The sequence below is a fragment of the Photobacterium aquae genome (assembly GCF_001029445.1).
Taxonomy (GTDB): domain Bacteria; phylum Pseudomonadota; class Gammaproteobacteria; order Enterobacterales; family Vibrionaceae; genus Photobacterium; species Photobacterium aquae.
Genome location: NZ_LDOT01000027.1, coordinates 57,672 through 115,342 on the forward strand (window position 1 = coordinate 57,672; position 57,671 = coordinate 115,342).

Below are 57,671 nucleotides of genomic sequence, written 5' to 3' on the forward strand. Positions count from 1 at the left end.
TTTTCTCTCAGAAAGGCGGTGCTTAAATATTGAGCTATGCATTTGTGTTATGAATAATGGTTGTATTGATCTTGGTTCAAAATATAGCAAGTTCAATGATGATATTTTTTTATCGAACTAATAAGCGCGTGATTGATTTATAGTCGATTTATTGGCACGGTCGAGATTAATTATTATGGTTTTGTTTTTATGATTTTGATTTTAAAGATATATTTTTGGTTGCGATGACGTATCTTTGACAGTGCTTTGTATGATTATTACCAATGAGTGAGGGGCGGTAATAGAAAGGTTGTACATAGCTAACCGCTATGCGGCAGAGCTTATATTGCAAAACAGCATAAAAGGTTATACTTGGAAAGTTTAAAATGTTCTTTAAAGACAAGTATCCATTTAGCGTATGACACTATCATCCTGATATGTTGATTCGTTAGTTTATATTTCTTCATTATTCTTCATAACTGTTTTGAAATGAATTAGCGTTGCTGTGAAATGGTTATATAAACATTCACTGCGATAGTGCTGTGCTACGTGTTACTTGTCTTCGAATAATTACAATTTTCCTTGAATAAGAATAAAGCTCAACGTATGCATAAGAAGTTAATACTATCGACGCTGGTCACATTAGCCCTGGCCGGCTGTCAAGATGATAGCAACCATACATCAGGGCCTGATATTCCCGTTATCCCTGAATCAAATAACCATGCGCCAAGTATTTCATCCATTTCTGAGGTGAAATTGCTTGTGGGTGAAACAAAAGAGATACAGATCCAAGCTGCAGATAAAGACGGTGATGTATTGCAATATGCCTTGGATGGTAATCCGACCTGGGCGAAAATAAATCAAAGCGGCATGCTAACACTATCTCCGTCAGCGGAAGATAGCGGTACATATACATTTGCCATTACGGTATCTGACGGCAAAGTAGTTTCCAAAGCGAATGTTGTCGTTAAAGTTTCCATATCGATGACGCCAGTTGATCCGGATGCGGTAAATCACGCACCGGTGATCTCGCCGTTATCTAATGTGCATCTTGTTACGGGGCAAAGCCATAAGGTGCAAGTTAGCGCATCGGATAAAGATGGTGACGAGCTGACTTACGTATTGGAAGGAGACCAGAACTGGGCCTCTATTGACCAGAACGGAACACTTAAGTTATTCCCTCAGGCGAACAATACCGGTACTCACAGATTTACCGTTTCCGTATCGGACGGTTCAATGTCTGCCAATACTAGCATGTTGGTAACAGTATCCGACTCCACGATGCCAGACAATAACCATGCACCGGTGATCACGCCAATGCCTGACGTGGTGCTTAAAGCTGGAGAGACTGTTGAGCAACAAGTTACCGCAACAGATGCGGACGATGATCCACTAACCTTTACATTGAGTGGTAACCCAAGTTGGGTGGTAATCGACAACAAGGGTATGTTGACGCTGAAGCCGACTGAAGAGCATGTCGGTACGGTACATTTTTTTGTTATCGTATCAGATGGTTATCTGTCGCAAGAAGCTACGGTGCGAGTAACCGTACAGCAGCCTATGCTGCCTGTATTCCCAATTCAAACCTACGAAGGTTCTTTGCTTTCTTCTGGCAAGGTGATCAGTGGTGACGTGTCCTGTAATGGCGAGTCACTGCAAAATGGCAAGTTCATGATCAAGCAAGGCACGCCATTTACCTGTGATTTTGGCGGCACGACGCTCGGTGAGTTTACCGCGCCGTTTCCTAACTATGATGAAGAATTTAAAGACGAGATTGTTCCTACCTCTTTTGATATCAAAGAGCAAAAAGGTGGGAAGATCGGTGAAAACGCGACCAAGGTATTGAGTAGCATTAGCACTTGTGATGATACTCAAGTGATCTGCTTGGATGAGTTCTATGAGCTGGATATTGCTGCAGTCTATAGCCAACTTGAGAAGCAGAAGGAAGTTGATGACTTCTTGAAAGCTCAAGAGGCAAAAGCGACTGATGAAATCGGCAAAGCGCCGAGTTCACATGTCGACAACAATATCGTGCCAGCAGTATCGGGCGGTAGTAATGACCTCAACAGTGGGTTTGTCTCTTCTGCGGCTGAAGCAAGCCTTGCCTATAAACCAAGTGCTGAAGCCAAAGTACTGACCACCAGTGTATTGACTGATGCAAACGGTATGCCATTAAGCGGCATTAGCTTTTTCTCGGCGAACTCGGTCGGTGTAACCAACGAAAGTGGTGAATTTGAATACCTGTGGGGCGATAAGATTTCCTTCGGTATCGACACCTTTGAATTTGGCAGTGTTACGGGCAACAAGATCGATTTCAAACTAACGGATGTGACCGATAACCCTGTTGCTAAGGCTAACATCCAAGCGCTCTTGAACCGTTATGGAACGGACAACGGCAATACGTTGGTGATCAGTGACAAGGTGAAGAATACATTTGCCCTGTATCCTAACGTGATCAATGAGCTGATTAACCTCAATTTGCCAAATGGCGGTAAGCTGGAAGGAACGGAGTTCCTGCTGCCGGATGAATTTGAAGCGCAGTTTAGTCATGGTTTGACCGCCATTATTGATGCGGAGCTACGCAAACCGATGCGTTTACTTCGTTCGGCATCAAACGTCTTCAACCTTAATGATGGCGCGTATGTGACCAATTCGCTGAATGCGATTTTTAAAGGGGTGACCAGTTTCCACGTCTTTAATGATAACAGCAGCTTCTATGGTGCGACGGGGTATACCCGCGGTATGCGTGCGTTGAACCTGTCAAACGAAGCGTTCCCTGTGATGATGCCGCGTACCGACATCAACCGTGAACTGCCTTTCGGTGAAAAGCAGGCATGGACTCGTGAAGGCAAACCGTATTTGGCTGCATTCCCTGGCTTTGAAATGACGGAAATTCCGACCGTTTCAAAAGACAATGCGACCTATGGCTTCCCGTTTGTAACGGCGGGTCTGCTGGGTAAAGGTAAAGTTGTCTTTATGGGCAACAGTATGTACCCAAGTATTTTGTCTTGTCCTGAGAATTACTGGGCCGACAATCAGCTGCGTATTGATAGTGCCAACAAGTCGTGTACAACGGCGATTGATATGGTCAATGACCCGCAAGATGATCACGGCAGCATGAAGCGCTTCTTTGATAACTTGTTTGCATGGTTTGCCCCTGGGGCAGATGGCCTGCCAGTCAATGTGGCGACCAATATCGAGACCGCAACGGCAGCTCGTCGCCATTTGGGGAGCGGCCAGCCGTATGATTTCTTTATCAGTCCGGATTACGGCTTAGGCACAGTCACCCCGTTGGCGAAAGACGGTTTTGCTGGCTTGTCAGCGAAAGATACGCCAATTTTGATCCTACAAGCCTACCAGACCCGCACCTTGGGTGATGGTATGACGGTGCGCTTTATTGCGGACACCGAAAACCCGAACTTGAGCCAGGACGATATCACCGCATTGATCCGCTACATCAATGAAGGCGGTAATGTGCTGTTTATGGATGCCATTGACGGCAATGCCAACCCAGAGCCAATTGGCCGCTTGGCCGATGCCGTAGGTGTTTCATTGGGCGGCAGCAATGTCACGCCGACCAATCAGGCATTCTGTGGGTCTTCATACTATTGCCAGACTATGTATCCGAATCTGCATGTATCAAGTCAGTATGATTTGGTGGTACTTGAGCGTTTCCCTGATGTAAACGGCAAACCGCCATTTACTGTCGTTGAGGGGGAAAATGGCAAAGGTGTGGTTCAGTGGGCTCCGCCGGTCGATATGCCGGATTTGGAAGTGCCAAAATATGACTGGCCGCGTCTAGATGCAAACGGTAACCCTGTTCTGGATAAGAATGGCGTGCCAATTGTTGATAACAAGTACGCTCACCATTTCGTGAAGAGCGAAGCGGAGAAGCTTGAGAAAATCAAAGAGCTTCAAGAAGCGTTCCCGGGTACGCCTGTTTGTACCCACAGTTACGAGTATGAGTTTAACTGTATTGAAACGCGTAAAGGTGACGGTGTTCCGGTATTTGGTAACTACCACCGTGCGAATTTCGACCGCTATGAAATGAGCCCGGATGTGGTGACCAGCATGGTCAAGGCGGCCAACTTGGGCAGTAACGTGACGGCGTTGATGGAGCATGAGTTGTACTACCGTACTAAGGGTAAGCAAGGTACACGACTATCAACAGTAGAGTTGAACCAGACTTACGACAACTTGTCTGTATGGCTGTGGAACGATAACCAGTACGCTTACAACCCTCTGGTTCAAGATGAGCTTGGGTTTAAAACCTTGGTGGATATGCTGAACTGCTATACCAACAATGCGCATGGTGGCGGACTAACTTGTTCTGATGAGTTAGCGAGCAAGTTGATTGAGCATGGAATGATCCATAGTGAGGGTGAATTGGCAGGCCAAATGAACCCGAGTTACCCACTGAATTATATGGAAAAGCCGCTGACACGTATCATGCTTGGCCGTTCGTTCTGGGATCATGACATTGTGGTTGATACCACGAAGTATCCGGGGCGTACGAGTGGTTCGGGCACTGCAGGTTCAGCTCTGATCGAAACATCTGGTAGGGCAGTAACCTTCTCGGCCGGCAATAATCAGTCGACGGGTTTCTGGGCTCCTCAGTTGCAAGAAGTGACCGTGGATGGTGGCGTGAAGGCGACCATTACGGTGATGATGGCGGATGATCTGACCGGTAAGCCGCAGCATGAGACCCGCTTGAACCGTCCGCCGCGTATGCAGATGAGTTTTGCCCACGATGGTAGTTCAACGTCGTTCAAAGTACCGTACGGCGGTCTGATCACCATTAAACCGCATGAAGTAGCGGCTGGGGGGAACACTCAGGTTACCTTTACACTTAGTGGTGTAGAGCGTGCGGCATGGTGGAAAGATGGTGCATGGATCCATTCACCAGCGGAGGCAACGGCCCCGATTGCAGAAGTGGATACCGGAACATTTATCTATACTACGGCAATCAATAACGTTCGAACGGCAGATTTGGCTAAGTTTAGCCAGGAGATGAACCGTTTTGCGAATGCTGCTAGTGATTTCTATGGGCGTGATGAGGTAACCGAGAATGGTATGCACCGTCGCTTTACTTACGATGGCCTAAAAGACTTCCGCCATCGTTTTGTGAACGATGTGCAGATCTCGATTGGTGCCGCTCACTCGGGTTATCCTGTGATGAACAGCTCCTTTAATGCTCAATCAACGACGATTCCGACCAATGCGGTGGATGATTGGTTGCTATGGCATGAGGTTGGACATAACTTGGCAGCAGCGCCGTTTAGCGTGGCGGGTTCGACTGAAGTGACCAATAATATTCTTGCGCTATACATGCAAGAATTGGAAGGCCGAAATGACAATCCAGAAATGGATCGCATTAAATTTGATATTCAGAAGGCCCCACAATGGCTGAGTAGCAACAGTGGCCATGCATGGGCACATGGTGATGCGGGCATGCGTTTGGTGATGTTTGGTCAGTTGAAGGTATGGGCTGAAACCCACTTCAAGATCGATGATTGGTATACCGAAGCGGCTAGCAAACCAACCATCTATAACCAAGATGAAGGTTGGAACATGTTTAAGCTGATGCACCGTAAAGCACGTGGCGATGTACAGGGTGATAACGGTATTAACTACTGTAGCGCAAGTGATACGAAGCTTTCCGGCGAAGATTTGCTGATGGTATGTGCATCGCACGTATCTGGCTACGATTTGAGTGACTTCTTCACGCAGTGGAACGCCGGTGAGTCCAGTTCAACCAGCGCCGATGGCACGAAGACGTATTCAGGTGGTGTTGTTGAGAGCAGACTTGGTCTAAATATGCTTAATACTATGAAGCTACCAAAACCTGATTCAGGTCCGGAGTCGGTTAGCCAATTACGGTAATGCTGTTTAACGTTCAATAATATGAACAGAGCAAAACGGGGTTCTTTGGAGCCCCGTTTTTTTGTATCTCAGGAATGGCATTTTTCGATCACGTCAGCATTACGCCATACGCTGAGCTTGCCGCTTCTGCCAGCGCGGGATGACGGTGTTGCTGAGGTTGGCAAGAACAATCAGACTCAGCCCCAGTATTTTATCCAGACCGAAATCGGTATCGAAAAAAGCCAATTGCCAGATTAGTGCAAAGATAAGATTGGTGAAAATCAAGGGGGCAAGTTGTGAGCCTGTTTCCGCCAGCCGATAGGCCATGGATCTGAACATCTGGGTGCTGACAATGCTCAGGGTCAAGATAATCAGAAAGGCGATTGTCGCGGCTAGGTTATAAGGGCTATCAGGCAAGATGGTTGAGCCGCTACTGACGGTGTGGAATGTCGCGAAGGGCAGCAGGATGATGGCTGCCAGCATAAAACACCATCCGTTTAGGGCTGCGGGCGGGATGCCGGATTTTGCTCCCTGAAATAGGGTGACCTGCGACAAGGCATTGAATAAGCCAGCGGCAATACCGATAAACAATTCCGGCCGCAGTGAAAAACCTACAGGGCTTCCGGCTTGGAGAATGACACCAGTAAAAGTCAGGCAGAGGTTCAATAGCGTGAGGCAATGAAAGGGAGTTTTGTATAAGAGTTTTTCTAACAACGGGATAAAAAGTGGCCCGGTGCTAAATAGCAACAACGCTTTCTACGAGTGTGAGATGACGAAGGGCGATGAGAAAACAGATTTGACTCCCCACAACGCATAGGGCTCGGATGACAATTGGGCGGGATGATGTTTTGTCAGGAAGGGCCCAGCCGCTGATCCTCAGCAGGCCTAGCATTATGGCTGCAGGAAGAAAAAAACGCAGGAAACCGAGCGTTTCTGTGGCAAAGCTCTCACTGAGTAGTTTTCCCATCAATCCATTGAGTGAGAGGCTGAATGTCGATACCAGCATAAATAGAGTCGGTCGAAGATTGCTGGGCTGGGGCATGGTGCATTATTCCTCATAGAGTGTTCGATATGGGCTGTCGCGTTAGCTGATTTTTTTCCGCTGTTTTACAGGTGCTAGTTGAGGTGCTGTGACATTATCAATGTCATCAGTGTAGGAAGCTTGAGCCTTTGAAAAAAGCGAGTAATACTGACTAAATATGTTAGAAAAACTTACAGGTTATCAAGGGTGAGAAAGCTTGTTCCATTGAAGTCTATATATGCGTTCGTCGCGGTAGCCGAGATGGGCAGTATGACCGAGGCGGCTGCGGTGCTCAGTGTGAGTCATTCAGCGATAAGTCAATCTATAAAGATGCTGGAAACCCAGCTTGGTGTTGTTCTGTTCCGGCGGGTTGGTCGCCGTGTCGAGTTGAATAATGATGGTCGCCGGTATTACCGGAAGGTGGCGCCAGCTTTGACACAGATAGTCGAGGCCAGCGAGTCTTTGGCTCGGCGTCGCCATGGCAACCGTCTTACGCTAAATATGGTGAATACACTGGCGCTCCATTGGTGGATCCCCAGGGTTTCGGATTTTCAGCAGTATGCCCCGGATATAGATGTCCGTATATCTAACATTATCCATACCTTCGATCTTGAACTAGAGGGGGTGGACGTCGCTCTTTTGCATGGTGATGTGAATGATTGGCAAGATTATTATTGTGAGAAACTGGGCGACGATCAGTTGATTATGGTGTGTAGTCCCTATTTGCTTGAGGAGGCTGCACAACGTAATCCTCTATCCAATGGAAGCCCCCCTTCTCCAGATACCCTGCTGGCTCGTTATCCTGCTATTTTTGCAACCAATCCCCGCCGTCAAAATGATTGGCAGATATGGTGTGAGGCTTATCTGCTTCCGGTGCCAAGTCAGCAGAAAAATTTATCATTTACCTCTTCGCTGCATGCGTTACAGGCGACAGTTCGCCGTTTGGGGGTGTTGATCACCCACAAGCAGTTTGTGCGGGATGATATTCAGCATGGGATGTTAGTACAGATCGGTGAAGCGGTTTTGAATCCTTATCAGGCATTTTATTTTGTTTGCCGGCCGGAAAAGCTTCGTGAAGAGAGCATCATCGCTTTGCGAAATTGGTTCCACCGTCAATTTTCTGGTCAAGGATAGGTGCGGTGTGAGGGACTGAAACACACGATCAAAAAAGCCCTTACAACTGAGTAAGGGCTTGGTATTTATGTCTGATGCAAGCAAACCTTATTTACAAGGTACTTCATTCCAGAACCAGTTGCTGGCTGTTGGTGATTCCCATACGCCAGGGTTGTTCTTGGCAACGAAGCATTTGCCGCCATTGGTAACCATATCGCCATTGCTGACTTTGGTCTGGCCTGCAACCCATTCAGTGACGCCTGCTGGTGGCTCTGGATTCACTGGCGGTTCAACCGGTGGTTCTACAGGCGGTTCCGGATTTACAGGTGGCTCAACGGGTGGTTCAGGGTTTACCGGTGGCTCAACTGGAGGGGTTGTCCCTGAAATTTGTTTCCATGGGCCACCTTGGGTTGGCTCGTTGCCTTGAGTCCACCACTTGGCTTCGTAGTTGCCGCCCTTATAGCTGACTTTGTCCCCACCGGTGTAAACTTTGGTCGCTTCCCAAGCTGGGAATTCACCTGGTTCAGGGTCTGGATCTGGGTTTGGACCAGGGCCAGGACCTGGGCCCGGTGGGACATCATCAACGACACGTACATCAGGCCAGCTGATTTGGGCATCGTAAACGTCAGTGACACACTTCTCGTAGTCGCCTTTTACCAATGCCGAGTAGGCTGTCTGGTAACCAACGAGCTTACACTCGAAAGATACGCCGCCAGGACGGTCGGAGTGGTATTTGTAATCGGCTTCCCAGTTGGTGTAAAGCACATCGGTTGCGCCGTTCAGGTTGAGGCTGCCGTAAGGCGTTTGCTGCCAACAGGTGTTGACTTCATCAGGCTCAACAGGGATCTGGTAGTGGCTCTGCAAACCTTCCCAGTAGCGAATACGGTTAACGGGTTGGCCTTTGTCTTTGTTTTGCTCGCCACACTCGATACCACCGTTGATCACGTTGATTGTGGTACCGAAGCCGAACCCAATACCTGCATCTTTTTCACGCTGTGATGGTGTCCAAGTACGGTCGATAACGTGCAGCATTGCTGGCTTTGGAGCCTGCGGAGTCAGGAAGAACCAGATTGCCGAAGCGAGGTTCAGCCAAGAGTCGGCCACTAAGCCCGGGTTATTCAGCAGTACGGTCGCATCGCCATCGTACATGGCTTCGGAGAATGCGCCGTAGTTGAAGTGGTAAGACAGCTGCTTGGCACCGCGGCCGAAGTAGCCTTGGCCGTCAGCACATGGCCACTTGCGGTTTTGCCAGTCGTTGCCGCCACAGCCGGTGGTATAGCCCGGTTGGCCTTCAGACCAGCCCATTTCACGAACGTGAACCAAGGCTTGCTGCCATTCTTCAAGACCCTTAGGGTTGTCCCAATGGTTGTCTACGGCAATGTGGCCGCCTGTTTCTTGGGCAAAGTGGGCAAAGGCTGTGATGATAGACTTTTTACAGATGGCATCGGCATCTCGACCATCGGTGTAATCGCCACAAAAAGCAGGGAACTTACCAATAGCGCGAAGGAAGCGGGTATAGGTGTATTCCGGTGCAGCCATGTCGGTCAGGAATTTCCACTCGGTTTCAGGGAATACCTTTTCGGCGCGGATAACGTTAGACGGGTTCGAGGCTAAGCCTGGCAAAATGGCTTCGACTTTATTGTTTGGCAGTGTTTCCAATGCTTTTGCCCAGACCGCGTACATTGGATCGGCTGTTTTGGCTTTTTCAGCCGCTTCGATGTCGGCGCGAGGGATGATGTAGCCACCTGGATTCTCAGGGTCTGGCTGAATGTTCATCGCAAAGCTGTTGGCGGCAAGGGTGCAACCAACAACGGCGACTAGGCGTTTTAGTTTCATAAGAGTATTCCCTTAACGAGCATTTAAGACCTTTTTGATGTGCTACCACCTTCGTGGCTGACTAATGTTGACAACTAGAACTCTTTTCTTTTTCGGTTCTTAAAAAAAGTGTGTGTAAACGAAGCCAGTAGGCAGCGCACATCGTACGTTACCGCCTAAATATATAGCAATTTGCATTGGGTGATTGCTGGGACTAAGGTCACTTAAAATTCTGCCAAGTGGCCATTCTTCGTGGTAATTCGCTAAATAACCTTTGTTTGGTTTGTTCTGTTAGTTAAATATCTTGATATTTCGTACGTTGGCACTTGCGAGTGGAAAAGCGGGCTTTTTTAAGGAAATTGAATAAGTGCGAGGAAGCTCTTTGTGTTGTGGAAATCTTGACAGAAGGCGACATTGATTTTTTAACGGTGATTCCAATGTTTATCTTTACGGGTCGCTCGGAATAGGTGATTGAGCGTTATTGATACCTTTTGTAAAAAGAAAAATCGGAGTTGCTCTGTTATATCGGTGTAAATGTCGGTACCTGCCATAAACGATCATGCTGTCTCACCGAATGTGACCGCTTTTGTTTTTTTACCATATAAATATCGGAAAAAGAGGTATCTATTGACGTTGTCATGAATAATGTTTCACCGCAAATAGTGACAATTTTGCCAATAGGCAGAGGCTGGCTTGCTAGGTCAGGGAAGAAAACAAGGTATTGAGGTGTATGACAGTGCAGACTGAAAAACAAAAAATGATCACAGGCCAGAAGTATCAAGCTTGGGATGAGGAGTTGATGCAAGATCGGATGCGGGCAAAAAAATTGTGTTTTTCCCTCAACCAGACTTGCCCTACAGAGAGGCCTGCGCGTCAGGCGCTGATTAATGAACTGCTAACACAGCCTTGTGATGCTTGGGTCGAATCGCCATTTAACTGCGATTATGGTTACAACATCAAAGTGGGCAGCGGTTTTTATGCCAATCATGGCTGCACTATTTTGGATTGCGCGCCTATTACTATAGGCAATAATTGCTTGTTGGCCCCCGGGGTGGTGATTGCAACGGCAGGACATCCGTTGGATCCTGTTGAGCGGGCTTCTGGCGAGGAGTTCGCCAAGGCCATTACGATAGGTAATAATGTGTGGTTGGGGGCCAATGTCACTGTTTGTCCAGGTGTGACGATTGGTGACAATGTCGTGGTAGGGGCTGGTAGTGTCGTGACTAAGGACTTGCCGCCAAATACGGTGTGTGTTGGTGTTCCTGCTAAGGCTGTACGGGTATTGACGCCGGACTCAGATAAGTTATCACTTCTGTCTTCAGCCAGTGTAGCTATCTGAAAAATAAAAGAACTATGCAAGGAAGGGTGAAATTTAACCTAGTTTTTGATGTTGTTGAGGCGAATTATGCGACACATCACAAAATCGCTAGTGATTATAGTTTTATCCTTTAATTAACGGACTTTATCGAGATAATAAATCTACCTTGTTAGTTAATTCACGGTAGATATAACTATGCTAGAGCTTCTTTTCCCATTTATTTTTCTAACCACAGTGGTGGGGTTTAGCTTGTGGGGTTGGTGGCAGGCACTGCGGACTGTGTTTCATTTCTGAGTGATTGTTCGCTTGCCGTATAGTGTTACCACTTGAAGATGTCAGCCAGCCTTTAGGGCTGGCTTTTTGCTATTAGGCGCTTGGGTATACATCATTTGTTGGCGAATTTCTGTCTATATTGATCTGGCGTGCAGTGGGCGTGCTTTTTAAAAAGGGTAATGAAAGGGCTGGCTTGGTGGTATCCCAAGGTGAGGGCAATCTCTTTTACCGATACCCCGTGGCGAAGGAGGTGGAGCGAGTAGAGAAACTTGCGGCGTTGGCGCCATTCTGTATGGCTCATGCCTAATTTATCCTGACAATGACGGGCGAGGGTCCGTTCCGTCGTGTGCAATTCGTCGGCCCACTCTTTGAGTGTTTTGGTGGACGTTGGGTTACGTTCCAAATCGGCCAGAATAGGCCTTAGCATTTTGTCGTCACTGCTTGGCAAAAACTGTTCATGCTCTTTGGCTTGATATACCTGATCCAGCAGTACGCTGACGAGTCGTTGATCTTGCTCGGTTTCGGCGATGGTCAGTTGCCGTTGTTTGAGATTATTGATGATAGCTTCCATGATCGGGCTGACTTCAAGCAAGCAGGTATAGTGCGGTAGGCGATCAGCCAGAGGATGTACGATATTCATCGAGCAATAATTGAGGCTGCGGCGCATGTAGCTTTCGTGCTCGACACCAGCGGGAACCCATACCGCATACTGGGAGGGCGACAGAAAGCGTTTGTCTTGGGTTCTGAGTTCTAAAATACCGCCATTGATAATTTGTAATTGCCCCCAAGGATGGCTGTGGCTGGATGTTGTTGTTCCGGGAAGGAAAACCTCATGGCCGAAGAAAATATCGCCGGGAGGGTTGTTGTTGTCAAACAGCGGGGTATAGGATGATTTCATCGCGTAGTTATCAGTAGGTGTCATCTTGATCGGATAGCTGATGAGTATATACCTAAGTAACTTTAGTGTTATGTGAATAATGATGAGTAATCATAGTTTTACTCTCGTGAGGTGGATCTCGGTTGCTATGTATGGGAAGTTAGGTCGGTCAAAATTAGCAGTAGATAAGGATGCAGTAAGTGGAACAGCTGACCCCCGTGATTGAATATTTGATGAACCATAAGCTTTTATTGAGTGCTTTGGTGATTTTTACCATTGTGCTGATCCGGCAATTTGCGCTAAAGCAGATCCGTGGCGACGTTGCTTTTGTTTCAGAGAAGCAGCGCAAATGGATGTCGCTGACCAAAAATGGCACCTTCACCCTGATTGTATTGACGTTGTTTATCCTGTGGCAATCGGAGATCAGCGAATTCGCTCTGTCGCTTACGGCGATTGCCGTTGCCATTGTGGTGGCTTCAAAAGAGATTATTTTGTGTTTTACGGGGTCCATCCAGCGTGCCAGTGCCCGGTCATTTAGGATTGGGGATTGGATTGAAGTGGGGGCGTTGTGTGGCGAGGTGATCGAGCACAATATGATGGCAACGGTCATTCAGGAGATAGACCTGCACCACGGTAACTATCACTTCACCGGTAAGACGGCGACATTGCCCAACAGCATGTTTTTTACCTATCCGGTGAAGAACCTCAATTTTATGAAGCGATATGTTTACCATAACTTTTCAATCACAGTACGAGATTTCGTTAACCTGTATTTGATATTCCCGGAGTTGATCGAGCAGATTGAGGGTCACTGTGAGGAGTTCATCGAGGTCGCCCGGCGTTATAACAGCATGATCGAGAAGCATGCAGGGGTCGATCTGCCAGGCTCTGACCCGCATATTCATATCACCACGACGTCAACCGGTGAGCAAGTCGTGCACATTATGCTGTTCTGCCCGACCGAGCAGGCAGTGCATTTAGAACAGCTGATCCGTGAAGATTTCATGCAGATCTATCATGAAACTTTCAGCCAGTCAGCGGCTGCGGGGGCGATGAGCCCATCATTGCCGTTTATGTAATATCAGCCTTTTTGTTGCGAGATGTAGGCTTGAGTGGCCAAGTGGTGATGGTGCACATTTTGGTGTTCAGTCAGTGAAATGCTATTCTTCGTGCCAGTTTAACTGAGATTTCCGGAAGTAAGATGAATTTTAACCGTATTGTCTGTTTTGACCTCGAGATGTGTTGCTGGAATGATGGGCGTGAGCCCAGAACGGGTGAGATCATTGAAGTGGGTGTTGCCGAACTGGATCTGACAAACGGTGAAATTGTGCGCCGTGCGCAATATTTCGTGAAGCCTGAGAATGATGAAGTATCGTTTTTTTGTACCGAGCTGACAGGGATCAAACCTGAAGTTATCGAGAAGAACGGTAAGCCGTTGGCGACTATTATGAAGTCGATGGAGCAGAAATTTGGCGGACGTCATAAGATTTACGCTGCTTGGGGACGTGATGATCTGATTTTGCGCAAGGAATGCGATGAAAAAGAAATCAAGGTGCCATTTGAGGAGTTTTTGAATCTGGCGACAGTATTCAAATTGCAAAAGCATGTTAAGAGCAAGCGTTGTGGCCAGCGTGCCGCGATGAAAATTGCAGGGCTGGAGTGGGAAGGGCGGCAGCACTCTGGCTATGATGATGCGTACAATCTAGCCCGCTTGGCAAAAACCTTGTTCGTTCCAGATGTAGAAGCGTAATCGCGTCAGCTCGCGCATCATTGTGATGCCTATTCCTGTGATAAATGCCTACGGTTGTCATATCTCGTATGATATTGGAACCGTAGGCATTTCATTTTTTCCTGTAAAAACTTGTCGTCGTACCAAGATTCATGTTTAGAGTGGTGAAATAAATGTGAAAAATTGACATGTTCAATTTGTATCATATTATTTCTGTTTTAATGAATAATCATAAAATATTGGCTATGGACAAGACAAAGTGTGGCATTCCTATCAGGAATGCGCGGTATCAGGAGAGATTCCCCGTTGGTGATACGTTAAATGAAAAGCGGTCGGCGAACGAATTGCGTCGATGGTGGAATGTACTTTTCATCGATGAACTTCACTATTTTGAAAGCGGCAAAATCAGTGTCTGCGTGCTTGATAGTGAAACCTGGGACGAGCCAAGACAGATCTCGGAACATGAGTGCTTTGACGAAGCTGTGCGGGCTGCTAATTTTTATCTGAATCACTCTGATGTCTGGCGTCGTTACGATGCACCCTATCAGCCTATTGTGAAGTTGGGCCATTTAACCGAGGTGGAAGAATATTTGGATGGTTCCTTCAAAAAGCCCACGGAGCAGGAACTGTTTGAGCATCTTTACTACTGGTTACCCAAAGCAGAAAATGTGGCCGAGCAGAGATGCATCTGTGATGCTTGAGGCACGTATTTGGCGTAACGTTGGAATACACTCTTTCCTGATGAGAATGAATGGGAGTTTATTTCGGTGGTAAGTCTTTTTAATCTATAAAAATCAATGTAGTAGGCTTCTTTGGTGATATGTGACGAGTATCATTTTAAATCATGATGTCTGACTATCGACCCATGGTGTCTTTTTAGAGATATGTATCCGTAATCTGACGTGTCAGAATATGAGCAGGATGATGTTTTCATCACATATTTCGAACCAATAAGGCAAACCATGTTCTATTTATTTCCTTTATTGACAGTTGCTATCTGGTCAGGAAACGCCATTGTCAACAAAATGTCTTACAGTGTGATTGATCCTGGGGCGATTTCCTTTTATCGCTGGTTTGTCGCCATGCTCGTGTTGACTCCGTTTGTTTTGCCGTCAGTATGGCGCAAACGCCATGTGATTAAGCCATATTTGGGGAAGCTGGCTTTTTTGGCGTTATTGGGGATGGTGTTGAACCAGTCTTTGGGTTATTTCGCGGCGGCGACGACCACGGCGACCAATATGGCCCTGATTATATCCCTTGTTCCCCTTATGAGTATGTTCCTCAGTGTTCCGTTGCTTGGGCAGCGTCTATTGCCCATTGCTCTGGTCGGCGCTGTTTTGTCGCTTTCTGGGTTGGTGTTTATGCTCAGTCATGGGGATATCAGTCGGTTGGCTCAGCAGGGGATCACCCAAGGTGATGGTTTGTTGTTGATTGCCGCGTTTGTTTACGCGCTTTACTGCGTATTGCTCAAGCGTTGGCAGATGCCATTGAGCAACTGGCAATCTGTGTATGTGCAAGGCGTGTGTGCAATAATCATGCTGTTGCCAATGTTGCTCAGTAGCGAGCGCGTTGCGATTACCGCAGAGTCCTGGCCATTGATTGCTTATGCCGCATTAGCCGCATCGGTTATTGCGCCTTGGTGTTGGCTGAAAGGGATAGAGGCTTTGGGGGCAGATCGCTCGGCAATTTTCATGAATTTAATGCCAGTGATTACTGCGCTGATCGCCAGTGTCGTCCTTCATGAGAAGCTAATGGCCTATCACTATATCGGTGGGTTGATGGTTTTGTCAGGGGTTATTCTGGCGCAGCACAAACCGAAAATCCTGCCGAAGCAGGAAGAGCTGGCATCAGCTGCCTAACTGAAGCTGATGGTATTGATAACGGCAGCACAACGAAAGTTGTGCTGCCGTTTTTTTATAGCTCGATAATTAATTGCCGCCATTTCAGGGCGCTGTACTAGATTTTATGTATCTAGCCATGAGCAAGGAGTGCGTAATGAGCCCTGGACAGCGTTTCAGAACGATGGTGGCGGAACAGTCACCGTTGCAGATTGTCGGCGCAGTAAATGCTTACTGTGCGATGATGGCAGAACGGGTCGGCCATCAGGCTCTATATCTTTCAGGTGCAGGGGTAGCTAATGCCTCGTTTGGTTTGCCCGATTTAGCCATAACGACCCTCAATGATGTTGTGGAAGATGCAAGACGGATCACGTCAGCCAGTCAGTTACCCCTATTAGTAGATATTGATACCGGATTCGGTGGCGAGTTGAATATTGCCAGAACTATACGCGAGCTGGAGCGTGCCGGTGTCGCAGCTGTGCATATTGAAGATCAAGTTAGCCAGAAGCGGTGTGGTCATCGACCAAATAAAGCACTGGTCAGCCAAGAAGAAATGGTTGAGCGAATAAAAGCCGCTGTTGATGCAAGGCAGGATGATAGCTTCGTTATTATGGCGCGTACCGACGCTTTGGCCGTTGAGGGCATGGAGGCTGCGATTGAGCGGGCGCAGGCCTACGTTGAAGCCGGGGCGGATATGCTGTTTCCCGAAGCGTTAGCCTCTCTAGATCAATACCGCCAGTTAACCCATTCCGTTGATATTCCTATCTTGGCCAATATTACAGAGTTTGGCCGTACCCCTTTGTTTTCTGCCGATGAATTGGCCCAAGTTGGTGTGGCTATGGTGCTCTACCCGTTGTCGGCCTTTCGGGCAATGAACAAAGCTGCTCTCAATGTGTATCAGCATATTCACCAAGACGGCCACCAGCGGGTTGTGGTTGAACAGATGCAGACTCGTGAAGAGTTATATCGCTTTTTGGATTACCACCAGTTCGAGGCCAAGCTCGATCAGAAGGGGTGAGTGCTGTGTTTTACAGTGTCACCACGTCATCGGGGATGCGCCATGTTATTGGTGTCGTCTGCCAACTGGATTACAGAAGGAATATTAAATGGAAAGGAATGTCGATATTAACGAACGTCCACAACCGGATATGCTGCTAAAGCAAATTGCTGAGTATGTAATGACTACGGAGATCCGCTCTGAGCTTGCATACCAGACGGCCCGTTACTGTCTGATGGATACGTTGGGTTGCGGAATGCTGGCTTTGCGTTTTCCTGAGTGTACGAAGCATTTGGGTCCTATTGTCCCCGGCACAACAGTGATTAATGGGGCAAGGGTGCCGGGAACATCACATGAATTGGATCCGGTAACTGCCGCGTTTAATATCGGCTGCATGATCCGCTGGTTGGATTTCAATGATACCTGGCTGGCGGCAGAGTGGGGGCACCCGTCGGATAACCTTGGCGGGATCCTCGCTGTCGCTGATTACCTTAGTCGGGTGGCCGTGTCGCAGGGTAAACCGCCACTGACAATGCGTGATGTGCTGACGGCGATGATAAAGGCCCATGAGATCCAAGGTGTTCTGGCTCTTGAGAACAGTTTTAACCGTGTCGGGTTGGATCATGTCTTGCTGGTGCGGGTTGCCTCAACGGCAGTACTAACCAAGATGCTGGGAGGCAAGCGGGATCAAGTCATTGATGCGCTCTCTCAGGCATGGGTTGATGGTTGTGCCTTGCGAACCTATCGCCATGCGCCCAATGCCGGTTCTCGTAAATCGTGGGCGGCGGGAGATGCCACATCACGGGCTGTGCGGCTGGCGATGATCACCATGAAGGGAGAGATGGGGCTGCCATCGGTGCTGAGTGCAGACAAATGGGGATTTAGTGATGTGCTGTTTAATGGTGAACCGTTGAAATTAAGCCAAACCTTCAATAGTTATGTGATGGAAAATGTGTTGTTTAAGTTATCTTACCCGGCAGAGTTTCATGCTCAAACCGCAGTGGAATGTGCGGTAACACTTTCGGCCCATGTTCAAGAGCGGTGGGATCGTATATCACGGATCGTAATTACCACCCATGAATCGGCCATTCGGATCATTTCTAAGTCGGGCCCTTTAGTGAACCCCGCCGACAGAGACCATTGTTTGCAATATATGGTGGCTGTGCCTTTGTTGTACGGTACGCTGGCAGCTGAGCATTATGAAGATTCGTTTCATTACGCGGATCCCCGAATTGACGCCCTGAGAGCGAAGATGGAGGTTGTTGAGGACGAAGGCTATAGTATTGACTATCTTGATCCAGATAAGCGATCGATTGCCAATGCTGTCCAAGTCTATTTTGATGATGGTACCGCAACAGATAAAATTGCGGTTGAATATCCTATCGGCCACCGTCGTCGCAGAGAGGAGGGAATGCCGGTTCTTGAAGGCAAGTTCAGGGATAGTTTGTTGACGCGTTTTCCACAATCTCAATGTGAGCGTATTTTACGATCATGTACTAATCAGTCAGCACTTGAAGCCATGTCCGTCCATGAATTTATGGATTTGTGGATGATAAATTAGATATAGAGCTAGTGCGGAGTACGAGTGACTTTTCTGTGACGTTGATCATATTTATGAACTGAGCTAAAGATACATGAGATTGCCATGCAAAAAGGGAGGTCGCATGCAACTCAATCTCGTGGTGTGTTTTGTCGCTCTATTGGCTCTGGTTGTTGATAAATGGTCGTTGTTTGATGACTCAACGGCTCGTTATGCCAACACGCCGGTTTATGATCCGCCTGCAAGGAAAAGCACGGCTAATTCATCAGGGAGTGTTTATCCGGATGAAACGCCGAGTACGCGAAGGGTGGCAGAGAAGCAGCCTCAAGAACTGAACAGTCGTGATGAATACGAACAGAAGATGTTCCCGACTCAGAATCGGGTTGTATTGGGGCATATGACGATTCCAGCCGAGCCGTAGGCTAATCTAGCAGAAGCCGTATGAAAAAAGCCGCGTTATGCGGCTTTTGTGTATTCCTTCAAAAAGGAGAGTTTAGCTTTGCTAATGGCGGACTGACTCCGCTCTTTTAACTTTTTCCTAACCAATTTGGCGTCCTTACTCATCGTAATGACCTCATGCATTCCTTGCACGTTTTTTACCAACGTTGCATTGTGGTTGAAAATAGCCAACTTGCACTGATATGTGAAGTTGGGCACCAACAGGTTGGAATATAACGTAATGGATATGAAGAATGTATGCATAGAGTGGAAAACTCAGGTGTAAAGATTACATTATGCGACATGCTTCATATTTAATGGGTGAGAACGAAGCTAATTATTTAATACGAGGTTGAAATGCGACCAAATCTTCGAAAAAGACAGTAATGTTATCCTTTACATGGCGTTATTTCCTATGAATTTGATACAAATAGGATTATTGCCTGTGGTATTTAGATGAGCGGTCAAACAATTATCACCATTGAGATACGGATACCTTTTCGCTTCAGCGGGGATCTGGGTATACAATTATCGCCGTTTTAAGGACAAATAATATTCAAACACCTCAATGTGAATGGAAATGTCTTTCCTTCACCCATTTGTTGAATCAACGTGCTGAAAGCAGACTGAGTTTGGCATCTTGAGGTAATTTTGGATATGTGTATTTGGCAGGGAATGCTGAGTCGATATCTCAGATTTAGTGTATGAAGGCAGCTTCCATGACAGTTTCTCAGTATATGGCCGATCTTTGGCCAGGCCAGCCCGTGCAGAATACCTTGGCTGCCCAGTTTGACTGGCTCCATCAGTGCCTGCCCTTCCTTCGTTTACAAACTGCCGGCGGGGGGGCGTCGTTGTCCCAGTGGATCCCTAGTAAGCTTGATCCGGCCATAGAATCATTTTGTAATGCGAAGGATGTTCGGCATTCCGTAGGGGCCTCGCTATGGCTAAAAAGTTTTAACGCTCACTTATTTACCGGGCTGGCAGCATTGAGGCTTAAATTTAACCGTGTGCCTGCGTTGACGGAAGATGCGATTATTGTCGATATTAATGCTGAGGGTAAGGTCAAGCAGCTATCGATACTCGATAGCCAGCCATTTTACTGTTTGGCAGATGATAGTATGGCAGAGGAGCCACAAGCATTGGTGGTTGCCAATGAGGCTGAACTTGATCGTTGTCTGGCCGAGATCCTTACGGGTCTGTTGTCTTACCTCGAGCCTGAGTTCAAGCGTAACAATATTGGTCGGCAGCTTTTTGTTGGCAGTGTTGGCTATGCGCTCGGTACGGTGTTTGCGAAATTGACCGAGAAAGGGTATGACCGTGATCAGTTAGCCCGCTTACTGCCCGTTGCCGATAATTGGTTGAAAACCGTATTGCCTGCCGCAGCAACGCTGAATACGGTTACTCAGGCTACTCAGTGTAATCGAGCGATATACTATGTTCGTCGCGAAACCTGCTGTTTGAAATATAAATTAGCAGGCAAAAAGAATTGCGGCACTTGCCAGCTTACGGATGCCGCTGAGCAGCTTGCGTCTTACCAAACGAAGGTGCCTACTGAGCTGGCCCAGGGTTAAGCAAGGTAGATTGGTCTGGATAGAGCACTTTGTCCAGGCCATCTCTTAGATCAATGAGCGGTTGCTGGCTGATTTCGATAATGCTGCGTGTTGGGCGATCCAGCTCGACAATCAATGTTAATACCAAAGAAAACGCAAGCGCAAAAGGGAGTGCAGCAACCAGAGCCCTGCCTTTGTTTTCGGCCCCGACTTGAATACCGTTTAAGGCGATGGTTAAGAAGGTGAGCAGCCCCAGAGTGAACCAGATACTGGCGGGGATCCTGCCGCGGATGCCTTTGTTGGCTCTTTCGGCATGGATATCGATAAGTTCATTGAGTGAGTTGATGTAGAGCAGCAATAATTCAGGCGAGGTTGTTTCATGTGAGGCGATAGCCTGACGCCACAATTCTAATTGTAAGTGTTCGCTGCGTTTTATGACTTGGTTAACGACCTTCTTGCGTGTTTCTTTATCCTCCACCACTCGGATGGTGACATATTCCCTGAGCAGTGTTCGGCTGCGTTCCCTAAAGGGCTCTGCCAATAGTGAAGACCGTAAAATGGTGGTGCCAATGATATTCGCTTCTTCGAGTACCAGTGCTTTGCGATCGGCTGATTTTGTCGCCGCCATACTAAAGGTGATAGCAAGGATAAAGGCCAGTAGGCTGGCAAGTCCGGTAGCCATTGGGCCGATAGAGTGGCTGATTTGTTTGGAAGGGAAGCGAATCGCCAATTGGTAGCCTATCTCGAACATTATGGCAATCGCACAGAATATCAGTACGAGAATGAGATAGATGGAGAGAGAATCCAAGAAGGTTTCTTGATACATATTTACGGCCCGGCTTGTTGGCTATAGGTGAATGTCGCCTTCAATTTCAGTATAGAGTGATTGGAGTGTTGCGTTTCTAAGACTCATGGAGGGAAAACTAATGGCGTTTCAATGGTGCCAAAACAGTTACCCCGAAGAGAGGGTCCTTCACTTGAAGATAACTTAGGTATATTCGTCTAGGCTTTGCATAGTAGCTGTGGGTGGAGAATACCGTCATGGGATACAAGCACGTTCTGTTGGCCGTAAATTTTGATGATGATGCTGAATACTTGGTGAAGAAAGCCGCAGAGCAGTCCCGAGTTAATCATGCACTGTTCAGTGTTATTCATATCGATCCTGATTTTACGGATTTGTATGAGGGGGTGAGGGAATTTGATTTGGAGGCTGAGGGGGATGAGATCCTGAGCGCATCCGTGCAGGCCATGTGTGGCTTGCTCAAAGAGGCGGATTACCCCATTTATAAGCACATTTTCTATGCCGGTTACGTCGAGGATCAGATCATCAAGGCCATCGAGGAATTTGATGTTGATCTGTTAGTTCTGGGGCACCATAAATCCAATTTGTTCCGGCAGTTGGTGCTCTCACCGAGCGAGCCGCTGTTACGGAAAATGCCGTGTGACATATTGTTCTTGCGGTTGAGAGAATCATAGCCAGAGGACCACCGATCTCTAAGTGGCCTCCTGATATTTGTTTGCGCGAAGCTATAATGGTTCGAATCATCATATCTTCTGGTTTGGGCCAATAGGTATACGGGCGTGCCGAAAGGGTAGGTATTTTTGCCAAGGCCCAAGGTACCAGTTATTGAGGTTATTTCGTGATTAACTGTTGAAGCTGCTTGTACGTATCGCTCTTTTGGTCGTTGGCGATACAAATATTCAGCAAATCATCAATGAAATAATGAAGGGCCCGACGCTCGATAGCCATGATTTTTTGTTGTTGCTCTTCAGTGAGCATGTGATACATGGTGGCCGCACCAAAGTCGCCGAAGATGATATTCGCCTCATCGTCAAATAAGGTGTTATGGGCATAGAGATCGCCGTGGCAGACTTTATTCTCATGTAAATGCGCAAAAACATCCTGCATCTGAACAACGATTTTCTCTATGTGTTCAATCGACAAGGTAAAGTTCTCAGGAAACGTGTCACGGGTACAGGTGCTGAAGGTTGGTGGCAGGCCTAAATTACGGTAATGATTCGGGATCAAGTTCATGATTAAGGCTAAGTAACCCTCTTCATTCACTTGAGCTAAAGATTGCACCAAGTTGGGATGGTGACCGACTTTCAAGCAGGCTTGCAGCTCGTCTTCAGGGTAGCCGTCACTCGTCACTTCTCCTTTAAATACTTTTACTGCAATTTCAGTTGGCAGGTTGGCTTGCGGTTGATTCCAGATCGCTTTTGAAATAACGCCCGAAGCTCCTTGGCCAAGTACATGCTGCAGTGTGAAGCTGGTGGATGGGACACAAGGGACGGTTTGAACCTTGGTGCTTGATTGGCAAAACGGGTTACCGGAAAACGCGAACCACGCAAGTTTCGGCAGCCCCAGTAATTGGTCTGGACATTGGATGAGGTTGTTTGCGGAGATCCGCACTAACTCGAGGTTATTCAGTTGATCCAATGTTTGCGGTAGGTGTGTCAGGCGATTGCCTGCTAGTGCCAGTTTTTGTAGGCGAGGGCGCTCACCCAGCGAGTCCGGCAGGGTTTCAATCTGGTTATCGGTTAAGATCAGCCAACGAAGCCGGGTTGGTAATGACTGAGCCGGAACATGTTTGATCTTGTTTGATTTCAACCCGACCATCTCTAAGTCAGGGCAGCGCCCGAGGACTTCCGGTAAGGCTTCGAACACATTGTTGGATGCAAAGAAAATTTTTAGTTTTTTCAGTTGAGAGAATTCATCAGGTAATTCTGATAATCGGTTGTCTGACAAATCAAGAATTTCTAGGCTATCAGCCAGAGACAGGATCTCTAGGGGGAATGACGTTAAGTCTTCAGATAATTTTAAGCGCGTAATGCCGGCGAGTTCGCCAGATTTTAGTTGCGAAAGTGTCTGCAAAATGAGCAACCCGAGGTGAGTGTGGTACAAAACGGCGGGTAGTGTACTGAAAATCTCGGCTGACACCCAAATTCAATTTTATCGTTGGGCGACTTCTTTTGAGTATTGTTCCGTGTCTTTGCTTGATGGCATGCCATCCTTGGCAAGGCTAACTATTCGATACCGAATATGTTATTTGAATTTATATTGAACGCCGACACCCCCAGCAACCTCTGAGCTTGAATATGTACCGGCATTTTCATAATGGAAGGTACCGGACACACTCCACTGGTTATTGAAACCATATGCTCCGCCAACGGCAAGCGCTTCTTTGCTGCCAGCAAACCCGACGCCTGCGCCGATTGCAAATTCACCATCGGTGACAAATGGTCGGGCGTTGGTAACGGCATGAAAGCTCGCGCGGATACCATCCATTTGTTCATTGTGTTCTTTGACTTGTTTTTCAAATGCTGTTTCTAAGGCGTTTATGCGGTCAGAGTCAGATTTTGGCGTGACGCCAAAGCTAGGATCTACAGGCTCGGGGCGATCCGGTATGGAATTATCTGGTTGTGGACGATCCAATGGTGGTTGGAGACCAAAATTAGGATCGGTTGGTTCAGGTCGATCTGCGGGTAAATCGGGTTGCGGGCGATCAAGCGGTGGCAGTACGCCTGAATCTGGCGTGCTGGATGCATTGGCATGTAATGCCGTGGCAGATAGGCTTAGAATAATTGTTGCGGACAATATCGACTTTTTCATAAAGGGCCTCTTGGCGAGATTGCGAATAAACTTCTACGGGTAGCGGTGGTTTTGAGCTATCCCTTGAATGAGCCCAGTGTAAAAAATGCCTTTTAATTAAACTAATTAGTGCTGTTGATAATTGTTATAAGCGCAGTTTATGGCTCTTGGTTATGTGGCGAAGCACTTATCTAAGTCGGTAATAGTGGTGGAATTATAATTAGTACCAAAGTCATTAAAAGTCCGCACTGACTATGATGATGTTAGCAACTCAAATCTTGCGGACTCACTGATGAGATGTGGGGAAAGTAAAGTTTCTTCCTTTACCATCCGTTCATCGTCAGCTTTAAGAATGGTGGGAACCGAAGAGATGCATGTGAGCGTTGAGCCTGAATTCACGAATAGCTTAGAAACAGGCTGTCCTCTCTTAATTAACAGTATTTGTTATGGTACTGGTTATAGGAACATTAGCATTGGTCACATCAAAGGTGGGGATATAAAGTTATGCACACTATAGACAAGAAATTCACCATGAGCGATACGTTCGCTGAGCTCGTTAACCATATCTTCCCGTGTTCTATGATTTTGCAAAGGTGTTGGATGAAGTTGATGATAGAGTTTGAGTAGGTCGAAGCGATAACCCCATCGGTTGGAATGTGATATCAGCAGATGTCTTGCCCAATATTTATTTCTGAATTGCGTTTTGGCAAGGTTAGGGTCGCCCTCAAGAGGGCGACTTGCCGGAGTGATAACAAAACATAAACCTACAGGACTAACCAGCAATGTCTGGTTAGATTTTGCATTAGCAAACGCATGTTCAATATTCACACTCAGCGTCCTTACCATTTGTGCTTTATATGACTGATCTTTATCTATGTTTTTATTTAATAAAGTGGTCAGTTTATTTTTTTTGCATTTTCAACTTGAGCAAATAGCTCGTTAGCTTCTTTCATAGCTTCATTAGCTGAGCGTCTTTTTCCTAAACGTAAGAAGCTGTCAGAAAACTTAAGGTACCGGCTTGCCATTGAAAGACGAATTTGAACCAGAGGTGAAAAATCTTCCGGTAATGATTTTGCTAGCGTATTAACTTCTTTGTTTAGTTTCGCCAGTCTTCTTGTAGTCGTGATTTTTTTGAGGATATTGTCAAACTGTTTAAATTGGTTGTTATAGAAAACTGTGGCCGCTTCGTATGGATATGGTGTTGTTTCATCTTTTTCAACAGTGGTATGGTAGTCATCCATTTTCTGTATTGATTTTTTTAAGGCACTCGCGGATGCAAGCAATTCTTTTTGCTGTTCGCTATCAGAGAAGAATGTCCTACCTACCCCAAGAAGGTAATCTATTTTTGCTGAATTAAGAGAGTCAGTGGCACGGTTAAGAGTGGTGGTATAAATTTTTTGAGCTTCTTGACTAGGATCTACAATGTAGTCTTTGTTTAGCGAACGTAAATCACTTAATAGTAATTCAATATCATCGCCATTTTCTTGAGGGAAATAGAGACCTTTTTCTAGGAGTTTATTAAGTCTATCCTCAAGCATATCAATGGTTGATTGCCAACTTTGCGTAATGCTTTCAGAAAGAGTACTCAGTTGCTGTGAATCAGGATAGAGAGATTGAGCAGAGATGAGTTCCTGCTCAACAGCATAATAATTAGGAAACCGGCTATCACGCTGATTAAGTATGGCATTAATACGTTTTTCATATAATGCGAGAATCTGAGGTTGTTGATAGCGTAATAGGCCTTCTTTAAGTATTGTTTTTTCTTCAGGCAGCAAAGCTATAGTATTTATTAGCTCTGAGGCAGGAAGCTGAGATAGTTGATTATCTGCTAGTAACTCTTGTTCAATATGAGTAAGTTTTGTTTGTAATTGAGTAATTTCGATATTTTTTTGCCAGAAACCATAGCCAACTACGCCGGCAAGGCAGCATGCGCTAACCAGTGAGGTAACCACAGGCCATGTACGTTTGTGAAGTTTTTGATGAAATTCAGGAAAACTGTTGATTCGCTTTGCTGCCTGAAACTCAAGACCGCAGCGAAGTGTACGCCATTGTTGGCTATTTAGGTGTTTTGGTTTGCTTGCTGACATATTTTCTTTTTGTGCTTTGTCAGCAGGCTTACGTTGGAATGGGTGGAGGCTAGTGAGTAGTTCATAGGCAATACAGCTAAATGCAAAAATGTCATCTTTGAGCTCTGGTTTTTCGCCGAGAAGTAAATTTGGTGATGCGTAGGTTGGCGTATATCCACTCAAGGCATTAGTTTCGTCTTGTATTTCTGCTGCATAGTAATCTGCATTGAGTTTCAAAGCTCTTGATACACCAAAATCAAAAATCTTTATTTCACCTTTACGGGTGAGCATGATGTTGCTGGGTTTTAAATCAGCGTGAATAACACCTTGCTCGTGAGCGTAAGTTAGCGCAGAAATCACTTGATTGAGGATACTCATGGCTTTGCTGAAGCTCAGTCCACTTGGCCGTGAGCGTTGAATGACTTCTTCAAGAGTTTCACCATCAATATATTCCATCACTAAATAATGTGCATTTTTTTCAACGCCAAAGTTATACACTCGGATAATATTAGGATGGCTAAGTTGTTGGGTTTTCTGTGCTTCTCTGATTAGACTCTTAGCTGCATCAGGTTGATTGAGAAATTCCTCCTGAAGAAGCTTGATAGCTACGGTAGCGGAGTTTGAACCAGCCGCCTGGAGAAGTAGGTCAGTAGCCCGATAAACATTGCACATACCACCATGACCGATAAGGGCTTCAATCTTGTATCGACCTTTGATGATTTTTCCTTCAATACCGTTAATGTCAGAATGCGAAGCTTTTGCGTTCAATTCAGCATCGAGATGGGGCTCAGTATGATCTGACGGTATTTTAAGTAGCGTTTTATCTGAAGATTCCAAGTCACTTTCATGCTGGTTGACCGAATCCGAATTGTTTTCAGAAGAGTGTTTGGATTGGTTATGTTTATGGTCGTCCATTCAGATTTTAACTCCAACTATCAATAACGTTGCAATGACAATGCTTAAGTACCAAGATTTTTATATGAAATATAGAGTAAGAAGATGAGATTGCGGTCAGTCACAAAAATATTAGCATCAAATGCAAAGAAATCTTGTCATTTCCATGATGTGAGCTGGAGAATTTAATTCTGGATATCGTTTTCTTATTGATATTTTAGAGTTGTATTTTTAACATACTCTTGCCCTAATTATACGCGGCATGTGAGCTTATTGAGTGTTTCATTATTATTTTATTGGGCTTACTTATTTTGTTGTGTTTCAAGGCGGGTTTATTGGTATTTCTCTAGGTATATAAATCGCAAAATGGATTATGTTGGTTATGGAATTAACACTCTCAATCGTGAGTTACCACCGCTTTACGTCTGACTTAGAAGTAGAAAAATCATTTTTAATGCATGAGCATGATATGCCAAAAGGGTATGTTATTGGCCGATCTCCGCAGTGTGACTGGTGTTTACCTGATCATGAGCGTGTTATTTCCAGTATGCATGCACGAATTGATTGTGGATCTCATGGGTTTACTATTACCGATATATCAACTAATGGTGTGTTTATAAATCGCTCCGTTACTCCATTGGGAAAGGATAGCTCACATACATTTAGGGATGGTGATTTTTTTGCATTTGGTGAATATGAGTTTGAAGTATCAATTAGAGAAAGTGGAACCCTAAATGGAGACGTTCTTTCAGAGGATAGCGATTTATTCAATGATCATAGAGGGATAGAAAAAAATGAATCCAATAGTAAAAGTAGCCCAATTGTACCTGAAGAATGGGACTTTGGTATTTCTACCCGTCAATTAGATCCTACTCCGATGGCAACGCCTGTAAACCAACAGGAAGAGGCAGAGATTGATACGCTGGCATCTAATGTATCTACGTCATCAGAGAAGGACGCCCCATCAGCTATTATTTCTAGCAATATTGAAGATAGCTTTATTGCTCCAAGGAGTGTTCATTCTCATCACAATGAAGAGTTGGCAATCCCTGAAAACTGGAGTGCTAATTTACTTGTTGAGCCAACGTCTAATATTCAGCCACAAGCCACAGAAGTCTCTGAACCAGCAGCTATTTCGAGTGAAGTTGTAGGTTCCCGAAATGGAAGTCAACAACGAACTGACGAAATAAAGATTAAAGATTCTCCTGCAAGTCAGCCTGTAGCATCTATGACAACATTGAGTTCGAATACTTCAGAACAAGCTATTCAGGCTTTTATTCAGGGTTTGGGGATCAGCAATACGATGGTTCCTTCCGAGCATGATGAGCGGTGGTGGTTTGAGCTAGGCACTTCTATGCAATATTTAATGACTGGTTTGATGGATGCCTTACATCATCGGACTGAATTCAAACAAAGTAACCGTTTAAATCAAACTCTTTTTAAACGTCAAGAAAATAATCCGCTGAAGTTTTCTGCTTCTCTTGAGGATGCCATTCATAACTTATTTAATCGTAAAAGTGCCAGTTTTTTACCTGCAGGTAGGGCGATAAAAGAAGCATTTTCTGATCTAGATAGCCATGAGCAAGCGTTGTTAGCGGGGCTTGATGGTACGGTAAGCGGTATGATGAAGCTCCTTGCCCCTGAATCAATCGCAATGAAAACGGAAGAACAAGCCTTTTGGGGACGTTTGAACCCTGCACGTTCTAAGGCCCAGAATTGGGCTAATTATGAAGCGATGTACCAGCGATTAAATGAAGATTTACAAAGCGCAAGCCAATCATTTTATTTGGATGATTTTGTTAAAGCCTATGAGGCCCATTTAAAGTCTCACAAAGTTAAGGGGTAAAGTCGAAATGGTATTACGAATAATTATGTTTGTTGTGGTGTCAATAATTCTTAGCGGTTGTACTGTTGCGAATTATGTTGTATCACCTTATACAAGTGTAAAGTTTGAAATAACAGAAGATGTTAATCCTGATTTGAATGGACGAGCATCTCCAGTTGTAGTTAAAGTATTTTCATTGTCATCACGGACATTATTTGATAATCAAGATTTTTTTTCTATTTACGATGATCCCAATAAGGTTTTAGGCCCAGATCTTATTGAAACAAATGAGTTTGAGTTTTTGCCCGGGTCTAACTATCAGTATGAAATTAATTTGACACCAGGTATTCGCTATGCGGGAATTTTAGTTGCTTATCGAGATATTGAAAATGCTCGTTGGCGAGAAGTAATTGAAATAGATATGACTGATTACAAGACCTATGATTTGGTTATTGGTGAGCTAGCCGTATTTGTTGATAATCCTTAATTATTAGTATCACTTTTCGGGAATGTAAAAATGAGTGATTTTAGCCGAGTTGCCTGGTGTGAAGGGATGTTTTTGCGTCCTCAGCATTTTCAGCAGCAAGAACGTTTTCAATTATATGAACTGACTCAAGTTGTGAGTCAGATATCGTCATATCTTTGGGGAGTTAACGAGCTACAGTTAGATGACACTTTGCTTAAGCATGGGCAAATTGGTTTGAGTAAAGTCGCGGCCATTATGCCTGATGGCAGCTCGGTTGTTAGCCCGAAACGTGAGAAGTTACCGCAAGCATTACAGTTGGATAAAAGCGTGCATGATCAGCTAGTTTATCTGGCTATCCCTGCCGATAAAGCTGGTGACGTAAACATTAGCGCCCCTGGAAGTTCTCAGATAACGCGGTATTGGTTTGATGATCATGAAGTGGCGGACTCTGCTATTGGGACGGATGCAACGGAAGTCTTGCAACTCTCACAGTTAGCTGTAGTACTAAAACTCGCTAGCGAGAGTTTATCCGGCTACATTACGTTGCCGATTGCTCGTATACATGAGGTGACGGATGAAGGCCGGGTTATTCTCGATGAAAAATATATACCGCCTTGTTTGAATGTGCAGAAAAATCCTGTTATCAAGCGTTTTATTACTGAGTTACGGGGGATGGTTAAGCTGCGTGCTGACACCATAGCCAGTCGCTTGAGTCAAGGACAAGGTACCGCAAGTTCAATAGCTGATTTTCTGATGTTACAGATACTGAATCGTTATGAACCTGTGCTGTGTCATTTTGATATGTCGGAAGGACTACATCCAGAAGCACTGTGCCGCCAATTGTTCTCAATGGCCGGGGAATTGTCAACATTCTCAACTGAAAATAAACGCCCGCCTGAACTTCCCGTATATCTGCATGATGACCTAACGGTGGTGTTCGGAAATATCATGGTTGTGCTGAATCAGTTTATGAGTGCAGTACTTGAGCAAACGGCAATACAGTTACCTATTGAGGCAACGAAGTTCGGTATCCGTATTGCGGCTGTCGCGGATAAAGTATTGCTAGAGCGGTCAACTTTCGTATTAGCTGTGAAAGCAGATCTACATCCAGACGAATTGCGTCGCAGGTTCCCTGCCCAGGTGAAAATAGGCCCGGTAGAGCATATTCGCGATTTGGTGAATAACCAGTTACCAGGTATCGCGACAACAGCATTACCTGTCGCGCCTCGTCAAATTCCTTATCATGCGGGGTATCATTATTTTCAACTAGATAAAACAAATGATTACTGGCATCGGTTAAGCGCAAGTGGTGGCATCGCCTTACACTTGTCAGGGAAATACCCAGACTTGGATATGCAATTGTGGGTGATAAATAAATAATAATGATGAGTGAATCAAGGATTGATGGCTATGTCTGAGTCAACGCTAATAAAACCCCGCCCCGGAATTCGAGGTAAGACAGAAGAGGATAAGCGTGCAGTTAATCCTTCGATTAAGCCTTCGGATCAGACTCTTGTGTTGGCGAAGAGCAATAGTGGTGGTCAAGCACATAGATTGCCACCGTTAGGTCAAAATCCATTAATAGAAGAGGCGAGTTATTTACTCTCTATGGTGGGGCAGATTCGTAGTACAACTTATCATAGCGATGTCGCGTTTTTGCAGCAAAGCTGCATTGATAGAGTACGTGAATTTGAAACGCGGTTGCGGGCGCAGTCGGTAAGCGCTGAAAAAATTGAAGCAGCGCGGTATTGTTTGTGTTCGTTTATTGATGAAACCGTGTTGAATACATTTTGGGGGGGGCAGTCTCTTTGGTCGACGGAAAGCCTCTTATCGACATTTCATAGCGAAACGTTTGGTGGTGAATATTTCTATACTCTTTTAGATTCAGCACTTGCCGATCCACGTTCCAATCAGCATTTACTTGAGTTGCAATACTTGTGTATGTCTTTAGGTTTTGTTGGCAAGATGCGGGTGATCGAGCGTGGTATGGATAAGTTCGAAGATTATCGGGAGCAGGCATATCAAGCTTTAGTTAGCTTGACCGGAGATCCAGAACAAGAACTTTCGCCAGGTTGGAAAAATGGAGTACTACACGGTACTGAACCACGCAACGAAGTGCCGCTATGGGTGATTCTATCAATGTTATTGGTGTTTGTATTGGGCATTTATATGGCATTTAGCTATCACATTAATGAGTATTCAAATAAAGTTTTTAATCAACTTAATACTCTTGCAAGATGGGAGGCTCAAGAACAGTTACAACCCGGTTCAATTGCGCCTGCCTCGATACGGTTGCAACAGCTGTTACAGAGTGAGGTAGCGCGAGGCACAATTGAGTTGGTAGATCTGCCTGATCGTGTACGTATTATTTTGAAATCCAGTGAGTTATTTTCATCGGGTAGTGCGGAGGTTCAGGAAGCCTTATTACCAGTGCTGTCTAAAATAGCTCGCGCATTAGAATCGACAGAAGGGCGTATTCTAATCGCGGGGCATACTGATGATACTCCGATATTTACGAGTAAATATCCATCGAATTGGCATCTATCGCTCGCTCGTGCAACGGCAGTTGCTAACACTATGGCGATGGGGACAGATTTGCATGGACGTTTATGGCCGGAAGGTTTAGGCGAATCAAAACCTAGGAATGAAAATAATAGTCAAGAAAATCGGGCGCGTAATCGCCGGGTTGAAATAGATTTACTTATATTGAAATAAGGGAATAGGGATAAGCAATGTTCAAGAATAATTTTGTTAAGCGCATTGGACCTGTTCTCTGTTCGAGGTGGGTAGTGTCTCTAGTTGGGCTCTTTGCTATATCATTATTGATTTGGTTTGGTGGCCCGTTAATTGCGATTGCAGGGACTGAGCCGTTAGTCAGTGAAGTATCTCGGCTTGTTGTGCTATTAGTGCTTACCTTGTTATGGGGCGCGATCAATATTGCTCATCAGGCAAGAAATAAGCATCAGAATGCTAAAGCAGTAAAAACACTGTTAGATGGCAATGATGAGGCCTCTTTGTTAAATGAGGCGACCCAGCGTGAAATTGAAACACTACGTACGCGTATTGTACAGGCGCTTACGGTGTTAAATGGTTCAGTTCTTAAACGAGGGAAAAGCGTCTATCAATTACCTTGGTATATCCTTATTGGCCCCCCTGGAACGGGGAAAACGACAGCATTGCATAATTCTGGCTTAGAATTTCCGTTAAAAGATAAGTTAGGTGATGATCCGTTAGCTGGTGTTGGTGGCACTCGTCATTGTGATTGGTGGTTTACTAATCAGGCTGTATTAATTGATACGGCAGGGCGTTATACCACACAAGATAGTAACCGAGAGCAAGATTCCAAAGCGTGGTTTGGTTTTCTTGGTTTGCTTAAAAAGCACCGTACCCGCAGGCCGATTAATGGCGCAATTGTGACCGTAAGTCTTGTTAGTTTACTAACGCAAACTCGTACAGAAAGAAATCTTCATGCCCGTGCAATCAAGCACCGTATCCAAGAGTTGAAAAACCAACTGGGCATGCATTTTCCAGTTTATGTCATTATGACCAAAGCCGATCTTGTTGCGGGATTTAGTGAGTATTTTGCGGATCTAAGTGCAGAACAGCGAGAACAAGTGTGGGGGATAACCTTTCCGGAACAAGCTGATGATCCTGAACGTGGGGTTGTTGGAATGTTCAATAAGGAATTCCATCATTTGCTTGAGCGGTTGGTTGGCCGAATGAATGAGCGTATGCAGCACACTCGGGATATCGATAAGCGGACGTTGATTTATGAGTTTCCCAAACAGCTTAGGTTGATTCAAGCTGCAGCAGATGATTTCCTCAAAGAGATTTTCTCACCTAATTCATTTGAAGAAGCACCGATGTTACGTGGTGTTTATATTGCGAGTGCAACACAGGAAGGGGTGCCTATTGATCGCGTGATGACAGAAATGGCAGGAGGTTTGGGGTTAGGTTCTGTGCCATTGAAACAACCGGGAAGTGAGAGTAAAGGTTTTTTTATTAAACGTTTGTTTGAGGATGTGATCTTCCCTGAGCAGTATATAGGTACCGTCAATCGCCATCATCAAAAGCAAAATTTATGGTTAAAACGCGGAGTGCTGGGTGGATGTTGTGTCTTGATGGGCATAATGGGGGGATTGTGGCTGACGAGTTATAAATGGAATAAAGACTTGGTTGATGAGGCAGCTATTGCTGTTGCGCAATATAAGCAGGTTGTGACTCCGGAGCTGACGAGTAAAACAGATGTGATTACGTTGGCGAATGCACTAGATTTGTTAGAAGATTTGCCAGCAGGTTATAACGGGAAAATGCTGGATTCAGATGCAGTTAAACACGTTGGTTTGTATCAGGGGGATAAAATAGGTCAGCCAGCTCGAGCGGCATACGAGCGTGGGCTACAAGGTTTCTTTGCTCCTTATTTGATTCATGCACTCCAACAAGACATGAAAGAAAATAGTGCCTATTTAGAATATTTGTATGAGACGCTGAAAACATATTTGATGCTGTTCGATCATTCTCACTATGAGGAAGAACAGGTACTGAGTTGGTTTGCATTGTATTTCGAACGGACATATCCCGGGGAAATTAATGAGCCGATACGTCAGTCCTTGATGGGACATACTACTAATTTATTAGAATTAGGGATTGTTGGCGTACAGCAAGATGATGATGCCGTTGAGCTAGCTCGTGGAGTGCTAACACAAATGCCGTTGGCTGAACGGGCTTATCAACGATTGAAAATGGACTTTATGGATAGTCATATTCCTGATTATAGACTGACCGATATTTTGGGTTCACAAAGTCAGACAGTGTTTCAGCGTTTAAGTGGTAAATCATTAAGTGATGGGATCGCAGGCTTATACACTTATACCGGTTTCCATAGTGTCTTTCAGCTAGAAAACAAGCGTATTGTTAAGCGATTGATGGAAGATAGTTGGGTATATGGCGATAAGTTGCAACTGGGTGAAGCAACTAAGCAGGAGGTCATGACGGCGGTTAATGATAAATATTATCGAGATTATATTTATTATTGGAATCAATTGATAGGGGATATACAGCTTGTGCCGTATAGCAGTGCAGCAGAGGGCTTATATCAGATGAAGGTTTTGTCAGGGTCAGAAAGACCGTTGCAGAGCTTGATTGTCAGTATTCAAAAACAGCTGCGTTTGACCGAATTACCTATAAGTGAAGAAGCTAAAGCAGCTGGTGAGGTAGCTGGCCACGCTGCTGGTGTTGCTATGCAACAGAAAAAAACACGTATTACTCGTTACTTACCATCGGAGATGCCGGAGCTTGAATCGGCTTTGCCGGGGGCTCAGATAGAAGAAGAGTTTGCTGATATTTTAGCGATAGGTGACGTGGAATTTAATGCGCTGAATGAATCATTAACATTATTGCATAACTATTTGGCGAAATTGAATTCAACGGGGGATAACGACAGAGTTGCCTACAAGAGTTTGCTTGGTGAAACAAGTCACGACGATTTGGATGCTAATTTGTCGCAAGTCGGTGATGTAATACCCGCTCCTTTCAATCAATGGTTGGGGGAACTAAAAAAACAAACGACCAAATTGGCTAAGCAAGGGTCTAAAGTACATCTGAATACAATTTGGCAAGATGCTGTTGTTAGCGAGTACAAAAAGTCTATTAAGGGAAAATACCCATTTAATCGTCGTTCTAAAAGGGATGTAAAGATCAAGGATTTTGGCCGTTTCTTTGGATATGGCGGCATATTAGATAATTTCTTTATTACATATCTAGAACCGTTTGTTGATACATCGAAAGGGCAATGGCGTTTTACCAAGAATGTAGGGGTTAGCGAAACGTCGCTACAATTATTCAAACAGGCTCAACGTATTCGTGAGGCATTTTTTGAACCAGGCAGTAAGGTTCCACATGTTGAGTTTGGTTTGAAAACGGTATTTTTGGATCAACATATTAGTAATTTTCGGTTCGAATTTGGTCCTCAAGCTATGATTTATCGCCACGGTCCCACTCGAGTGTCATCGTTCTCGTGGCCGGATACGAGTCAGACTGCACAGGTACGATTAGTATTTACGCCACCGCAATCAGGGCATGCTATTACCAAGACATATAAAGGTAGTTGGGGACTTTTCCGTTTGCTGGAAGAAGCAGCGCGTAAAAGGTCAAAAACGCGAAAAGATAAAATGGTAGAAGTTGAACTGAAAGGAAATCGAGCAACGGTGCAGTTGTTACCGAATAGTGTTGTACATCCATTCTGGTTGAGAGATATAGAGAGATTTTCATGCCCAATGACATTGTAGCGGCACAATTTGGATATTTCGGAAAAGTACCAGTGCGAGGGGACTTTATTCAGGACCATTTACCACTTGACTTCCTTGACCCTTGGAATGAATGGCTACAGGCTGTACAGGCAGTGAGCCGTGAGCAACTTGGTGAGCAATGGTTGGAATGTTATCTAACCAGTCCCGTTTGGCATTTTTCATTGTCTCCGGGAGTCTGTGGTGATAGTGGAATGGTAGGTACTTTGATGCCAAGTATTGATAACGTTGGTCGGCATTACTATTTTACATTGGCTACAAGTGTCGAAAATCCCCCGGTTGCATATTGGCAATCTCGGCAGTGGAGTGAGAATGCCGAAGATTTAGTGCTGCAACTATTAGATGATGATATGGATTTAATTCAGTGGTTAGAGAACTTGAAAAATACAGATCTTTTATCTGATCTTGTTAACAATCCAAATTCGGCCGTGAAGACAGAAGCAGGGATGGGCAATCAAATTGTATTGCTTGGAGAGGAACACGTACAGGCTTGCGATTTGCTTCATTTGGCTTACAAAACACAGTTTGATCGTTATTGTATCTGGTGGACTGCAGGTTCGGAAAGAATGAAAAGTGCGACCTTAGTGACAAGTGGTTTGCCTTTAATTAGCCAGTTTGCAGCTATGCTTGATGGTAATTGGGAGCAATGGGGATGGTAATGCCGACGAAAGCAGCTAACTGGCATTTTTTCTCTTTTTCTCAGAGCCATACAGGAAAAGTTCGTACTTATAACGAAGATGCATTTCTAGATTGCCCCAATGAAGGGGTTTGGGTAGTAGCTGATGGGATGGGAGGGCATAAATCTGGAGATGTAGCTAGCCAGATGCTGGTCGATATCGTTCGTCAGTATATTAGAGCGTTACCGATAAAATCATTGACCGTGGAGTATTTAGGACGCGCACTTCAAGATGCCAATAGACAAATCTATGATTATTCCCAGCGTTATTTTAAAGGGGAGACAATAGGTACGACAGCAGTATTACTTTTCGTGAAGGGTGGCGAATACCACGTCTTATGGGTAGGGGATAGTCGTCTTTATTTGTTCCGCCATGGTCAACTCGAACAGAAAACACGTGACCACAGCCAAGTGATGGACATGGTTGAACAAGGACTCATTGCTGAGGCTGAGGCAGAGAATCACCCGTTGGCAAATGTTATTACACGAGCTGTTGGTGTAGGGGCTGATGTAGTGATTGATTCTGTTGTAGGTCAGTTGCAGTGGGGAGATTTGTTTTTGTTGTGTTCCGACGGCTTAACCAAGGAATTGCCTGATAACCACCTTGCTCATTGCCTGCAAGCTCCCAGTGTTTCAGATGCAGGCATGGCATTGATGCATTCTGCGTTGGTTCGTGGTGCGGCGGATAATGTTACAAGTGTGCTGGTTAAAGCGACGAAGTTGGATCTGGTAAATAGAGAAAACCAAAATACGAGTGATTTCACAATACCAATATTTAAGGGAGGAAAGTGTTAGACAGATTGTACTAATCGATGTAATCCCCATTATATAGCATTATGAAAAGTTTATAATCCATGTTGATAAAATGGCGTGTCACTCGCGTTATTTACCTAAAGACCTTATTTTCTTCTTATGGCGAGGAGTATAATAGTAAGCATATAAATACTATTGTCTTACTTTTAAGAATGATATTGTGCCAAATTTAAGAAGTGGTAAAGAGAAAGCCAAATTTAAAAATAGGTCTGACAGTTTGAAATATGTTAGTTTTGCGAAGCATATCAGATTTATTGTGTATGGATTAGATTTATTGCTAAGGGACGATGGATGATAAATATGGATATTATTGATTTTGAAGCGTTGAAATCACCGATATCAGAGGAAAATTCATCAGGAAATGATCCGCGTAGTGATACTTCACCTTATTCTGCGTATTTTACGTTAAAGGATGTAAGAAATACTGCAAGGGCGGCAGAGCGGCGAGCATTGGTGGATAATGAACCACTATTTAATTATTCACATCAGTGGCATGAAATTCTCGAACAAGTACCATTGTTATTGACGACAGAGTGTAAGGATCTGGAACTCACGGCGTGGTTTATCGAAGCTTTGGTTCGTAACTGTGGTTTTCGGGGGCTTGAGATTGGCTTTAAAACCGCAGCGATCTTAATTGAGAACTTTTGGGATGATGTATATCCGATGCCCGATGAAGATGGGATCGAGACACGAATTGCTCCATTGGTCGGATTAAATGGTGTTGAAGGAGAAGGGACCTTATTGATGCCGATTGCCTGTGTGCCGTTGACTGAGAATCATGGCGAACAGGCATACTCATTGTGGGAGTATGAACAAGCATTAGAGATCGATCGCTTAGATGCGGAGAAGAAAAAATATCGCATTGATATGGGGGGGGTTGATCTTCAAGCACTTGAAGAAGAAGTTAAAATGTCTGAGCCGACATTTTATCGTCAACTTCATCAAGATATAGAAGCAGCGATTCAAGCGTATAGTGATCTGGTGAAATTAATGGATGACGCGTGCGGTTATCCATTGCCTAGTTCCCAAATCACCAAGCGATTACAAGCCTGTCTTAATGCAGTGACATATTTAGCCGAAGATAAACTAAAAGCTTTGCCTTCAACGGATCCTATAGTTGACGTTAATAATAGCGAATCACAAACTGATTTATCTTCAGTCTCTGGAATTAGCGTGCAATTGGAGACACGGCAAGAGGCGATTAAAAACCTGAAAATGATCGCTGATTTTTTTAAAAAAACAGAACCCCATTCTCCGATGGCTTATGCCATTGAGCAGGTCGTTCGTTGGAGTGATATGTCATTACCGGATTTACTCGAAGAGTTAATAGTTGATGGTGATGCAAGAAAAGGTTATTTCCGTCTTGTTGGTATAGGCTCAGAGAACAATCAATCATAGTCTATTTTGTGTAATACCGTATTGTAGTTAATCACGGTTAGAAGACTGAACTATCAGAGTTAGTAATTATAAATAGGGAGATTCTAATGGGAAGTATCCACGGGAAATTATCACGGGTACGTAAGCCAAGGGTACATATTACCTATGATGTTGAAACAGAAGGCTCAAGCGTTAAAAAGGAATTAGCGTTTGTTGTTGGTGTCATGGGCGATTTTGCAGGGCAAAATACAGATGCGATTAAGCCGATAAAAGACCGTCGTTTTATTCAGATTGATAGGGATAATTTTGATGATGTACTTAATAGAATGAGTCCAAAGTTAAATTTCCGTGTTGATAATAAATTGACTAATGACAATACCAGAATGGATATTAATTTAACTTTTTCATCAATGGCAGATTTTGAACCGGCCGCTATTGTTAATCAAGTTGAGCCATTACGTAAGTTGATGGAAACTCGTAATAAACTTCGTGATTTAATGACAAAAGTTGATCGTTCAGAAGAGTTAGAAAATTTGTTGGAAGCAGTGTTGAATAATACATCTGACTTACAAAAGCTATCTGATGAATTGCACAAAGGTACCAAGGAGTCGGCTCAATGAATACTCAAGCATTTGAACAGCTTGATGCCACTGTTGAAGAAAATACGGGATCATTATTGGCAAAAGCGATCTCTGCCACGAAACAAACTGAAAGTTCTCGCGCAGAAGAATTATTACGTACTTTAACAGAAGAGGCGATGAAAGGTACGGTTACGTGGAATAAGAATTTAACGATAACGTTCCGTGAGGCGATTGCTGCGTTGGATAATACGATATCAACCCAGCTAGCTGAAATTATGCATCAAGAACAATTTCAGAAGCTTGAAGGTAGCTGGCGTGGGCTCAACCACCTTGTAATGAATTCAGAGACTAGTCAAACGCTAAAAATTCGCATGCTTAGCATGACTAAAAAAGAATTACATAAAGATTTAAGCAAAGCGGTAGAGTTTGATCAGAGTCAGGTATTTAAGAAAGTCTATGAAGCTGAGTTTGGAACTCCTGGTGGAGAGCCCTATGGTGCGCTTATCGGGGATTATGAATTTACTAACCACCCGGAAGATATAGAAACATTGAGCTTGATGTCGAACGTGGCAGCGGCAGGTTTTGCACCATTTTTGTCAGCGGCTTCTCCTGCATTATTTGGTTTTGATCAGTGGTCTGAATTATCTAAGCCTCGTGATTTAGAGAAAGTATTTGAGTCTCTTGAGTATATAAAATGGCGTTCTTTCCGAGAAAGTGATGACTCTCGTTTTGTAACGTTGACAATGCCTCGAGTACTTGCGCGTTTGCCTTACGGTGAAGCGACTACGCCAATTGAAGAATTCCGTTACGAGGAGTTTAGCCTTGATCCTGTTACGGGATTCGCGTTGAATGCCGATCATGAAGACTACTGCTGGATGAACTCTTCTTATGTATTAGGTTCACGTTTAACGAATGCCTTTGCTAAGTACGGATTTTGTACGGCAATACGTGGTGCGGAAGGTGGGGGTAGAGTTGATAATTTGGCCTCTCATATTTTCGTAAGTGATGATGGTGATCCAGATCTAAAATGTCCGACTGAAATTGGTATTACAGATCGTCGAGAAGCGGAATTGGGTAAATTGGGATTTCTACCTCTTTGCCATTATAAAAATACGAATTATGCCGTCTTTTTTGGCGCTCAAACTTGCCAGAAACCTGAGATTCACAGTACACCAGAAGCAACAGCGAATGCGGCCATTTCAGCACGTCTTCCTTATATGATGGCGACATCGCGATTTGCTCATTATCTGAAGGTTATGGCTCGAGATAAAATTGGTAGTTACATGGAAGCGGATGAGGTCGAAGCTTGGCTTAACCGTTGGATTTTATCTTACGTCAATGCGTCTGAAGGCGGTGGTCAAGAAATTCGGGCAAAATATCCATTGGCAGATGCCAAAGTGAAGGTTAAAGAAATACCGGGTCAGCCGGGGGCTTATAATGCGATTGCATGGTTACGTCCATGGTTACAAATGGAAGAACTAACAACATCGTTGCGGTTAGTAGCTAAGATCCCTGAAATTGGCTGATAAGCGATAAGACAGGTAACTGGAAATACCAGTTACCTGTTTTGGACAGGATGTCGAGATGCAATCAACGCTTCGTTTTATTGATATTGAACAGTTAGAGGCAGATATTCAGCCTGCCACAGGTGACGCAGCGTGGTGTGCCCAGACAGATATTGTCGATCAGTTCCTGGATAATAAAGATGATTATTGGGCACTGCGGATTTGGCTGGAAAAAGAGGGGGATTTCTGTTGGTCAACGTGTAATCGTCAAAGTATCCGCTTGCTGCTGTTACGCTCAATTAAGGGTATTGATGCAAAAATAAATGAACAGCTAAATTGTATATTGCACGATGATTGTTTTCAAAAGTTGGAGGCAAGTTGGCGTGGGTTAGTATATCTAACTGACCAGGTGGAAGAGTTTGATAGTGAGCTAGTATGTAAAATAAAGCTATTGAATTTAACATGGAAAGAGCTTAGCCGTGATATGGGGCGGGCGATTGAATTTGATCAGAGTGATTTGTTTCGTTTAGTTTATAATAACGAATTTAATATGCCTGGTGGAGAACCATTTGGATTGTTAATTGGCGATTATCAGGTTTCTCATAAACCTAAAGCTGGTATTCCAACTAATGATATTGATACCTTAATGGGAATTAGTAATACAGCAGCAGCAGCTTTTGCTCCATTTGTGACAGCGGCTGAACCAGCACTGTTTGGTGTTGATAATTATACGGAATTAGCAAGTGTCAGTGATATTCAGTCCCAGTTTTCACAGCCGGAATATAATAATTGGCGTAGCCTGAGAAAAATGGAAGATGCTCGTTTTTTGGGACTTGTCATGCCACATATTTTAATGCGTGAGCCGTATGAACAAGATGGTTCACGTAAGGAAGAGTTTTATTTTAAAGAGAATATTATAGATCCTCAGACAGAACATTTATGGGGGAATGCTGCTTATGGTTTTGCAAGTGTAGTATTAAAAGCATTTTCTGAATCTGGATGGTTTAGTCAAATCAGAGGGTTACAACCTGGAAGATATAACCGTGGACTGGTATTTAATTTACCATCTGCCAGCTTTAATTTGACACGGCGACTTCGTCAGAGTAAGCCATCTGTAGATTTGCAAGTAGGTGACAGATTGGAAAAGCAGTTATCAGATTGTGGTTTTATCCCTATATCTCCTTTACCCCATACTGAACATTTGGTTTTTTTTAGTAATGCCTCGGTTAATTTGCCAAAGCATTATGAGTCATTGGGAGCACAGGTAAATGCGCGCTTGTCTTCAATGTTACAATATATATTATGCGCATCACGATTTGCTCATTATATAAAAGTAATGGGGAGAGATAAGGTCGGTATGTATGCTACGGCAGAAAGTATTGAGACTGAATTTCAGCGTTGGTTATTTAATTATACGACAGCGTCAGATGAAGCATCCGATGAAGTCAGATCTCGTTATCCATTGAATGAAGCGCGTATACAGGTAAAAGAAAAGTCTGGGCGTCCAGGTCATTATTATTCGATTATTCATTTACGACCACATTTTCAACTTGATCAGATGGTTTCGAGTATTCGTCTGATTACTGAACTCGCACCAAATCAAAGTAATACTGGGTGATAATATAATGAAGACATTGCATACATTAATTCAACAAGCAAAATTAAGCGAAGCACTAGAGTTACTGGCTAGTCAGTTGCAGGAAACTCCACAAGATGTTGATTTACGGAGTAGCTTTATTGAGCTCTTATGCATTGATGGTCAATACGAAAGGGCAGATAAGCAACTTAATTTGTTAATTAAGCAGAATCCTGATTGTTTGATTGGAGCCACTAATCTAAGGCAGTTGATCCGTGCAGCTCAGGCTAGGCTTGATTTTGACGGTGGGGCCGCGACTGCTAATTTGGTTAAAGATGTTGATGAGGCATTTACATCATTACTGCGAATGCGTCTAGCGTACAGAGAAAACCACGTTGAAAATTTCATCCAAAGCGCAGAACAACTTGAAAAAAATCGCGTAAATATACCTATGGAGATAGATGGGGAATATCGTGACACATTACGCGATCTTGATGATACATTGGCTGGTTTTTTAGAGCTATTTGGTACTGATGGAAAGTATTATCTTGTTCCGTTTGATGCATTGATACGTTTAGAGATGATGCCAGTGACATCTCTAATTGAACATGTGTGGCGTAAGGTTGATATCGAAATTGATGGTGGTTTATGTGGTGAGGCATTTATCCCAATGACATATATTAATAGCCAAACAGATGCCGAAAAATTGGGAAGAGAAACTGATTGGCGTGAAATTTTTGGAACAAATATTTATTCTGGTGTTGGGCAGAAGATGTATTTGTTTGGTGATGAGGCAGTGGTCTTATCACAAATTCAGCGAATAAATAAGACTGTTCCGCTTGTCGTTTAACGGTTGGCTGAAGAATGAAAGCTAGCCAAGCCTTAGTTCCCTCTTTGTTAGATCGGCTGTTAGATGATGCACCTGAAAATATGGCCAACACAAATAGGCCGTTTACATGGAGGGATATGCGCCATAGCGTGCGACGTGATTTAGAAAATTTGCTAAATGCAAAGGTGCATTGGCATGTGTGGTCAAAGTATTATCCTGAATTGAATTGTTCGCTATTTTCTTACGGTCTGCCTGATTTTTCCGCCATGCCTCTGAGTTCTTTGGATGGTCGTCAAGCCCTCTGCCATATAATCGAAGATACTATTCGAAAATTTGAGCCCAGATTTGCTGATGTAGCGGTAACAGTTGTCGGGGACGATGAACCGGTTGATCGAATTCTTAGGTTGCGGATCCATGCGTTATTTCATGCAACACCCGAGGCAGAAGAAGTCACTTTTGATTCAGAGATTGAGCCAATTTGTTTAGGTATTCGAATTAGTGAGCCATAACTATGAGTGATGAGATACTCAAGTACTATAACCGCGAACTTTCCTATATTCGGCATATGGGGGCTGATTTTGCAAAGCGTTATCCAAAGGTCGCAGGTCGATTAAAGCTCAGTGATGAACATGTGGAGGATCCACATGTTTCTCGATTAGTTGAAAGTTTTGCATTGCTGACGGCGCAAACTCGGCGATGTCTGGATGATAGTTTCCCGGAGTTAACGGAAGCACTCATTGGACAGTTATATCCAGATTACCACGCAACAATTCCTTCTATGGCAATTATTAAAATGACGACCCAGAATATCAATGATCATGGTTTTATATTGCCCCGTGGTAGCGAAGTTCAGGGTCATGTAGATGGATACAAATCATGTCATTTTACAACTTGTTACGATACGGAGTTATGGCCTGTGGAGGTGACGAAGGCGGCCTTTGAAAATGCGCCCTTTAAAGCGCCGTGTGCAAATTTTAAAACACAAGCACAATCGGTACTGAAGCTCACGTTAAGCGGTGAATTTGAAAGTACTCCACTCTTTAAGCTGGGTATCAGAAATTTGCGCTTTTATCTCAATGGGCAGGCGCAGCTCAGTTATAGCCTTTATCAGTTGTTGTTTAGGTCAATGGTGGGTATCGCTATCGCTCCGAAAGGATCGTCTGAAGCGAGTCACTATCTTCAAGGGCGTCACGTTGTGAGTGTCGGTTTTGAAGATGAACATGAAGTGGTGCCCTATCACAAACGGAGCTTTAGTGGTTATAGGCTGTTAGTTGAACATTTTTTGTTTCCGGAAAAGTTTTTATTTTTTGAATTGCGGGATCTCGAACCTGATTGGCTAGGCGATAATAATGAAGTCGATATTTATATCTACTTTAATGAAAGTAATGACTTTTTACCAAAGCAAGTAACAGCCGACAATGTATTGTTAGGTTGCACTCCGATTATTAATTTGTTTGAGCAGCAACTTGAATCATTTACGTTGCAACCTGTTCAGGATGAGTATCAGTTGATTCCTCAATACGGGGATGCTGATATTTGTGAAGTGATTCGGATCAATGAAGTTAAAGCATATGATAAAAATGACAACTGCGTGAATGTTGCTCCATTTTATGGCGTTGGACAAGCTAACTATTTGACAGAAAATGACATGTACTGGACGCTGCGGCGTGAGCATTCAAGTTGGGCTAGCGGGCATGATGAACCTGGTTGCGAAACGTATCTATCCATTGTGGATACTCACACGAAACCGGTAGATGTGGATGAATACGAGCATTGGTTAGTTACGATTAATGCATTGTGTAGTAATCGTAATTTACCAGCTCGCTTACCTTTTGGCGGTGGGCAACCTGTAATGGATGTGAGGTTACGTAGTGATTCATTGAAAGAGGTACGCTGTCTTACCGCATTGACTCAGCCGATGAGACCTAAATTGCTTGAAAGTACCCGTTGGCAGTTTGCCAAGCATCTAACTTTAAATCAATTTTCTGGTGAACACGGCTTGGAAACGCTCAAAGAAACGTTAAAGCTGTATGATTTTGAGCAGACACCGCAAAGTAAGATGCTGATTGAAGCCATCACTGCGATGTTGGTGACACCTGCTAGTGCGCGTGTTGTGCAGGATGGGCGTGTTGGATTCTGTCATGGTAACGATATATTACTAGAGTTTTGTAACAATGAACTCTCTGGTGCCAACCTGTTTTTCTTTGGTTGTATCCTTTCCCAATTTTTCTCTCAATTTACTGCAGTAAATAGTTTTACGCGGTTAAGTGTCAGCTTTAGAGGGCAGCTTGATTGGCAGTATCGTTGGCCTGCATGTGCTGGCGGAAAGGTGTTACTGTGAATATAACGCAATTAATAGGATATATAGATCGTGATGACTTCTATCGCTCGGTATATTCGTTGCAGCGGCAGATGTCAGAAATTGGAGAGAGCAATGAATTGGGCACTGATACTTTGCCTAATAATGAATGTATTCGTTTTAAGGCTTGTCAAACTTTAGGGTTTGCGGGCACAGCGATTGAATCCATTCGCGAGACAAGCAGCGATAGTGGCGTCAAACGATTGGATATTAATATAAACTTCATGGGATTAACGGGGCCAAGCGGAGCATTACCTCGTCATTATACTGAGTTAGTGATGCAAAGAGCACGTTTAAAAGATGTCGCGATCCGTGAGTTTTTTGACATGTTTAACCACCGTTTAATTTCGTTGCAGTATAGATCTTGGGAAAAATATCAATATCCCATTCAGCATGAACGATATTTAAACGGTAAAGAGTCAATTATTGATTCGGTGTTACATGCACTGACAGGGGCTACTCATAATTTGGATGTATTTATGGGAGGGCTATTGGCTAAGACTATACGCAATAGCCAGAGTTTGCGTCAGATTTTGACATTAATCGGCGGCTGTCAGGTAGAAATAAAGGAGTTTGTTGGCCGTTGGCTGCAACTTTCTCCATCTGAACAGACCTGTTTAGGGTCTCGTCTACAGCCTGAAGGGCAGCACGCACAGCTGGGCGTGAGTAGCATGCTGGGGCAGAGGGTATGGGATTTGTCATCGGCAATAGATATCGAGCTTCACGTTAACGAGCGTGAAAAAGCTGCGATGTTGATGAACCAAGGACCGTTATTACAAACAATGAAGCAGATTGTAAGCCACTATTTATCACCCTCGATTCATGTCAGTTGGCGTTTGGTAACTGCTTATCAAAATTTACCCGTAGCCAGTTTGAATAATCATGGTGTAGGCCTCGGTTTGGGAGTGGCATTAATGAGTAGTCATCATATAAAGGATAAGGTTCTTAAGATTCCGGTAGGTTAAGTGTCGTTGTAACGGCATGGAAAGTTTAATACCCAATCGATATTACGATATTCGTTTAGCGAGAATGTATTTAGGGTATTAGTTGAAATTTATTCAAAATAAGGGATGTTACATGTCAACGATGACGTTGAAATCACTGGTCGATAAACTCTCACCACACTGTCAAAAACAGCTCGAGACGGGAGCCGCGCTGTGTAATAGCCGTAGTCATTTTAGTGTTGAAATCCAACACTGGTTGTCTGCTATGGTAGAAGAACAAGACGGTGACTTAGCGGTTATTGCAGGGAGCTTTGATTTTTCGTTACCAGTGTTACACAGTGAACTACAGCTTAGTTTGGAAAAACTGAAAACGGGAAATAGCGCTACACCAGGTTTATCTCCGCATCTTGTTACGTTATTGCGTTCGGCATGGCTTGCAGCATCGATTGATTTTGGTGATCAACAGATCCGCACCGTACATATTATTTATGTGTTACTCAAAGATGATAGTTTAGGGTCTTTGGTATTACGCGATGCTCGCTCGTTAGAACATATAGATCCCGCTCAATTGCTGTCTGCTTGGCCAACACTTGCAGAACGTTCTGCTGAGTCAGTTGTTGCAACTAGTGATGATGTAACGAATACCTTATCGTCAACATCCGCCCCCGCTTTAGCACAATATACGATAGATCTGACGGAGCAGGCTCGGCTAGGAGCTATAGACCCTATTTTAGGGCGTGATAATGAGATTCGTCAGATGATCGATATTTTGACGCGTCGGCGTCAGAATAATCCGATTCTTACAGGGGAAGCTGGAGTGGGTAAAACCGCGGTAGTGGAAGGTTTGGCCCAACGGATTAGCCAAGATGATGTTCCTGATGCCTTAAAAGCTGTTTCCATTCGTGTTCTTGATCTCGCTCTACTTCAGGCAGGTGCCGGGATGAAAGGGGAATTTGAAAATCGCTTGAAGGGTATTATTAAAGAAGTTAAGGCATCTCCTGAGCCAATAATTCTCTTTATTGATGAGGCCCATACTATGATCGGTAGTGGTGGTCAGGCGGGTCAGAATGATGCGGCCAATATTTTGAAACCGGCGTTAGCCCGTGGTGAACTTCGTACAATTGCGGCGACCACATGGGCTGAATATAAGAAGTACTTCGAGAAGGATGCAGCATTAACACGCCGTTTCCAGGTCGTTAAAGTTGAGGAGCCTGATGAAGCGACAGCTATTGTGATGTTACGAGGATTATTGCCTGTCATGGCTGCTCATCACAATGTTGCGATTACGGATAAAGCGTTGCAAGCAGCCGTGAAATTGTCAAGCCGCTATATCAACGGACGCCAATTGCCAGATAAGGCCGTGGCGCTATTAGATACGGCCTGTGCTCGGGTTGCGATGAGTCAAGCCAGTATCCCAGGGCGAGTTGAAACTCTTCGTCGGCAGCAGCAGCAGCTGAAAGATGAAATTGCCGTGTTGGAAAGGGAACAGATTACAGGGAGTGATCACCAAGACAAAATGTGCGCGCTGTATGAAAAGCTTCATGAAGTGGAGCTAGCGCATACTCAGGCAGAGGTATTGTGGCATGATGAGGCTGGTTTGGTTGAGCAGGCAAAAATACTGTCGGCTAAATTGGTGGATAGGCTGAGTAATCTTGATATTAATGAAGATAGTAGTTCTGACGATAGTCTGGCGACTGGATCGGATACAGAGAATGGACAGAAAGCCCAGTTGCAAGCGATTAAACAGACGCTAAATGCAAACAGTGAGCCGATGGTATTTCTTGAGGTTGATGAAGTGTTAGTGGCTGAGGTGATATCAGATTGGACGGGCATTCCGCTGGGAAGAATGCAAAGTGATGAAATTGAAACAGTTCTCACTTTAAGTGACCGTATGAAAGCCCGTGTAATTGGGCAAGATCATGCCTTGGATTTGATGGCGAAAGTGGTGCAGACCGCCCGCGCGCAATTAAATGACGAGCGTAAGCCGAATGGTGTCTTTCTTCTTACTGGGCCAAGCGGGGTAGGTAAAACTGAATCTGCGTTAGCTTTGGCTGAACAGGTATACGGTAGTGAAGATAATGTCACTGTTATTAATATGTCGGAATTTAAAGAAGAGCATAAAGTGTCTCTTCTATTGGGGTCACCTCCTGGTTATGTTGGTTTTGGAGAAGGCGGGATCTTAACCGAAGCGGTTAGGCGAAAACCTTATGGCGTAGTATTGCTTGATGAAATGGAAAAAGCTCATCCAGGCGTACAGGATATTTTTTATCAGGTATTTGATAAAGGTACGATCAAAGATGGTGAAGGACGTGATATTGATTTTAAGAATACCATTATTATCATGACTTCCAATGTAGGTACGGATACTACGATAGATTTGTTTGAGGATGCTGATACAGCACCTTCTATCGAAGGGTTGAAGCAAGCACTGCAGGATGATCTTCTTAATGTTTTCAAACCGGCATTCCTAGGCAGGATAAATGTAATTCCATTTGTTCCATTATCGACCGAAGTCTTAGCGAATATAATTCACTTACAGTTGGATCGGATTGGAATGCGTATTTCTGAGCATTATAATGCAACATTTAATTATGCAGATAGAGTCGTTTCATACCTAAATGAACATTGCTTTGATAGTAATTCAGGTGCTCGTGCAATTCAAAATAATCTTCAAAATGTCTTATTGCCAATATTGTCAACAAGCATATTGGAGCGTTTGGCGGATAATGAGCATTTTGAAAGTGTACATGTGGATATTGAAAGTGGCAGTTATAAGATAGAATTTAAATGATTGAAAGCATAGTTAGATAAAATATTGCGATGCAATTCATGATTTAATTTATTATTTCTTACCTACATTGTTGTGGTGATGGATAATGTATTAGGCCTAATGACAATTACTTTATGTGTTTATTGTTTATTATTATCTAATAACTGTTTTGTCATTACTCAAAGTGTGAAATTCACTAATAGATAAATCATCAATAACAAATTGATGGTGTTCTTATTGAAAGCCCATTTAGGGATAACCCCGTAATGCTATAGGAGATTAGCATGCAAGCGAATACTTACCTGAAATATGCCGATATTAAAGGCGAAGCGACCGCTGAACAGTACAAAGATATGATTACTTTGCTATCTGTTGATTGGAGTGTTGGTCGAGAAATTACGTCATATACAGGTACAGCTCAGGATCGTGAAGCAAGTTCAACTCGTCTTTATGATATGACTATTACTAAGCTGCAAGATAAGGCGTCACCTGATTTGTTCAAGGAAGCGACTATCGGTAAAGGTAAGCCAGCGGTTTTCCATATTACAAAGCAAGGTGAAAAAGTAGAAGAAATCATGAAAATCGAACTTACTGATGCCATGATTTCTAATTACAGTGTTTCAATTCAAAACGATCGTCCAGTTGAAACTATCACAATTTCTTATACAGAGATGATGATGACAGTAACTCCAACAGATGACATGAACAACGTTCAAGCACCGCTTGTTTATGGTTACAGTGGCGTTAAAGGTCAACAAATGTAAGCAAGAGAATGATTACGGGGTAGAAAAAATAGTCTATCCCGTATTTTATTTTCATAATTCTTTTGGATAGAAATTTAATGATAAAAGCAACGCAAGATAAAAACATCATACGCATAGATACACCGCTTGGTAAGGATGTTTTGCATATAACAAAGGTGGAGATACAGGAAGGTATCTCAATGCTTTTTTCTATCCAAGCTCATGTTTATACAAATGGGCAACTAATTAGTGCAGATGATCTCATTGGAAAGTCTGTTACTATAACATTACTTTATAATGTTCAATCTTCAGTATTGGAGCGTTACTTAAACGGTGTTGTTACAGCTATTCGTTCTGTTGGGAGCCGAGTTACGGCACATGCTGATGGTGAAAAGTATCAAGATTATGTCTTAGAAATAAGTCCAGCTTGTCACTTTATGGCGCAGCGGACAAACTGCCGGATATTTCAGAAATTAAACGTTAAAGAAATAGTTAATCAAATTTTTTCTGGGCATGGTGTTAAAGTACAGAGTAAACTTAATAAGACATATCCAAGATATGAATATAAGGTTCAATACCACGAATCTGATTTGGATTTTGCGACTAGATTACTAGAGCAAGAAGGCATATTTTATTTTTTCACGCATGATAAAAGTAATCACTATATAGTATTGGCCGATGATATTACGGCATATAAAGATTGTGCTGAAGCACAAGTGGAGTTTACTACAGGTAGTTTATCTGAAGCGCATATCCATACTTGGTCTAGTGGGTTAGAGGTAACGCCAGGTAGCAGTGTGAAGCAGGGGTTTGATTTTATTAAGCCAACGGAAAAACCACAGGGTACGCATGCCAATACGAGTCTCACAACTCAGCAAGCAGCAACAGAAGTCTACGAATATCAAGCAGGTTCCGAGTTTAACTTACGTGCTAAGGATGTTGCCAGTCTGGCCCTTGATGCTTTGCAGCGTGATACTCAACTTTCATCCGGTGGTAGTAATTGCCGAAGTTTTAGCGCTGGAAAAATTTTCACTTTTAAAGCACACGAAGATAAACGTTTAATAGGAAAAGGCTTCTTGATTACTCAGTTGAGTATGGAGATATCGATTACTAGCCAAACCGGTTCGAGTAAAAGCCTTTCTCAGACTATTCAGAATCAGTTTTCCTGTGTGCCGAAAGAGACAGTATATCGGCCACTGGCATTGACGCCTAAACCACGAGTTTATGGGGCACAGACCGCTTGTGTCACGGGTGATAAAGACGAAGAAATTTGTATTGATAAATATGGTCGAGTGAAAGTGCTATTTCATTGGGATCGTGAAGGGAAGTCGGACAGTACTAGCTCGTGTTGGATTCGTGTGGCGCAAAACTGGGCGGGAAACCGTTGGGGTGCATTCTTTTTTCCTCGAGTTGGGCAGGAAGTGTTGGTGGAGTTTCTGGATGGAGACCCGGATCAACCAATTATTAGTGGTGCATTATATAACGGTGATCAAATGCCACCTTATGCCCTGCCAGATAAGAAAACTGTCAGTGGGATAAAATCTCGATCGACGAAAAAGGGTGGTGGTGACAACTTTAATGAAATTCGCTTTGATGATGATAAAGGCAACGAACTTTTTTATATGCATGCCGAGAAAGATCATCAATTAGTGGTTGAGCATAATCATCAAATCTTGGTTGAAAATGACAGTTTTCATACGATAAAAAATAATTCTGTACTGACGGTTGAAAATGACAGTTCCCAGACGGTAAAGAATAATGCAGCGCTGACTGTTGAAAATAATTTACAGCGTGCAGTTAAGAATAATTTTACCTCGAAGGTAGATAAAAACCAGAATGAAACTATCGGAAAAGAGTTGGTAATTGATGCTGGTAGTAAGATAACCCTGAAATCTGGTGGTGCATCTTTGACATTATCGAGCGATGGTTCTGTTGATATAAAAGGAACCAATATCAGTATCAATGGTAGCAAAATTGCGTTGAAAGCGGCTTCTATCGCGCTTAACTAAATCACATTACTCGATCTTAAAATCATATTATTTAATAAATAGGAGTGCCGTCTGACGATGAAGCGCAGGCGGTAGCGATGGAATGGGAAAAGCAGCTGCAACGATTTCATGTTATCACACCTGTCCAGATCAAACAGACAAAATTCCGCATGTTGGTGGCCCTGTTGCTACTGGGTCAGGGAATGTTTTTATTGGTGGTTTGCCTGCTGCGCGCGAGGGTGACATGCTGGTTTGTATAGGGCCTCCTGACACAATTAAAGGCGGCTCTGGATCGGTATTGATTAATGGTAAGCCAGCAGCCCGAATGGGTGAGCCAACCAGTCATGGTGGCTCAGTTGTATCGGGAAATCCTAGTGTCACTATTGGTTGATATTGATGGCCTATACTGTCGAATCACACTGCCTATGGGTTGGCAGCGATAATAACTATGAAAAAGTGTTGGGCTTGCACTCAGACTTGATAATTGAGCCAGAACCGATAATTGTTAATAGCCAGTCGGTTCTGGCTTTGCCGATTGTTCCACTTAGCGCAGGTGATTATCTATCGCGCTTGACGGAAATATTAAAATCGACAGTATGCACGTTGGATATTGATTGGTTATCGGCACCTATTTTGGTGTTGTTACCACAGCTGGGAACTGTTGATCAAAGCCAGCATCAAGCTCTATATCCTTATCTTTGTCAGGCGATTCCTGCATTGGCAGCACACACTCATTGCTATTTATATCCTTATGGGCGCAGTGCCATGCTCCTTGCTTGGCAGCAGATTGAACGTTTGTTGTCGCAAGAGTGCCACTCAGGAGTGTGGGTTTTAGCGCTAGACAGTGATCCCCGCTTAAGTTCGTTACCTTTTAGCACTGCCTGCCTGCAAGACGTGGAAGATGGAATAGTTGCTTCAGAGAGTGTTATCGCCCTTAAGGTCTTTACATCTGCCAGTGGACTGATCCGCCCATGGTTATCTTATGAGGCCAGAACGAGAGACAAAGCGGCAACGGCTGCTGTGATGGCATTGTTTCAACGTTATCAGCATGCATGTGGTCAGCCAATCCATCAATTCTATGCCCCTTATGATGGAGGGCGAGGTTCTGCTGAAGAGTGGGCTGGCGCATATCAACATCTTCACGGATGTGTTGGAGAATTTACCCAGATTGTCATGAGTGGAGCGCTAACCGGAGAATTAGGCGCATGCTCTGGACTGTATAACTTGCTACATCTCTATGCGCGTTACCAGCGCGGAGAGTATCAGCTCCCGACATTGCAGTTGGAAATCTCAGAAAAGCTCTACAGAGGCGCTGCCTTATACGCTTGGCAACCATAGTGGATGATAGTGGAATAACATGGACGGACTCATATTACTGCAGCTTAAAGCCAATGATGGCAAGGCGTATCAATTTGCTATATCAGAGCATGCTAATTCTAAGAATATCCCTATTCGATTTGATACGTTACAGCTGGCAAAGCTTCATATAGAGAAGTTCGCCCGTCTAAGGGCCGCGCCTGGTGCTGACTTACTTGCTGTTTTGGGGCTGCTTGATTTTCATGCAGAGGTAAAAGCTCGGGCTATTGGGCACGGTGCATTTAATCAGGCTAAAGAAACCCTTGCAAAAGCACTATTTAATAAACAACTGTGGGTTTATGAGGTTCCGGAAGTTGAGCCAGTAATTGTTCACCAGCCAACGGTTATGGAACAACTCGCCAAGACTACAAAAAAAGTGACGGGCCAAGGGGGGCGGGAGGATGTCGCCCCCGTTGCTGAAAATCGTATTTCAGATACCCCGACAACGGCTTCTCCTGATGAGATGGCCTATTGTGGCGATCCTGTTTCTATGGCGACAGGGGAAGAAATACTGACTCTGACGGATATTCAGCTAACAGGTAGTGCGGCTATCCGTTGGGAGCGGGTGTACCGCTCGAGTTTATGTCACCAGAACGTGGGCTTAGGCTATGGTTGGCGAAGTAACTTCCATTTTGAGTTAACGCCTATTGTACGAGCCGATGACGGCGTTACCCAGTGGCATTTTGTCGATCATCTGGGTGATTTATTGATCTTTGATGATGTAGCGGCGGGAGCCGTGGGTTACCAACTTACTGCCGGGGCGAGTATCTTTCATGATCCCCGCGGTTATTATCGTTTAACACTGAATGATGGTCGGCAGTTACGTTTTGGTTATCAGCATTCCCGCTGGGTACTGGAGCGGCTCAGGGAAAATGAAACTCTACAATATCAATTGAGTTACTCTAGCAATGGCCGTTTAGTGCATATTGCCGCTAACGGCTGCCAGCAGCTTGAATTACGTTATGATGCCGGCGGTAACCTCATTGAAGTTCAAAGTCCTGCTAGCGAGGGAGAGCTCGTGCAACGTGGTATCCGCGTTGGGCATCATTCCCCCCAGGTGCTGGCTCATTATCATTACGATGCCGAAAACGATTTGTGTGAGGCGAGTAATCGTCAGCAACAAGTTGAAAAATATCGTTATGATCAGCATCTATTAGTCCAGCGTACTCGTCCTTCCGGATTCAGTCACTATTTTGAATGGCTCGGCCAAGGCGCTACCGCGCGATGTTGCGCCCAGTGGGGGGATGAGGGGAATTACCATTATCGCTTTGAATATGATCTTGAAGCGCATACCGCCACCAGTACCGACAGTTTGGGCAATCAATGGCGCTTTGAACATAATGCCCAAGGGCGGCTATTGTGTAAGGTGTCCCCGCTCGGTCACCGTTGGCAGTACCGCTATGATAACCGATCTCGCAAAATTGCCGAGATCTCTCCCAACGGAACGGCAACCTATTACCGCTACAACCGCTATGGTCAATTGTACGAAGAGCAGGCTCCAGATGGCGGTTTGACTCGTTATCGCTATAACCGGCTTGGGCAAGTGATCCTGACGATAGACAGTGAAGGTCAAGCGTGGCGTAACGACTATAACAGTTTTGGGCGCTTATTGAGCCAACATAATCCTTGTGGGCTTGAGAAACATTATCAGTATGACCGCTATGGCCGGATCACTCATATCACCCAGTCAGACGGGCGGAGCCTGCGGTATTGGTGGAATGCGCAAGGTCAGTTGGCAGCCGTGCAAGACGGTGATGCTATAACACGTTACAGCTATGATTTGCTGGGTGAAATCAACGGTATGGTTAGTCATGATGGCTGGGTGACCCAGTATCGTCGTGAGCGTAACGGGCAGGTTGTTGAGATCACCCAATATGCACAGGAACAGCCGAATGAGGTTCGCCATCAGTATATTGAATACGACTGGGCTGGCCGCCCGACGGTATTTACCGATACGATAGGCCGCAGCCATCATTTTATCTATGAGGGATTGGCCCAGCCTACCAGACACATTCGTCCTGATGGGAGTTGGCTTGCGTTCGAATATGATAGCGAGCGCAACCTAACTGGTATTGAGCGTAGTGACGGTGCGCGCTATCAATTGGTTTATGATAGCGAGGAGCGGATCATCCAGACGGTTGGCTTTGATGGCCGTACTCAGCAGTACCAGTATGATGAGCAAGGCAAGCTGATTAGTCTCAGTGAGCAGGGTGAGCGTTTCATCCGGCTTCGGCGTGATGAGTGCGGCCGGGTCATTGAGCAAAGCTGTAGTGTAGCAGGCATTACCGATGCCAATTATTTCCAGTATGACAAACTGGGGCGGCTACGGAACGCCAACAATGCCCAACGTAAAATCCATGTTGATTATCATGCCAATGGCCAGCCTAGCGAGGTTTGGCAAGATAACTGGCGGATCCAGCATAGTTATGACAATGCTGGTCGGCGTATCGCAACCTGCCTGCCGGGCGACCATCAAGTTCATTATCGCTATAACAGCCAAGGTCTGCTGGTGGCCATTGACTGGGACGGGCAGACTGTTTGTGAACGTGATTTTGACAGTTGTGGGCGAGAAATTCAGCGCCGACAGGGCAATGGCATTACTTGCCTACAACAGTTTGATGTACTGGGGCGTTTGCAACAGCAGCAACGACTTCATCCACACCGAGCCGAGTATCAGCGTGACTATCGCTATAATGCGGCTGATCAGCTGGTGGGCATCGAAGACAGCGAGCAGGGTGCGAGCCAGTATCAGTTTGATGTGTTAGATCAGCTTACCAGTAGCCAGCTACCCCATCAGCCAGAAATTCTGTTTGCCTTTGATAGCTTTGGCAACCCACAAAATACCGCAGGGGAAGGGGCTGATAGTGCGGTATGTGTGACTCAGGATCGCCTAGAGCAATGGCACGATACTCATTATCGTTACGATGGTTTTGGTAACCAAGTTAAAACGTGTAGCCAACAAGGCAACGAGCAGCGTCGGTTCAATGGCTTAAACCAGCTCACCAGTTTCAGAAAATCCGGTAAATATACCCAGTACCATTACGATGCCCTTGGTCGTCGCAGCGCCAAAATCAGCGAAAGCCAGCGGATTGATTACCTGTGGGATGGGGATCAGTTAATCGGCGAGCACTGTAATGGCGAATATCGCTGGTATCTCTACGAACTGGGCAGCTTCAAACCCGTCGCCCTTATTGCACTGGGTGAGATCTATTACTACCAGCTTGATCATCTCGGCACCCCGCTGGCACTAACTGATCAACACGGCGATATTGCGTGGCAGGCCGACTACAGCACCGAGGGCGTCGCCAGTCTAACCATTGAACGCATCACCAACCCGTTGCGTTTTCAAGGCCAGTATTATGACGTGGAATCGGGCCTGCACTACAACCGCTTCCGTTATTACGATCCCACCGTTGGGCGCTTCATTCACCAAGATCCCATCGGCCTGCTCGGTGGCATCAACCCGTACCAATACGCCCCCAACCCCGTGCAATGGGTCGACCCGCTAGGGTTGAGTTGTAAAGAGGGGGACTTGCTTGGCGAACTCGACCCGAACCGATTCGTACCTAACTCTTTGCAATGGGTTGATCCGCTAGAATTGAGTTGTAATGACGGAAAGAATATATTTGAGTCAGCAAATCAATATCTTGTAGATAATCGAGCGGGTATTGCCAATGCTGTTAATAAGCTCAGTAGAGTCAGTCCTGCAGGGGTCTTTGGTATAGGAGCGGGTTATGAGTCCATACTAGGGTTATCAGAATTTTTACTGGACCCCTATGGCAATATAAGTAATACATTCAATAGCGCTAAGGGCTTAGCTTCCGATTTATTTGATGCTCAATTTAAGGGGGATATTGAAGCGAAAATTCGCTTAGGTGAAACTGGACTTGCAATGTGGGAAGGTGGCAAAAAGTGGGCTTCTGAAACCATAGATCATGCTATCACTGGTGACATGTTTGAACTTGGTGCGAATACAGGTTCGCATGTGATAGATTTAGCGACAGGTGTAAAAGCAGGATTAAAGCTATCGACCTTAAAGGTTCCTCATGGCACGGCAAGCATGAATGGTGTTGGGGCTTTTGGTTCTACAGCATTTAAAGTGATGAAAAAATTAAAATTACCATGCTTTAAACCTGGTGATGCTTTGAAAAAATCCTTTAAAAACGATAGGGAAGGACTTGCAGCAGAATTTGATAAACAGCTAAAAAACCAACAAGATGGTATAAATAAGATGACTGTTGGTAAGTACCTAGAAAACAGAGAAAGATTGGCTGAGTTAGTCAAAATACATGGTTCAAAAAAAGCCCGGCAGATACTAACAAATAATGGTTCAGCTCAGAGAAAAGCACGAGATGACTATTTCGAGAAATTAAAAAAAATAGCTACTAAAGAGTATCGAGGCCAAGGGATATCAAGTGTTGAAGCTGAGCGTTTAGCTTTAGAAAAGGCTAAAAACACGATGAAGGATTTGGCCGCATTACATGATCCTGATTTGATTGCCGGCGGAGATGATAAAATCACCGGTTTTGGTGACAAGAGAGTCAATTCATCATTAGGTTCGCAATGGCCTAAGACTGGTATAGATCCATCATTGGATAATCAACTACCTAGACAGAGTCGAGTGACGAGTATGGATGCTGCTGCTAGGAATGCATT

42 protein-coding genes (1 of these 42 only partly in view) are annotated in these 57,671 nt (G+C 44.5%); 33 read left to right on the forward strand and 9 right to left on the reverse strand.

Annotated elements, in window-relative coordinates:
* Window positions 1–585 precede the first annotated feature (585 nt).
* Entirely contained in the window at window positions 586–5,862 is a 5,277-nt protein-coding gene (locus tag ABT56_RS18015) for an SslE/AcfD family lipoprotein zinc metalloprotease (RefSeq protein WP_053062542.1), read from the forward strand.
* 99 nt (window positions 5,863–5,961) lie between these two features.
* Here ABT56_RS18015 and ABT56_RS24540 read toward each other — a convergent pair whose 3' ends face one another.
* Window positions 5,962–6,507, reverse strand: coding sequence for an EamA family transporter (locus ABT56_RS24540; RefSeq protein ID WP_240478351.1), 546 nt, complete (start codon window positions 6,505–6,507; stop codon window positions 5,962–5,964).
* A 70-nt stretch (window positions 6,508–6,577) separates the two neighbouring features.
* Complete coding sequence (locus ABT56_RS24545) at window positions 6,578–6,883, reverse strand: hypothetical protein (protein WP_053062544.1); 306 nt, start codon at window positions 6,881–6,883, stop codon at window positions 6,578–6,580.
* A 186-nt stretch (window positions 6,884–7,069) separates the two neighbouring features.
* Here ABT56_RS24545 and ABT56_RS18025 point away from each other — a divergent pair, with 186 nt between their 5' ends.
* Window positions 7,070–7,996 carry a LysR substrate-binding domain-containing protein gene (locus ABT56_RS18025; protein ID WP_047880301.1) on the forward strand — a complete coding sequence of 309 codons (927 nt, stop codon included), beginning with the start codon at window positions 7,070–7,072 and terminating at the stop codon, window positions 7,994–7,996.
* Window positions 7,997–8,083: 87 nt separating this feature from the next.
* On the opposite strand, the gene ABT56_RS18030 is transcribed toward ABT56_RS18025, so the two are convergent.
* The gene (locus ABT56_RS18030; RefSeq protein WP_047880302.1) at window positions 8,084–9,811 is read right to left on the reverse strand and encodes a chitinase; all 1,728 of its coding nucleotides are present in this window, start codon (window positions 9,809–9,811) and stop codon (window positions 8,084–8,086) included.
* 709 nt (window positions 9,812–10,520) lie between these two features.
* On the opposite strand from ABT56_RS18030, the gene ABT56_RS18035 reads away from it, so the two are divergent.
* Window positions 10,521–11,129: a sugar O-acetyltransferase gene (locus ABT56_RS18035; protein WP_047880303.1), complete on the forward strand. Its 609-nt coding sequence runs from the start codon at window positions 10,521–10,523 to the stop codon at window positions 11,127–11,129.
* 364 nt (window positions 11,130–11,493) lie between these two features.
* On the opposite strand, the gene ABT56_RS18040 is transcribed toward ABT56_RS18035, so the two are convergent.
* Window positions 11,494–12,279, reverse strand: a complete 786-nt coding sequence (locus ABT56_RS18040; RefSeq protein ID WP_047880336.1) for an AraC family transcriptional regulator — start codon at window positions 12,277–12,279, stop codon at window positions 11,494–11,496.
* A 212-nt stretch (window positions 12,280–12,491) separates the two neighbouring features.
* Here ABT56_RS18040 and ABT56_RS18045 point away from each other — a divergent pair, with 212 nt between their 5' ends.
* The 8 genes from ABT56_RS18045 (at window position 12,492) to ABT56_RS18085 (ending at window position 20,371) form a co-directional block, all read left to right on the forward strand.
* Window positions 12,492–13,337: a mechanosensitive ion channel family protein gene (locus tag ABT56_RS18045; protein WP_420835134.1), complete on the forward strand. Its 846-nt coding sequence runs from the start codon at window positions 12,492–12,494 to the stop codon at window positions 13,335–13,337.
* Window positions 13,338–13,459: 122 nt separating this feature from the next.
* A complete protein-coding gene (locus ABT56_RS18050; RefSeq protein WP_047880305.1) occupies window positions 13,460–14,008 on the forward strand; it encodes a 3'-5' exonuclease in 549 nt (182 codons plus the stop codon).
* A gap of 167 nt (window positions 14,009–14,175) precedes the next feature.
* The gene (locus tag ABT56_RS18055) at window positions 14,176–14,688 is read left to right on the forward strand and encodes a hypothetical protein (protein ID WP_047880306.1); all 513 of its coding nucleotides are present in this window, start codon (window positions 14,176–14,178) and stop codon (window positions 14,686–14,688) included.
* Between the two features lie 261 nt (window positions 14,689–14,949).
* On the forward strand, window positions 14,950–15,846 hold the full coding sequence (locus ABT56_RS18060; protein WP_047880307.1) for a DMT family transporter: 897 nt from the start codon (window positions 14,950–14,952) through the stop codon (window positions 15,844–15,846).
* Between the two features lie 136 nt (window positions 15,847–15,982).
* Window positions 15,983–16,843, forward strand: coding sequence for a methylisocitrate lyase (gene prpB, locus ABT56_RS18065; RefSeq protein WP_047880308.1), 861 nt, complete (start codon window positions 15,983–15,985; stop codon window positions 16,841–16,843).
* A gap of 88 nt (window positions 16,844–16,931) precedes the next feature.
* The gene (locus tag ABT56_RS18070; protein WP_047880309.1) at window positions 16,932–18,383 is read left to right on the forward strand and encodes a bifunctional 2-methylcitrate dehydratase/aconitate hydratase; all 1,452 of its coding nucleotides are present in this window, start codon (window positions 16,932–16,934) and stop codon (window positions 18,381–18,383) included.
* 103 nt (window positions 18,384–18,486) lie between these two features.
* Complete coding sequence (locus ABT56_RS18075) at window positions 18,487–18,783, forward strand: hypothetical protein (RefSeq protein ID WP_047880310.1); 297 nt, start codon at window positions 18,487–18,489, stop codon at window positions 18,781–18,783.
* 736 nt (window positions 18,784–19,519) lie between these two features.
* Window positions 19,520–20,371, forward strand: coding sequence for a (2Fe-2S)-binding protein (locus tag ABT56_RS18085; protein ID WP_053062545.1), 852 nt, complete (start codon window positions 19,520–19,522; stop codon window positions 20,369–20,371).
* On the opposite strand, the gene ABT56_RS18090 is transcribed toward ABT56_RS18085, so the two are convergent.
* Window positions 20,349–21,176 (reverse strand): bestrophin-like domain, encoded by an 828-nt coding sequence (locus tag ABT56_RS18090; protein WP_047880312.1) that lies wholly within the window; start codon window positions 21,174–21,176, stop codon window positions 20,349–20,351. The genes ABT56_RS18085 and ABT56_RS18090 overlap by 23 nt on opposite strands.
* 215 nt (window positions 21,177–21,391) lie before the next feature.
* Between ABT56_RS18090 and ABT56_RS18095 the strand changes: the two genes are divergently transcribed.
* Entirely contained in the window at window positions 21,392–21,826 is a 435-nt protein-coding gene (locus ABT56_RS18095; protein ID WP_047880313.1) for a universal stress protein, read from the forward strand.
* A gap of 157 nt (window positions 21,827–21,983) precedes the next feature.
* Here ABT56_RS18095 and ABT56_RS18100 read toward each other — a convergent pair whose 3' ends face one another.
* The 4 genes from ABT56_RS18100 to ABT56_RS18110 all read right to left on the reverse strand — a co-directional run bounded on the left by ABT56_RS18100 (window position 21,984) and on the right by ABT56_RS18110 (window position 26,923).
* On the reverse strand, window positions 21,984–23,225 hold the full coding sequence (locus tag ABT56_RS18100; RefSeq protein ID WP_047880338.1) for a leucine-rich repeat-containing protein kinase family protein: 1,242 nt from the start codon (window positions 23,223–23,225) through the stop codon (window positions 21,984–21,986).
* A gap of 171 nt (window positions 23,226–23,396) precedes the next feature.
* On the reverse strand, window positions 23,397–23,963 hold the full coding sequence (locus tag ABT56_RS18105) for a YadA C-terminal domain-containing protein (protein WP_053062546.1): 567 nt from the start codon (window positions 23,961–23,963) through the stop codon (window positions 23,397–23,399).
* A 456-nt stretch (window positions 23,964–24,419) separates the two neighbouring features.
* On the reverse strand, window positions 24,420–24,770 hold the full coding sequence (locus ABT56_RS24035; protein ID WP_157037899.1) for a hypothetical protein: 351 nt from the start codon (window positions 24,768–24,770) through the stop codon (window positions 24,420–24,422).
* Window positions 24,771–24,838: 68 nt separating this feature from the next.
* The gene (locus tag ABT56_RS18110) at window positions 24,839–26,923 is read right to left on the reverse strand and encodes a serine/threonine-protein kinase (RefSeq protein WP_053062547.1); all 2,085 of its coding nucleotides are present in this window, start codon (window positions 26,921–26,923) and stop codon (window positions 24,839–24,841) included.
* A gap of 361 nt (window positions 26,924–27,284) precedes the next feature.
* Between ABT56_RS18110 and tagH the strand changes: the two genes are divergently transcribed.
* From tagH to ABT56_RS18215, 21 genes are all read left to right on the forward strand, one after another.
* Window positions 27,285–28,748, forward strand: a complete 1,464-nt coding sequence (gene tagH, locus ABT56_RS23345) for a type VI secretion system-associated FHA domain protein TagH (protein ID WP_053062548.1) — start codon at window positions 27,285–27,287, stop codon at window positions 28,746–28,748.
* Between the two features lie 25 nt (window positions 28,749–28,773).
* On the forward strand, window positions 28,774–29,214 hold the full coding sequence (gene tssJ, locus ABT56_RS18120; RefSeq protein WP_240478353.1) for a type VI secretion system lipoprotein TssJ: 441 nt from the start codon (window positions 28,774–28,776) through the stop codon (window positions 29,212–29,214).
* A 30-nt stretch (window positions 29,215–29,244) separates the two neighbouring features.
* Window positions 29,245–30,573: a type VI secretion system baseplate subunit TssK gene (tssK, locus tag ABT56_RS18125; RefSeq protein WP_047880315.1), complete on the forward strand. Its 1,329-nt coding sequence runs from the start codon at window positions 29,245–29,247 to the stop codon at window positions 30,571–30,573.
* A 30-nt stretch (window positions 30,574–30,603) separates the two neighbouring features.
* Window positions 30,604–31,908, forward strand: a complete 1,305-nt coding sequence (gene tssL, locus ABT56_RS18130; RefSeq protein WP_047880316.1) for a type VI secretion system protein TssL, long form — start codon at window positions 30,604–30,606, stop codon at window positions 31,906–31,908.
* A 17-nt stretch (window positions 31,909–31,925) separates the two neighbouring features.
* Window positions 31,926–35,480 (forward strand): type VI secretion system membrane subunit TssM, encoded by a 3,555-nt coding sequence (tssM, locus tag ABT56_RS18135; protein WP_047880317.1) that lies wholly within the window; start codon window positions 31,926–31,928, stop codon window positions 35,478–35,480.
* Entirely contained in the window at window positions 35,462–36,157 is a 696-nt protein-coding gene (gene tagF, locus ABT56_RS18140; protein ID WP_047880318.1) for a type VI secretion system-associated protein TagF, read from the forward strand. The genes tssM and tagF overlap by 19 nt, the downstream gene beginning before the upstream one ends.
* Window positions 36,157–36,969 carry a PP2C family protein-serine/threonine phosphatase gene (locus ABT56_RS18145; protein ID WP_157037900.1) on the forward strand — a complete coding sequence of 271 codons (813 nt, stop codon included), beginning with the start codon at window positions 36,157–36,159 and terminating at the stop codon, window positions 36,967–36,969. Before tagF ends, ABT56_RS18145 begins: the two co-directional genes overlap by 1 nt.
* 318 nt (window positions 36,970–37,287) lie before the next feature.
* Window positions 37,288–38,385: a type VI secretion system protein TssA gene (gene tssA / locus ABT56_RS18150; protein ID WP_053062553.1), complete on the forward strand. Its 1,098-nt coding sequence runs from the start codon at window positions 37,288–37,290 to the stop codon at window positions 38,383–38,385.
* A gap of 86 nt (window positions 38,386–38,471) precedes the next feature.
* Window positions 38,472–38,984, forward strand: coding sequence for a type VI secretion system contractile sheath small subunit (gene tssB, locus ABT56_RS18155; RefSeq protein ID WP_047880321.1), 513 nt, complete (start codon window positions 38,472–38,474; stop codon window positions 38,982–38,984).
* A complete protein-coding gene (gene tssC / locus ABT56_RS18160) occupies window positions 38,981–40,471 on the forward strand; it encodes a type VI secretion system contractile sheath large subunit (protein ID WP_047880322.1) in 1,491 nt (496 codons plus the stop codon). The genes tssB and tssC (ABT56_RS18160) overlap by 4 nt, the downstream gene beginning before the upstream one ends.
* A 58-nt stretch (window positions 40,472–40,529) precedes the next feature.
* Window positions 40,530–42,068, forward strand: a complete 1,539-nt coding sequence (gene tssC, locus ABT56_RS18165) for a type VI secretion system contractile sheath large subunit (RefSeq protein ID WP_053062549.1) — start codon at window positions 40,530–40,532, stop codon at window positions 42,066–42,068.
* Window positions 42,069–42,075: 7 nt separating this feature from the next.
* Entirely contained in the window at window positions 42,076–42,876 is an 801-nt protein-coding gene (locus ABT56_RS18170; protein ID WP_047880323.1) for a type VI secretion system accessory protein TagJ, read from the forward strand.
* 14 nt (window positions 42,877–42,890) lie between these two features.
* Window positions 42,891–43,364 carry a type VI secretion system baseplate subunit TssE gene (tssE, locus tag ABT56_RS18175; protein WP_047880324.1) on the forward strand — a complete coding sequence of 158 codons (474 nt, stop codon included), beginning with the start codon at window positions 42,891–42,893 and terminating at the stop codon, window positions 43,362–43,364.
* Between the two features lie 2 nt (window positions 43,365–43,366).
* A complete protein-coding gene (tssF, locus tag ABT56_RS18180) occupies window positions 43,367–45,196 on the forward strand; it encodes a type VI secretion system baseplate subunit TssF (protein WP_047880325.1) in 1,830 nt (609 codons plus the stop codon).
* Entirely contained in the window at window positions 45,193–46,179 is a 987-nt protein-coding gene (gene tssG / locus ABT56_RS18185) for a type VI secretion system baseplate subunit TssG (RefSeq protein ID WP_053062551.1), read from the forward strand. The genes tssF and tssG overlap by 4 nt, the downstream gene beginning before the upstream one ends.
* 112 nt (window positions 46,180–46,291) lie before the next feature.
* The gene (gene tssH / locus ABT56_RS18190; protein WP_047880326.1) at window positions 46,292–48,949 is read left to right on the forward strand and encodes a type VI secretion system ATPase TssH; all 2,658 of its coding nucleotides are present in this window, start codon (window positions 46,292–46,294) and stop codon (window positions 48,947–48,949) included.
* A gap of 263 nt (window positions 48,950–49,212) precedes the next feature.
* Complete coding sequence (locus ABT56_RS18195) at window positions 49,213–49,692, forward strand: Hcp family type VI secretion system effector (RefSeq protein ID WP_047880327.1); 480 nt, start codon at window positions 49,213–49,215, stop codon at window positions 49,690–49,692.
* Window positions 49,693–49,769: 77 nt separating this feature from the next.
* Window positions 49,770–51,680: a type VI secretion system Vgr family protein gene (locus ABT56_RS18200; RefSeq protein ID WP_047880328.1), complete on the forward strand. Its 1,911-nt coding sequence runs from the start codon at window positions 49,770–49,772 to the stop codon at window positions 51,678–51,680.
* An 82-nt stretch (window positions 51,681–51,762) separates the two neighbouring features.
* Window positions 51,763–52,050 (forward strand): PAAR domain-containing protein, encoded by a 288-nt coding sequence (locus ABT56_RS23700; RefSeq protein ID WP_047880329.1) that lies wholly within the window; start codon window positions 51,763–51,765, stop codon window positions 52,048–52,050.
* Between the two features lie 5 nt (window positions 52,051–52,055).
* The gene (locus ABT56_RS18210; RefSeq protein ID WP_047880330.1) at window positions 52,056–52,997 is read left to right on the forward strand and encodes a hypothetical protein; all 942 of its coding nucleotides are present in this window, start codon (window positions 52,056–52,058) and stop codon (window positions 52,995–52,997) included.
* Window positions 52,998–53,016: 19 nt separating this feature from the next.
* Window positions 53,017–57,671, forward strand: the 5' portion of a protein-coding gene (locus ABT56_RS18215) for an RHS repeat-associated core domain-containing protein (RefSeq protein ID WP_053062552.1). The gene runs 55 nt beyond the window's last position; 4,655 of the gene's 4,710 nt are visible here — the first part of the coding sequence; the start codon lies at window positions 53,017–53,019; its stop codon lies beyond the right edge, outside the window.

Coding starts and splice junctions, on each gene's coding strand:
- ABT56_RS18015 (WP_053062542.1), top strand. CDS start 586: ATGCATAAGAAGTTAATACTATCGACGCTGGTCACATTAGCCCTGGCC.
- ABT56_RS24545 (WP_053062544.1), bottom strand. CDS start 6,883: ATGCCCCAGCCCAGCAATCTTCGACCGACTCTATTTATGCTGGTATCG.
- ABT56_RS18030 (WP_047880302.1), bottom strand. CDS start 9,811: ATGAAACTAAAACGCCTAGTCGCCGTTGTTGGTTGCACCCTTGCCGCC.
- ABT56_RS18035 (WP_047880303.1), top strand. CDS start 10,521: ATGACAGTGCAGACTGAAAAACAAAAAATGATCACAGGCCAGAAGTAT.
- ABT56_RS18040 (WP_047880336.1), bottom strand. CDS start 12,279: ATGAAATCATCCTATACCCCGCTGTTTGACAACAACAACCCTCCCGGC.
- ABT56_RS18045 (WP_420835134.1), top strand. CDS start 12,492: ATGAACCATAAGCTTTTATTGAGTGCTTTGGTGATTTTTACCATTGTG.
- ABT56_RS18050 (WP_047880305.1), top strand. CDS start 13,460: ATGAATTTTAACCGTATTGTCTGTTTTGACCTCGAGATGTGTTGCTGG.
- ABT56_RS18055 (WP_047880306.1), top strand. CDS start 14,176: ATGTTCAATTTGTATCATATTATTTCTGTTTTAATGAATAATCATAAA.
- ABT56_RS18060 (WP_047880307.1), top strand. CDS start 14,950: ATGTTCTATTTATTTCCTTTATTGACAGTTGCTATCTGGTCAGGAAAC.
- prpB (WP_047880308.1), top strand. CDS start 15,983: ATGAGCCCTGGACAGCGTTTCAGAACGATGGTGGCGGAACAGTCACCG.
- ABT56_RS18070 (WP_047880309.1), top strand. CDS start 16,932: ATGGAAAGGAATGTCGATATTAACGAACGTCCACAACCGGATATGCTG.
- ABT56_RS18075 (WP_047880310.1), top strand. CDS start 18,487: ATGCAACTCAATCTCGTGGTGTGTTTTGTCGCTCTATTGGCTCTGGTT.
- ABT56_RS18085 (WP_053062545.1), top strand. CDS start 19,520: ATGACAGTTTCTCAGTATATGGCCGATCTTTGGCCAGGCCAGCCCGTG.
- ABT56_RS18090 (WP_047880312.1), bottom strand. CDS start 21,176: ATGTATCAAGAAACCTTCTTGGATTCTCTCTCCATCTATCTCATTCTC.
- ABT56_RS18095 (WP_047880313.1), top strand. CDS start 21,392: ATGGGATACAAGCACGTTCTGTTGGCCGTAAATTTTGATGATGATGCT.
- ABT56_RS18105 (WP_053062546.1), bottom strand. CDS start 23,963: ATGAAAAAGTCGATATTGTCCGCAACAATTATTCTAAGCCTATCTGCC.
- ABT56_RS18110 (WP_053062547.1), bottom strand. CDS start 26,923: ATGGACGACCATAAACATAACCAATCCAAACACTCTTCTGAAAACAAT.
- tagH (WP_053062548.1), top strand. CDS start 27,285: ATGGAATTAACACTCTCAATCGTGAGTTACCACCGCTTTACGTCTGAC.
- tssJ (WP_240478353.1), top strand. CDS start 28,774: ATGTTTGTTGTGGTGTCAATAATTCTTAGCGGTTGTACTGTTGCGAAT.
- tssK (WP_047880315.1), top strand. CDS start 29,245: ATGAGTGATTTTAGCCGAGTTGCCTGGTGTGAAGGGATGTTTTTGCGT.
- tssL (WP_047880316.1), top strand. CDS start 30,604: ATGTCTGAGTCAACGCTAATAAAACCCCGCCCCGGAATTCGAGGTAAG.
- tssM (WP_047880317.1), top strand. CDS start 31,926: ATGTTCAAGAATAATTTTGTTAAGCGCATTGGACCTGTTCTCTGTTCG.
- tagF (WP_047880318.1), top strand. CDS start 35,462: ATGCCCAATGACATTGTAGCGGCACAATTTGGATATTTCGGAAAAGTA.
- ABT56_RS18145 (WP_157037900.1), top strand. CDS start 36,157: ATGCCGACGAAAGCAGCTAACTGGCATTTTTTCTCTTTTTCTCAGAGC.
- tssA (WP_053062553.1), top strand. CDS start 37,288: ATGGATATTATTGATTTTGAAGCGTTGAAATCACCGATATCAGAGGAA.
- tssB (WP_047880321.1), top strand. CDS start 38,472: ATGGGAAGTATCCACGGGAAATTATCACGGGTACGTAAGCCAAGGGTA.
- tssC (WP_047880322.1), top strand. CDS start 38,981: ATGAATACTCAAGCATTTGAACAGCTTGATGCCACTGTTGAAGAAAAT.
- tssC (WP_053062549.1), top strand. CDS start 40,530: ATGCAATCAACGCTTCGTTTTATTGATATTGAACAGTTAGAGGCAGAT.
- ABT56_RS18170 (WP_047880323.1), top strand. CDS start 42,076: ATGAAGACATTGCATACATTAATTCAACAAGCAAAATTAAGCGAAGCA.
- tssE (WP_047880324.1), top strand. CDS start 42,891: ATGAAAGCTAGCCAAGCCTTAGTTCCCTCTTTGTTAGATCGGCTGTTA.
- tssF (WP_047880325.1), top strand. CDS start 43,367: ATGAGTGATGAGATACTCAAGTACTATAACCGCGAACTTTCCTATATT.
- tssH (WP_047880326.1), top strand. CDS start 46,292: ATGTCAACGATGACGTTGAAATCACTGGTCGATAAACTCTCACCACAC.
- ABT56_RS18195 (WP_047880327.1), top strand. CDS start 49,213: ATGCAAGCGAATACTTACCTGAAATATGCCGATATTAAAGGCGAAGCG.
- ABT56_RS18200 (WP_047880328.1), top strand. CDS start 49,770: ATGATAAAAGCAACGCAAGATAAAAACATCATACGCATAGATACACCG.
- ABT56_RS23700 (WP_047880329.1), top strand. CDS start 51,763: ATGGGAAAAGCAGCTGCAACGATTTCATGTTATCACACCTGTCCAGAT.
- ABT56_RS18210 (WP_047880330.1), top strand. CDS start 52,056: ATGGCCTATACTGTCGAATCACACTGCCTATGGGTTGGCAGCGATAAT.